At 61.1% G+C, this 57,671-nt stretch carries 45 protein-coding genes (2 of these 45 only partly in view); 25 read left to right on the plus strand and 20 right to left on the minus strand.

Features of this window, described 5'->3' with window-relative positions:
• The 3 genes from JG743_RS10105 to JG743_RS10115 all read left to right on the plus strand — a co-directional run.
• Positions 1-123, plus strand: the end of a protein-coding gene (locus JG743_RS10105; RefSeq protein WP_202300058.1) for an ABC transporter permease. It extends 735 nt beyond the left edge of the window; 123 of the gene's 858 nt are visible here — the last part of the coding sequence; its start codon lies beyond the left edge, outside the window; the stop codon is at positions 121-123.
• 20 nt (positions 124-143) lie between these two features.
• Positions 144-1,142 (plus strand): 4-hydroxyproline epimerase, encoded by a 999-nt coding sequence (locus JG743_RS10110; RefSeq protein WP_202300059.1) that lies wholly within the window; start codon positions 144-146, stop codon positions 1,140-1,142.
• 68 nt (positions 1,143-1,210) lie between these two features.
• Positions 1,211-2,200 carry a GlxA family transcriptional regulator gene (locus tag JG743_RS10115; protein WP_202300060.1) on the plus strand — a complete coding sequence of 330 codons (990 nt, stop codon included), beginning with the start codon at positions 1,211-1,213 and terminating at the stop codon, positions 2,198-2,200.
• 204 nt (positions 2,201-2,404) lie between these two features.
• Here the strand turns inward: JG743_RS10115 and JG743_RS10120 are convergent, their stop codons facing one another.
• The 6 genes from JG743_RS10120 to JG743_RS10145 all read right to left on the minus strand — a co-directional run bounded on the left by JG743_RS10120 (position 2,405) and on the right by JG743_RS10145 (position 7,846).
• Positions 2,405-3,445: an EscU/YscU/HrcU family type III secretion system export apparatus switch protein gene (locus JG743_RS10120; RefSeq protein ID WP_202300061.1), complete on the minus strand. Its 1,041-nt coding sequence runs from the start codon at positions 3,443-3,445 to the stop codon at positions 2,405-2,407.
• A gap of 167 nt (positions 3,446-3,612) precedes the next feature.
• On the minus strand, positions 3,613-5,781 hold the full coding sequence (gene sctV, locus JG743_RS10125; protein WP_202300062.1) for a type III secretion system export apparatus subunit SctV: 2,169 nt from the start codon (positions 5,779-5,781) through the stop codon (positions 3,613-3,615).
• On the minus strand, positions 5,778-5,969 hold the full coding sequence (locus JG743_RS34140; RefSeq protein ID WP_244673098.1) for a hypothetical protein: 192 nt from the start codon (positions 5,967-5,969) through the stop codon (positions 5,778-5,780). Before JG743_RS34140 ends, sctV begins: the two co-directional genes overlap by 4 nt.
• 137 nt (positions 5,970-6,106) lie before the next feature.
• A complete protein-coding gene (locus JG743_RS10135; RefSeq protein ID WP_244673099.1) occupies positions 6,107-6,547 on the minus strand; it encodes a hypothetical protein in 441 nt (146 codons plus the stop codon).
• Positions 6,544-7,542, minus strand: coding sequence for a SctD/MshK family protein (locus JG743_RS10140; protein WP_202300063.1), 999 nt, complete (start codon positions 7,540-7,542; stop codon positions 6,544-6,546). The genes JG743_RS10135 and JG743_RS10140 overlap by 4 nt, the downstream gene beginning before the upstream one ends.
• A gap of 121 nt (positions 7,543-7,663) precedes the next feature.
• Positions 7,664-7,846, minus strand: coding sequence for a hypothetical protein (locus tag JG743_RS10145; protein ID WP_202300064.1), 183 nt, complete (start codon positions 7,844-7,846; stop codon positions 7,664-7,666).
• Between the two features lie 213 nt (positions 7,847-8,059).
• On the opposite strand from JG743_RS10145, the gene JG743_RS10150 reads away from it, so the two are divergent.
• Positions 8,060-8,917: a MurR/RpiR family transcriptional regulator gene (locus JG743_RS10150; RefSeq protein ID WP_202300065.1), complete on the plus strand. Its 858-nt coding sequence runs from the start codon at positions 8,060-8,062 to the stop codon at positions 8,915-8,917.
• A 76-nt stretch (positions 8,918-8,993) separates the two neighbouring features.
• Positions 8,994-19,313: a LysM peptidoglycan-binding domain-containing protein gene (locus tag JG743_RS10155; protein ID WP_202300066.1), complete on the plus strand. Its 10,320-nt coding sequence runs from the start codon at positions 8,994-8,996 to the stop codon at positions 19,311-19,313.
• 12 nt (positions 19,314-19,325) lie between these two features.
• On the opposite strand, the gene JG743_RS10160 is transcribed toward JG743_RS10155, so the two are convergent.
• Positions 19,326-20,258 (minus strand): LysR family transcriptional regulator, encoded by a 933-nt coding sequence (locus JG743_RS10160; protein ID WP_202300067.1) that lies wholly within the window; start codon positions 20,256-20,258, stop codon positions 19,326-19,328.
• Positions 20,259-20,261: 3 nt separating this feature from the next.
• A complete protein-coding gene (locus JG743_RS10165) occupies positions 20,262-20,951 on the minus strand; it encodes a L,D-transpeptidase (RefSeq protein ID WP_342215710.1) in 690 nt (229 codons plus the stop codon).
• Positions 20,952-21,221: 270 nt separating this feature from the next.
• Here JG743_RS10165 and JG743_RS10170 point away from each other — a divergent pair, with 270 nt between their 5' ends.
• From JG743_RS10170 to JG743_RS10225, 12 genes are all read left to right on the plus strand, one after another.
• Positions 21,222-21,794: a type III secretion protein gene (locus JG743_RS10170; RefSeq protein ID WP_202300068.1), complete on the plus strand. Its 573-nt coding sequence runs from the start codon at positions 21,222-21,224 to the stop codon at positions 21,792-21,794.
• An 18-nt stretch (positions 21,795-21,812) separates the two neighbouring features.
• The gene (locus JG743_RS10175; protein ID WP_202300069.1) at positions 21,813-22,439 is read left to right on the plus strand and encodes a hypothetical protein; all 627 of its coding nucleotides are present in this window, start codon (positions 21,813-21,815) and stop codon (positions 22,437-22,439) included.
• Positions 22,440-22,455: 16 nt separating this feature from the next.
• Positions 22,456-23,289: a type III secretion system inner membrane ring lipoprotein SctJ gene (sctJ, locus tag JG743_RS10180; RefSeq protein ID WP_274608528.1), complete on the plus strand. Its 834-nt coding sequence runs from the start codon at positions 22,456-22,458 to the stop codon at positions 23,287-23,289.
• Positions 23,286-23,903, plus strand: a complete 618-nt coding sequence (locus JG743_RS10185; RefSeq protein WP_210388521.1) for a SctK family type III secretion system sorting platform protein — start codon at positions 23,286-23,288, stop codon at positions 23,901-23,903. The genes sctJ and JG743_RS10185 overlap by 4 nt, the downstream gene beginning before the upstream one ends.
• Positions 23,904-23,907: 4 nt before the next feature.
• On the plus strand, positions 23,908-24,525 hold the full coding sequence (sctL, locus tag JG743_RS10190; RefSeq protein ID WP_202300072.1) for a type III secretion system stator protein SctL: 618 nt from the start codon (positions 23,908-23,910) through the stop codon (positions 24,523-24,525).
• Complete coding sequence (locus JG743_RS10195) at positions 24,522-25,880, plus strand: FliI/YscN family ATPase (RefSeq protein ID WP_202300073.1); 1,359 nt, start codon at positions 24,522-24,524, stop codon at positions 25,878-25,880. The genes sctL and JG743_RS10195 overlap by 4 nt, the downstream gene beginning before the upstream one ends.
• Positions 25,867-26,355: a hypothetical protein gene (locus JG743_RS10200; protein WP_202300074.1), complete on the plus strand. Its 489-nt coding sequence runs from the start codon at positions 25,867-25,869 to the stop codon at positions 26,353-26,355. The genes JG743_RS10195 and JG743_RS10200 overlap by 14 nt, the downstream gene beginning before the upstream one ends.
• A 20-nt stretch (positions 26,356-26,375) precedes the next feature.
• Entirely contained in the window at positions 26,376-27,491 is a 1,116-nt protein-coding gene (sctQ, locus tag JG743_RS10205) for a type III secretion system cytoplasmic ring protein SctQ (RefSeq protein WP_202300075.1), read from the plus strand.
• Positions 27,484-28,137 carry a type III secretion system export apparatus subunit SctR gene (gene sctR, locus JG743_RS10210; protein WP_202300076.1) on the plus strand — a complete coding sequence of 218 codons (654 nt, stop codon included), beginning with the start codon at positions 27,484-27,486 and terminating at the stop codon, positions 28,135-28,137. Before sctQ ends, sctR begins: the two co-directional genes overlap by 8 nt.
• A 15-nt stretch (positions 28,138-28,152) precedes the next feature.
• Positions 28,153-28,422 (plus strand): EscS/YscS/HrcS family type III secretion system export apparatus protein, encoded by a 270-nt coding sequence (locus tag JG743_RS10215; RefSeq protein ID WP_202300077.1) that lies wholly within the window; start codon positions 28,153-28,155, stop codon positions 28,420-28,422.
• 9 nt (positions 28,423-28,431) lie between these two features.
• On the plus strand, positions 28,432-29,247 hold the full coding sequence (gene sctT / locus JG743_RS10220; RefSeq protein ID WP_202300078.1) for a type III secretion system export apparatus subunit SctT: 816 nt from the start codon (positions 28,432-28,434) through the stop codon (positions 29,245-29,247).
• A 167-nt stretch (positions 29,248-29,414) separates the two neighbouring features.
• On the plus strand, positions 29,415-30,242 hold the full coding sequence (locus tag JG743_RS10225) for a D-glutamate cyclase family protein (RefSeq protein ID WP_202300079.1): 828 nt from the start codon (positions 29,415-29,417) through the stop codon (positions 30,240-30,242).
• A 436-nt stretch (positions 30,243-30,678) separates the two neighbouring features.
• Here JG743_RS10225 and JG743_RS10230 read toward each other — a convergent pair whose 3' ends face one another.
• The 5 genes from JG743_RS10230 to JG743_RS10250 form a co-directional block, all read right to left on the minus strand.
• Positions 30,679-31,962, minus strand: a complete 1,284-nt coding sequence (locus tag JG743_RS10230) for an O-antigen ligase family protein (protein WP_202300080.1) — start codon at positions 31,960-31,962, stop codon at positions 30,679-30,681.
• A gap of 179 nt (positions 31,963-32,141) precedes the next feature.
• Positions 32,142-34,112 carry an asparagine synthase (glutamine-hydrolyzing) gene (gene asnB / locus JG743_RS10235; protein ID WP_202300081.1) on the minus strand — a complete coding sequence of 657 codons (1,971 nt, stop codon included), beginning with the start codon at positions 34,110-34,112 and terminating at the stop codon, positions 32,142-32,144.
• Between the two features lie 93 nt (positions 34,113-34,205).
• Entirely contained in the window at positions 34,206-34,997 is a 792-nt protein-coding gene (locus JG743_RS10240) for a class I SAM-dependent methyltransferase (protein ID WP_202300082.1), read from the minus strand.
• A gap of 45 nt (positions 34,998-35,042) precedes the next feature.
• Positions 35,043-36,062 carry an NAD-dependent epimerase gene (locus tag JG743_RS10245; protein ID WP_202300083.1) on the minus strand — a complete coding sequence of 340 codons (1,020 nt, stop codon included), beginning with the start codon at positions 36,060-36,062 and terminating at the stop codon, positions 35,043-35,045.
• Positions 36,063-36,093: 31 nt separating this feature from the next.
• Positions 36,094-37,374, minus strand: a complete 1,281-nt coding sequence (locus tag JG743_RS10250) for a nucleotide sugar dehydrogenase (protein WP_202300084.1) — start codon at positions 37,372-37,374, stop codon at positions 36,094-36,096.
• A gap of 245 nt (positions 37,375-37,619) precedes the next feature.
• On the opposite strand from JG743_RS10250, the gene JG743_RS10255 reads away from it, so the two are divergent.
• Positions 37,620-38,750: a glycosyltransferase family 4 protein gene (locus JG743_RS10255; RefSeq protein ID WP_202300085.1), complete on the plus strand. Its 1,131-nt coding sequence runs from the start codon at positions 37,620-37,622 to the stop codon at positions 38,748-38,750.
• Between the two features lie 113 nt (positions 38,751-38,863).
• Here JG743_RS10255 and JG743_RS10260 read toward each other — a convergent pair whose 3' ends face one another.
• The gene (locus JG743_RS10260; protein ID WP_244673101.1) at positions 38,864-40,645 is read right to left on the minus strand and encodes an ABC transporter ATP-binding protein; all 1,782 of its coding nucleotides are present in this window, start codon (positions 40,643-40,645) and stop codon (positions 38,864-38,866) included.
• Between the two features lie 177 nt (positions 40,646-40,822).
• Here JG743_RS10260 and JG743_RS10265 point away from each other — a divergent pair, with 177 nt between their 5' ends.
• From JG743_RS10265 to JG743_RS10275, 3 genes are all read left to right on the plus strand, one after another.
• Complete coding sequence (locus tag JG743_RS10265; protein ID WP_202300086.1) at positions 40,823-41,689, plus strand: hypothetical protein; 867 nt, start codon at positions 40,823-40,825, stop codon at positions 41,687-41,689.
• A gap of 78 nt (positions 41,690-41,767) precedes the next feature.
• Entirely contained in the window at positions 41,768-42,997 is a 1,230-nt protein-coding gene (locus JG743_RS10270; protein WP_202300087.1) for a glycosyltransferase, read from the plus strand.
• Positions 42,994-44,661 (plus strand): O-antigen ligase family protein, encoded by a 1,668-nt coding sequence (locus JG743_RS10275; RefSeq protein WP_202300088.1) that lies wholly within the window; start codon positions 42,994-42,996, stop codon positions 44,659-44,661. The genes JG743_RS10270 and JG743_RS10275 overlap by 4 nt, the downstream gene beginning before the upstream one ends.
• A 16-nt stretch (positions 44,662-44,677) precedes the next feature.
• On the opposite strand, the gene JG743_RS10280 is transcribed toward JG743_RS10275, so the two are convergent.
• A complete protein-coding gene (locus JG743_RS10280; protein ID WP_274608529.1) occupies positions 44,678-46,762 on the minus strand; it encodes an acyltransferase family protein in 2,085 nt (694 codons plus the stop codon).
• Positions 46,763-46,766: 4 nt separating this feature from the next.
• Positions 46,767-48,776 carry an acyltransferase family protein gene (locus JG743_RS10285; protein WP_202300090.1) on the minus strand — a complete coding sequence of 670 codons (2,010 nt, stop codon included), beginning with the start codon at positions 48,774-48,776 and terminating at the stop codon, positions 46,767-46,769.
• A 417-nt stretch (positions 48,777-49,193) separates the two neighbouring features.
• Here JG743_RS10285 and JG743_RS10290 point away from each other — a divergent pair, with 417 nt between their 5' ends.
• Together JG743_RS10290 and JG743_RS10295 are read left to right on the plus strand one after the other, a co-directional pair.
• Positions 49,194-50,207 (plus strand): NAD-dependent epimerase/dehydratase family protein, encoded by a 1,014-nt coding sequence (locus tag JG743_RS10290; protein ID WP_202300091.1) that lies wholly within the window; start codon positions 49,194-49,196, stop codon positions 50,205-50,207.
• Positions 50,208-50,365: 158 nt separating this feature from the next.
• Entirely contained in the window at positions 50,366-50,992 is a 627-nt protein-coding gene (locus tag JG743_RS10295; RefSeq protein ID WP_244673102.1) for an MraY family glycosyltransferase, read from the plus strand.
• 80 nt (positions 50,993-51,072) lie between these two features.
• Here the strand turns inward: JG743_RS10295 and JG743_RS10300 are convergent, their stop codons facing one another.
• From JG743_RS10300 to JG743_RS10315, 4 genes are all read right to left on the minus strand, one after another.
• Positions 51,073-52,182, minus strand: coding sequence for an alcohol dehydrogenase family protein (locus JG743_RS10300; protein WP_202300092.1), 1,110 nt, complete (start codon positions 52,180-52,182; stop codon positions 51,073-51,075).
• A gap of 8 nt (positions 52,183-52,190) precedes the next feature.
• Entirely contained in the window at positions 52,191-53,570 is a 1,380-nt protein-coding gene (locus tag JG743_RS10305) for an aspartate aminotransferase family protein (RefSeq protein ID WP_202300093.1), read from the minus strand.
• Positions 53,571-53,599: 29 nt separating this feature from the next.
• The gene (locus tag JG743_RS10310; protein WP_202300094.1) at positions 53,600-55,093 is read right to left on the minus strand and encodes an NAD-dependent succinate-semialdehyde dehydrogenase; all 1,494 of its coding nucleotides are present in this window, start codon (positions 55,091-55,093) and stop codon (positions 53,600-53,602) included.
• Positions 55,094-55,412: 319 nt separating this feature from the next.
• Positions 55,413-55,904, minus strand: coding sequence for an Lrp/AsnC family transcriptional regulator (locus JG743_RS10315; protein WP_202300095.1), 492 nt, complete (start codon positions 55,902-55,904; stop codon positions 55,413-55,415).
• Positions 55,905-55,987: 83 nt separating this feature from the next.
• Between JG743_RS10315 and ehuR the strand changes: the two genes are divergently transcribed.
• Positions 55,988-57,373, plus strand: coding sequence for a MocR-like ectoine utilization transcription factor EhuR (gene ehuR / locus JG743_RS10320; protein WP_202300096.1), 1,386 nt, complete (start codon positions 55,988-55,990; stop codon positions 57,371-57,373).
• A 155-nt stretch (positions 57,374-57,528) separates the two neighbouring features.
• On the plus strand, positions 57,529-57,671 hold the 5' portion of the coding sequence (ehuA, locus tag JG743_RS10325; protein ID WP_274608530.1) for an ectoine/hydroxyectoine ABC transporter ATP-binding protein EhuA. It continues 643 nt past the right edge of the window; only the first 143 of its 786 coding nucleotides appear in the window; its start codon is at positions 57,529-57,531; its stop codon lies off the right edge, out of view.

Consider the following 57,671-nt stretch of genomic DNA (forward strand, 5'->3'; position numbering starts at 1 on the left):
CGGATGGAAATGGGGCTCGGTCTGCGGGCAGGGCTGTCGATCGTCGCGGTCGCGATCTTCCTCGACAGGCTTATGAAAGGCCTGCTGCAGCGTCAGTCATCCGGTGCGGCAAAAGCCGCCTGATCCGTGGAAAGAAGTTAAAAATGCGCCGCAGCTTCTTTTGCATCGACGCCCACACGTGCGGGAATCCGGTCCGGCTGGTCGCCGGAGGTGGGCCCCTGCTGCCTCATCTGCCCATCTCCGAGCGTCGCGACCTGTTCATGCGGGACCATGATTGGATTCGGCAGGCGCTGATGTTCGAACCGCGCGGGCATGATATCATGTCGGGTGCGATCATCTACCCCGCCTACCGGGATGACTGCGATTTCGCTGTGATCTTCATCGAGGTGAGCGGGTGCCTGCCAATGTGTGGCGCCGGCTCGATCGGTCTGGTGACGGCAGCACTGGAAGAAGGACTGGTGACGCCTCGAATTCCGGGCAAGCTCTCGATCGAGACGCCGGCGGGACGAGTGGACATCCAATACGAGAAGCCGGGCAGGTTCGTGGACTCCGTGCGGATGTTCAACGTTGCCAGCTATCTGCATGCCGCCGACGTTGCCGTCGATGTTCCGGGTCTCGGCCAGCTCATCGTCGATATCGCCTATGGCGGCAACTACTATGCCGTCGTGGAGCCGCAGCGATCGTGGCCGGGCCTGGATGGCATGTCGTCGAGCGAGATCGTCGACCTCAGCCGTCGCGTGCGCGACGCGCTTGCGCCCACTTGCGATCCGGTGCATCCCGAAGACGAACGGATCCATGGCGTGCACCATGCCATCTGGTGCGACAAGCCAAGCCGTGGCGACGCCGATGGCCGCGGCGCCGTGTTCTATGGCGACAAGGCAATCGATCGCTCGCCCGGCGGCACCGGCACTTCAGCCCGCATGGCGCAACTGCATGGCAAAGGCCGACTGAAGGTCGGCGACACCTTCCGCCCGGAAAGCCTGATCGGTACGGTGTTCGAAGGGTGTATCGAGGGGGAGGCGGACGTCGGACCGTTCAGGGGTATCAGGCCAAGCGTCTGCGGATGGGCGCGCGTCATTGGCCACAACACGATCTTCGTCGACGAACGCGATCCGCTGGCTCACGGTTTCCAGATCAAATAGCCGCTGGCATGATAGCAATCGGCAGCGCGGGAATGCGTTTGTTGGACGGATAGGCTCACAGGGCAATCATGAAACCTGCGCACGAAGTTGCTGATACCGGCCGATTGAAGATCGGCTTCATCCTCGCGCGCTCCTTCACGCTCTCGGCATTCGCGCTGTTCGTGGACACGCTCAGGCTGGCGAGCGACGAGGCTGACCGGTCCGGCAGGGTTCTGGCCGACTGGCAGGTGCTGGGCAGCAGCAGGAACCTGATCACTTCGAGTTGCGGCGTCCAGGTCGCCCCGAATTCGGAATTCGTGGATCCCCACCAGTTCCACTACATCGTTGTGGTTGGCGGCCTGCTGAACAGCGACGCGCCGGTCGACACCGAAACGGTCAGCTATCTTAAGCGGGCCGCCGCCTGCAGGGTCACCCTGATCGGGGTCTGCACCGGGACGTTCATCCTGGCCGAGGCCGGCCTGATGAAATACCACCGCACATGCGTGAGCTGGCTCCATTATCAGGCGTTCCGTCAGCGCTTCCCCGATCTCGACGTCAGGTCAGACCGCCTGTTCAATCTTGATAACGCCCGGGGCTCGTGCGCCGGTGGCAGCAGCGCGGCCGACATGGCCGCGTCGATCGTCAGGCGCCATATCAGCAAGGAGGCCGAGCGAAACGCGCTCGAAGTGCTGCAGATCGAGAAGGCGCGCTCACCCTCGGACATCCAGCCGCGCAAGCCGGCCTTTATCGAATGCCAGGATCCCCGGCTCAAGGCCGCGCTGATCATCATGGAGAACCATGTCGACAACAAGCTCTCCATGCCCAAGCTCGCCGCTTCCGTCGGACTGTCGCGAAGGCAGCTCGAGCGTCTGTTCAGGGAGAAGACAAAGAATTCCCCGGCTCTCATCTACAAGAGGGTGCGCCTGGAGCGCGCCAAGCAACTGCTGACGCAGACGAGGGCTCCGATGATCGAGATCGCCATCGAAACCGGGTTTGAAAACGCCTCGCATTTCTCGCGGCTTTTTCACCAGACGTTTGGCCAGTCGCCGAGCAAGTTCAGGTCGGCGGTTTCGGAATGAGAATTTGAGGCGCGCCGGGTTTGAATGATTTGAGATGCGCCGGGTTTGAATGACAAGTCCAAGCGCGCGCATCGTCATCAAAGCGATCGATCTTGCGGCTGTAGGAAAGATAGGAGCGGGAGAGCGCCACCGCCTTTTCCCCCACATATTCAACTACAAGCTCCGGCTTCGATGCTACCGCTGAGCGAAGCGGAGGATCCTACCTCAAGTGAGCCCGTGCCGGACGAGATGGCGAACGACCGGCGAAAACATCTGCTGGCCGATATAGGATCCGGTGTTCGCATCCTCGAAGAGTGGTTCGGCGACGGCCGCATCCTCGACTATCGCGATACCTGCCTGGCGCGCTTGAGCCATTATCTCATCGGCTGCGCGGCCTTGGCCCTTGCCGACGACTGTCGGCACCGGCGTCTCACCCTTGATGTAGCGCAACGCCACGGCGCGGTCGGCGGACACGAACACGATGACCGCGTTTTTCACACCGAGCTTCGCAGGCTGCATCACCGCTTCGCGCCGCTGCCGCTGCTGTTCATGGCGGATCAAGGGATCGCCTTCGAGATCCTTGTGCTCGCGCTTGTATTCGGTTGTCGTCATGCGCATGTCGCGCAGGAACAGCCAGCGCTGAATGGGAACGTCGATCACGCCGATGACGACAAAGGCCAGTGCGGCGGCAACCCCAAGAGGTGTCAGCACCGCCTTGATAATCGGCTCCAGGCATGACGGACCGCAGCCCGGCGCATCGAAGAGCGGCTGCAGCCATGCGATCAAGATGAAGACGAAGAGGCTTGCCAGCAACACCACCTTGATCAGGCCCTTGGTGAACTCGATGACGTTGCGGAGCGACAGGATCTTCTGAAGACCCTTCGCCGGGTTTATGTGATCGAACTGCGGCTTCAGCGGCTCAAACGAGAAGACCGGCCCGAATGTCCCCAGCATGCCGAAGGCCACGGTGAGAACGACAACGATCCCGACTAGCGGCAATGTGGCGAGCATCAGCAAAGAGAAGAAATGGCGGATGGCCCGCAGGCTGACCTCCCTGAACGAGCCGTCGGGCATCGTCACGGTTTGCACGAGTTCCGAAAGGTGCTTGAACAGTATCGGCCAGGAAAAATAGAGATAGGCGAGCGCCGCGAAAAGCGTGAAGCCTGAGACCAGGTCGCGGCTCTGCGAAACCTGGCCTTTGCGGCGGGCGTCCCGAAGCTTCTTGTCGGACGCCGGTAGTTTCTTTTCCTCAGCTTCTTCGGCCATGTTGCAATCTTATCGCAATGTATGGTCCGACTAACCGTCGCGATAGCGAGCCGGCGCAAAGCCGTCCGCCTGTCGACAGCGGCTGGTCGAACGCCTGCTGCGGCATCGTGGATTGTCATGCCGTTCCTCTCCTGAATCCCCAAAAGTCTCCGTCCGTCCGGCTGGCGTCATGAGATTGCCTCTTGCCCGGCCTTCGGCTGAGCCGGTGGCAGCGACTGGGAGATATTGCGCGCGCCGGCTTTGCCCGAGCGGCCGGCGATCGTGGCCAGCGGCTGGACGTTGAATTCCTGCGCGAGTTCCTGGAAGGACAGAACCGGAAGCTCGATGGCATTGTGAGTGAGCAGGCTGCGCATATGACGGCGCACGTCCATCGCGGCGAGGACGACCGGCGAGACATCGGTGGCGCTTTGCCCCAGCGCTCGCTCGATTTCGGTGACCAGGGCCTGCGCATCATCGTCGGAAAGATTGAGGAATGTGCCGGTCGATGTGCTTTGCACCGCATTTCGCAGGATATCCTCCGCCGATCGCTGCAGCACATACGCTGCAATGATGTTGTTGCGGCCGGCTGAGCGGAAGCTGATCTGGCGTTTCAAGGATGTGCGAACATATTCCGTCAGCAGGACGACGTCCTGCTCGCGCTGGCCCCATTCGATCAACGCTTCGAGGATCAGGCGCAGATTGCGGATCGGCACGTTTTCGCCGACGAGGCGGCGAAGCACCTCCGCGATCTTCTGCAGCGGCACGATCTCCTGCGCCTGCCTGACCAGATCTGCATAATCTGGTTCCATGTCCGACAGGAGCCTGCGCGTCTCCTGGATCCCGACGAAATGGCCGGCATAGAGCCGAAGCGCATTTCCGGTCCATCTGGCCGCTGTTTCCGCCGGTGCGGAAAACACGAAGCCAGCCTCTTTCAGAGCCGATATCTGGCTGTCATCGACCCACGCGAATTTGCGCTGACCAGCAATCGAAGGCCCTTTTTCGTAAGTTACTTCGAGCAGTTCGAGATGCGTCGCGTCCGCTTCGACAAGAACGCGCTCGGCAGGAATCTCCGCATCCAGGATGGGCGCGCCCTCCAGGTCGACACGGATGCCTCGCGGCGAAAGCATTTCGTCGACCTGCATGCCGATGGCCGGAACGTCGACACCGAGATCGCCGAAGAGCTCGCGGCGCACGCCGTCGGCGAGCGCGGCAAATTCGGGCTCCGGGATCGCGTGTGCGAGCTCGGTTCCGAGGCGGACGATCACGCGGTAGGAAGGAGGCAGTGTTCCGGCGCGGATTGCTGAAAGCGACGCGGAATCCCCCGGTTGTTCGTGCACGGCGATCTGGCCGATGTCCTTCGGTTCGGATTCCTTTGCGGTGCGGCGATTGATTGCATAGGCGCCCGCTCCGAAGCAGGCGCCAAGGATCAGGAACACGATGGCAGGGAAGCCTGGCACCAGGGCGAGGCCGACCATGATCACCGCGGCGAGCCCGAGCGCCCGTGAATCCCGCAGGAGCTGGCTGGTTATCTGCCGGCCAAGGTCGCCTGTACCGTCCGCGCTGCCGACACGCGTTACCATCGTGCCGGCGGCGACGGCGACCAGCAGTGCCGGTATCTGCGCCACCAGCCCGTCGCCGACGGTGAGCAGCGAGTAGGTCGCGGCCGCATCCCCCAGGGACATATCATGCTGCAGCGTGCCAACCGCGAAACCGCCGATCAGGTTGACCAGAATGATCACGATGCCGGCGATGACGTCGCCCTTGACGAATTTCATGGCGCCGTCCATCGCGCCGAACAGCTGGCTCTCGCGCTCCAGCTGCTGGCGCAGACGGCGTGCCTCCGCCTGATCGATGTCGCCGTTGCGCAACTCGGCGTCGATGCTCATCTGCTTGCCCGGCAGCGCGTCGAGGGTGAAGCGCGCGGCGACCTCGGCGACGCGCTCCGCACCCCGCGCAACCACGATGAACTGTGCGACGGTGATGATCAGGAAGATGACGAGGCCGACCGCGATGCTGCCGCCGACGACGAAGGTGCCGAAGGCGGTGATGATCTCGCCGGCGTCGGCCTGGAGCAGGATCAGTCGCGTGGTGGTGATCGTTATCGCCAGCCGGAACAAGGTGGCGATGAGGATGACCGATGGCAGCGATGAGAACTGGAGCGGATGAGAAACGTAGAACGATGCCAGCAGGATAAGCACGCTGATGGCGATGTTCGCGGTGATGAGCATGTCGACGAGAAACGTCGGCAATGGAATGAGCATCATCACCACCGCGACGAGCATCAGCACGGCGATGACCAGGTCGCTGCGGCGTGACAGCCTGGCAAGGAATTGCAGAAGCCGCTCCGACATGGTCATCCGACACCTCGTTGCGACAGGAAGTTGAGCAAGGCACTGTGCGCCTCGGCCTTGCGCCCGGCCACGAGCAAAGCGCGGCTCTTCAGCAATGCAAGCGCCGGGTCGTCCATTCCTTCCAAGGTCTCCAGCCTTGCAATCGTGGCAAGCGCCTTTTCCGCCTCGCCATCAAGTATGAGCAGGTGCGCCAATGTCCTGAGGACGCCGGCATTTCCCGGCGAGAGCTGTGCGGCGATAAGCAGGTACGCCGCGCCCCGCTTTGCCTGCCCATGACAGCCATAGAGATAGCCCAGGACATGCAGCAGATGGACCGTGTCATGCGGGTCGGTCAGATTCCGATTCCTTCCTGCATGCGACCAAGCAGCTCGCGATGACGCTCGATTTCATCCTCCATCAGCGTTCTTGCCAACGTCTTGAGTTGCTCGCCGCCCTCGAGGCCGGGGACCAGATGCGTTACAAAATGCTGGAGAATAGGGACGGAGCGACGCAGGATGGCCGGCTCGGGAACAACGGGCATGACGAAGTTGGCGAGTACCTCGTCAAGCGATTCGCCGGCCGCACCTTGGGACGACTGGAATTCCGCGGTTTCCGGCTTTTCAGCAGCAGCGGCCGATTTTGTCCCTTGAGCACGGTTTGCTGCTTTGTCGACGCCATTCATCCGTCGCCGGTTGATTGCCTGACCGCGCGCGCCTTCCGCCTGCCGCACCTCGCGGCCGGCTGCATCCATCCTTGCCGAATCGAACCGCGGTCCTTCAAGCCGGCGGTTCAAGGATATTTCAGCGCGACCGTGGCGCCACCCTTGGTCAGCAGAAGTTCCGTCTCGCCAATGTGCTTGATGGTCCAGCCGTCATTCGTGAAGGCGCCTTCGTGATAACGTGCGCCGTCGGCTGCGATGACGTAGGGCCGCTCGCCATACCAGATCGCCTGCAGCGTCAGGCGCGGAGCCTGCTCCGCGTTGCCGACCATGACGTTGGAGGCGAGGGGAATGTGCGCGCCGAACGCCTGGTCGAACCAGGATTGCGTTTCCGTCCAGGCACCACTCTTGTCATTCGGGATCATGCCCGAGACAACGAGGCGTCCAGGCGAACGCTCAACGGTCAATGTGCTCATGCCGGATTGTTCGAGGCGCTGCCTGAGTTGGCTTTCCGCTTCGGCGGCGCTCTGGATTTGCGCCGGCGACGAATCGTCGAGGACTTCCTGGCCCGGCTCGCCGGCGAAGGCCATTCTGACCGGCTCGCCGTCGTGAGAGGACGCCTTCGCGCCGATGTCGGGCTTGGCGAAAGAGAACCCGTTCGCGGCAATGGAAACAGCGAATACGGCGAAGAGAACGCTGACCGCAATCAGCACGGAGCGGTTGGAAAAGGACCACCGGCCCGTGGGGCGTTTCGGGCTGACCAGCCGGATACGGGCGCCGCCGACACTTAAGATGAGCGGCAGCCTGCAGCTTCTGCCATGTCCCTCATGGATGGTCTCGCCCGTGGCGAGCGTGACGTCACCGCCGACGGCCTCGATTTCAAACTGGCTGCCCTTGCGCCGCAGCCTTGCGTGGATCGGCGCGATGCCGGCATCCCTGAGGACAACGTCCGACTCCGTGCTGGAGCCGATCGTATACTGTGGCTCGACCAGGCTGAGTTCGGCGCCGGCGTGATATCCATGGATTACGCTGAGCGCAACGGAGCCGGACGCCGGGGAGGGGGCGACAATCGTTCGGAGCAGGCGCGCCGGCGCCGCATCCAGATATCTGCCGATAGGACTAGCGGCCATGCCACTTCATCTCCGCCGATGACGAATTCAAATGCAGCCTGACGACGGCGCCGAAAGATTTCTGCCGTGCACGTACGCCGCCGGTTGCTAGCGGCGGCGTATGGAATCGAGAATTCCTGCCTTAGGCCTTTTCAGCCGACTGGCCGAGCGTCCTGGCGGTGCTCATCAACATGTCATGCTGGGATTTCGCGATCTCTTTTGTGATCTCGAGGCCAAACATGCGCTCCTGGTGCTTGATCATCTTGTCCAGGTTCTGTTCCGGCGACCCTGCAGAGCCGGACGTAATGGGAGGGGTAAAAGCCATCATTGTCTCCTTGAGGACTATTCAAGTTACAAACTCCGGACTCACACCGCTGCGATCCGGCAGGTTACGAAACCAACTTAAGGCAGCATGACCGAAATTGAAAGTCCAGTTGGAATATTTGAACCAATTCAGTTCCAACTGTTGCGTAACCGGCGTTCCAGGAGTAACCTGCGAAACGGGTGAATGGGGTATTTCAGGATGGAAAAAGGTCCTTTGGCGGAGCTGTTGGTCGAACGGTTCGAGAATATGCCGCCGCAATTACGTGTCGCCGCTCGTTTCGTGCTGGATCATCCCAAGGATGTCGCACTGATGTCGATGCGCGAGCAGGCGCACCAGGCCGGCGTTTCGCACAGCACGATGATGCGGCTGGCGCGATGGCTCGGCCTTGATGGCTACGAGGACATGCGCAGCCTTTATGCGCGCGCGCTGCGCGAGACGACCGCCGGTGAGCCGGCGCGGCAGGGTAAGCAGCATGGCGACTCGGGATATTCGACTGTCGGGGTCGTTGCCGATACGCTCGCGGCCCAGATCGCGAGTCTCGGCGAATATGGCAGTGCCATGCAACTCATCGCCGCCGCCGGCCTCCTTGCGCGATCTGCCAATCTGTTCGTCCTCGCGTCGCGCTCCGCCTATCCGATCGCGAACCACTTTGCTCACATCATGTCGTTTCTGGCCGGCGACGATCGCAAGGTGATGCTCGTCGGCGAGATAGGCGGAGCCGGCCTGGATATCCTTCAGCACGCGGGACGTGGCGATGTGCTTCTGGCTATGGGCATGTCGCCGTATGAACGCACGACGATCGACGTGGCGCGCCAGTCGGTTCGGCAAGGTGTCGACGTGGTGGCAATCACCGACAGCAGCGTGTCTCCGCTGGCCCGGATCGCGCGGGAAACAATTATCGTCACGTCGAATTCTCAGTCGTTCTTCCGCAGCATGGCGCCGGCGTTCGCCGCCGTCGAGATTCTGGCGGCACTGACGGCAGTGCAGTCTGAAACGAATGCCGCAGAACGGGTAAAACAGTCGGAAGAGCAGCTTGCCGCTTTCGGCATCTATTGGAAGCCCCCTCGATAAGACCTGGAAGGTTGCGATCGGGCGGGCGTGACGGCAGCCAGGCTGCCGGCAACGGTGATTTCCGGAGGTCGTCCAGATGGTTCGCCCGATAACGCTGAACAAGCCGCCCGTCCAGCCGCAAAAGGTCAACGCCTCGGCAAACGCCGCGCAGATAGCGCGGCTGGAGGCGCAGGCCGCGCAGCTTAGGGAACAGATCAGGCTCGCCAACAGAATGGGCGAGCGCGATTGGGCGGCACAGGCTCGCCAGGAACTGGCGCAGCTCAACACGCAACTGAGTTCGCTTCAGCCGCCGCCGGCAGCAGCTCAGGCGGCGCCGGGTGTCAACGTCGTGAACGCCAGCAATGGCACATCCGGCAACGGCACGACGGTGACGCCGGCTCTCTACATGCGGCCCGATCTCGGGGCACCCACGCTGACGCAGGTGAAACTTGACGGAAGCAAGCCCGAAGACAACTCCGCGGAAGCGACGACCGCCCGCAACATTGTCAACGATGTCACCGGCGGCAAGAGCATCGACCAGATTGCCTCTGCCCGGGGCATGACGCGCGAACAGGTTGTCGCCGCGCTCAGGTCCGGCGGGATGACTGTGTCGACCACCGATCCGACAAGCGGCAATGGCGACGTTCAGACGACGAAGATCACCGATGCCGGCGGCCGCACCGTCACGCAATATTACGACTACCAGCACGACAGCTACTATACGAGCATCCAGCAACAACCCAACGGCGCAGCAACCACCACGCCGGTCCGCGACGGGCTCGGACGCAAGGAAACCAGCAGCTACAATTCCGACACCGGCGCCATCACGACGCGCTATGAAGACGATCTCGGAACGGGCACCGTCACCGAGCGGACGTCGCTGCCCAACGGGGCTTCGGTGGAAACGGTGACACCGGGCGCCGGCCCGTCGCTTCCCGTCACCACCGTCACCGGTCCGGACGGCCGCAAGACTATACTGGCGGCCTCCCAGGATCCGGGCGGGGCAAGCACCGGGAAGATCAAGCAGGACCTTGCCGACGGAAAAAGCATCGAGCAGATCGCGCAGGAAAACGGCCTCACCAACGAACAGGTGATCGCCGAATTGCAGGCCGCCGGCTATCAGGTCAAAACGCAGCAGCCGACGAGCGACAATGGCGACGTGCAGTCGGTCGAAATCGTCGACCCGCACAGCGGCGACAAGACCGTCTACTCTCACGACTATCAGCACGACGCGCGCACCGTCACGACCACGGTCGACGGCAAGGAGACGTCGCACTCCGTCGATGGCAACGGCAAGACCCGCAGCAGTGTGCGCGACACCAAGACGGGCGAAACCACGACCACGATCGTCGATCCGAAGGCCGGAACCGAAACCAAGATCGTCACCGACAAGGACGGCCGAGTGACGACGACCACCACCGAGAAGATCAATGGCGGCAAACCTGTCGAGTACGAGGTCAAGCCGGGCGACAACCTGACCCTGATCGCGCGGAAATATGGCGTATCGCTGGATGATCTCAGACGGACGAATCCGGAGCTTTTCAGCTCGTCTCGCGACCCGGACGTCATCCACGCGGGCGAAAAGATCACCATCGAAAACGGTACGCGCACGACCGTAGAAATCACCTTCAACGGTTATACGCTGACCACCAAGCCCGATGGCAGCATGACGCTGCACAACGACACGACCGGCAGCGACCTGAAGATCGAGGTTGGCACGGCGCAGCAGGCGTTGGCCGAACTGCTGCTAGCGATCAACCCGCAGAGCAAAGATCCCGGACAGGCCAAGACCGACACGGTCCTGAAGACCATTCTGGAAGGTGTGCTCGGTGGGGCAAGTCCCGAGCTTGCCCAGGAAGTCGCAGACAAGCAGCAAGCCGTAAAGGACGCGATCAAGCAATATGGTGGCGGCAAGCCTGCGACGCCGAATCTCGACGGCAGCGCCACATCGGTTGGCGCGTTCGGCGAGCCGCCGTCGGCTACGGCTCCGTCAGGCGGCAAATGGGTGCCGCTGATGGTCGACGGGAGCTGGCAATGGTTCGACCCGAAAGTTGCGCAGGCGATCGCCGCCGAAAACGCTGTGATAGCGCGTCTCGGCGAAGCACAGGCAAAGCCTGAACAGAGCGGAGCCCAACTCGACGTCTATGCGCTGGATCCGGAATATAAGGGAGCCATGACGGGTGCCGAGACGACACTCGACAAGGTCTTGGCGCCTTATGGGCTGCAATGGCAGGCTCCCGAGCCGAAAGGCACGCTTGCAGACGCACAACAGCGGCTGACCACCGCCAACAACATGCTTCAAAGTGCCAGCACTGCCAGGGCTGAGTACGAGGAGGGCAAGAGGAGCCTCCTTGATGCAATAGGCAAGCAGGCAACGCTGCCGGTGCTCAGCGATCCAAGCAAGCCGTCCGTAGGGAAGCCCGGCGGGCCCACCAGCGAGGAAGTCAACCTGCAGGGCAAGGCTAAGCACGCCGAAGTCACGCAGCTCTTTATCAACGCGGCGCTGCACACTGCGCGAGGCAACAAGGCCACGATCGACCAGATGGTCGGTGTGACAGAGCTGGAGCTTGCCGAGGCCAAGCCAGGCAGCCCCGAGCATACCGAAATCAATGGTCGGCTCGAGGGCCTGAAAGGGCTGCAGGAGGCGGCAGCCAGCCAGGTGACCCTGGCTGAGGCGTATCAGGAATTTGGAGTTGCGCAAAAAAATGCGGCCGACCTTGCCGTGAAGGTCGAGCCGATCAAGCAAGCCTTGATCGCGCGAGCGATGCAGAGAAATCCGCACCATTTTGATTGGGACGGCTACACGAACGGTGCTGGCGAGAACACGGGCAAACTGAAATCGCAGGAAGTGATCGAGGAAAATGGACAGCTCTATCTCGTAAACACCTATGAGAATGATGTTTTCACCGATGAACACGGCAATGACACGCCAGTCCTGAAATATGCTCTGACGTACGATCTCGGCGACAAGAAAATCAGGGATGATTTTCGCAACGATCCGCTCAACAAGCAGTGGCAGGCGTTGTTGGCGTCGACGAAAACCTCGACGTCGGCGTCGGCTTCGGTCTGCACGCCCTATGGGACAGGTTCGCAATCGGCGCTGGCGGCGGCCAAATCCAAGATCATCGGCGTGCAGGTCGAGCGGCTCGACGCACAGCTGAAAGATGCGAAAACCAAGCTCGTCGACGCGACGACGGCGCGCGACAACGCGATAACCAAACATGGCGGGGGAACCGCCGAAGCCCCCACAGGCACGCTTCAACCAGGCGAGGCGCCGGTCAAGATCACCGTAAACGGCCGCGATCTTTGGGTCGCACCGGAGGTTGCCGCTGCCTACGAGAAGGAAGGAGCGGGCGCAATCGGTGCCAGTGGCAAGTCGGTCCGGATCGAGATGGATGGCCAGTGGCTTTGGGTACACCCCGAAGTGGCGGCCGCTGAAATCGACAGGGGTTTGGCAGAAACCGAGAAGTCTCAATTGGAGACCTGGGAAAAGGATGTCCGCCCTGCGATGGTGGCGGCGCGCGATTGGTACGGCTTCTATGCAAGCAACCCCAAGCTTCTGACATATGGCAATGAGGAGCATGAGGCGCGGCTCAAAGACACCTACTTCAAGGAGCATAAGGACCAGGCGCTGGCCAGCTACCAGGTTCAGTTCAAGCAGTTGTACGACAACGGGTTCACTGGCGAATACAAGCAATACAGGCCTGGCGAACTCAGCGGCGCGGTTGCCCGCGCGCTCGGTCTCGACGCATCGAGCGAGGGGGTCACGAAGGTTACCGAGGAGATCACCGATCGTGCCGGCGAAAACGCAGAGGTCAAGGTCGTGCCGATCTTCTCGCTCGATGGCGGGATGGAATCGTCGACGGCATTGTTCGCGATCAAGAACGACGGAAAGGAAATCGGCTATGTCGACAGCTCCGGCAAATACTACGGCAGCTTCGACGAATTCCAGCATGAGAACCGCATCTTCAGCCAGAGCGGCAAGCTGATCCTGGCCAAGGGCGGCGACATGAAACTTGGCGCCGACGGCTTCTCACTCGACGAAGTGGAGATCGCCGACGCACGCAAGGTGGATTTCTGGGACAAGGCCACCGACATCGGGCTTGGCATCGTGGCCGGCACCGCCACCATCGTCTCGTTCATTCCAGGCGGTCAATGGGCCATTCCTATCGCGATCACCTCCGGTGCGGCTCTTGGCGGCAAGACTCTCTACAAGGAAGGTGAGCACCTGCTTCAGGGCGGCGACTTCGATGGTCAATCGGCCTGGAATATCGCGACCGGAGTGACCGCGTTCCTGCCCGTAGGAGCCGGTGCCCTGCGCACGTTCGGCCTGGCAAGGGCCGGCTTGTCCACGTCCGAGGCGTTTGCAGGCGGGTTCGGGATGGCGCGCATGAGCGACGCCAGCTGGGGCATTGGCAAACTGCGCGTAAACGTAACGCAATCCTCTTATGCCGAACAGGCAGCGAGCTATCTGCAAAGCGGCAGCAAGCTGACTACCGCAGCCTGGGGCCTTGATGCCGGGGGCGTGGTCACCGGTATCCCGGTGCTTGCCAGATCGGCGGAGGATCTGGCAAGGCACGGCGGTGAAATGTCATTCGCCGAACTTGCGAACGCCATCATGGGCATCGGCACCGGCGCGGTCGGCACGGGCCTGGGCGGCCGCTCGCTGCTGTACAACATGCCGGGGGCGGCTGGTCCTCGGAGCGGCGACGCGACTCCCGCATCGGGCTTTCCACCGCCGGGCGGACCGGATTCGGGGCCGCGACCGCGGGCCGTCTACGAGATGGGCCAGGACGGTGTCTACAGGCCCACCGGCGAACAGGTCATGCCGGATCCGAATGAGATCGTTATCGACGGCGAGGTGATCAGCGAAGCCAGCGGCCAGCAGGAGCCCGGTTTCAGCGCTCGGGAGGGAGCCGGAAATCCAGTTGGTCAGCGCGCGCTGCCGGCCGGCGAGTCAGAGGGTCAGAACCAGCCGCCACCGACAGGCGACAAGAACGATCCATCAGGCAACAGTCAGCCGTCGCGGCCGATCGTTTTGCATGGGCCATTCGACGGCGCTGGAGGCGGTGATCCGACGATGCTGCCGGGCCGCGATCCAGATGGCTTGGCCGTGCGAAGCCCATCCAACCACACTGACGGCGATCCCATCATCGTGTCGAGCAAGCCGAGCGTGACAGACGCCCCCGTGCATCTCGTGTGGGATTCGAACACGCGCAGCTTCACCGGCACGCCTGAACGCGACACAAGCGGGTATGTCTACACCAGCGGCAAGGATCCAAAAGCACCCTCGGCCTATCTCGACGGCTTGACTGCCGAACAGCTCGTGACCCGATACGAGCAGGAGAAAAGCTACTATTCCAGCCGTGAGCTGGCCGAGCGCTATGGTCCGGCTGGCATTCCAGAAACGCCGCGGAGGACAGTGGACGAAAGCGCAGCTCCTGGCGCCAACCCACCGGCAGGCGTTATGCCGGCCAAACAGAAGAACTGGGGAGATTTCAGGATATCCGCGCTCGGACGAGTCCGGTTCAACTCCGATCCGTTAAACCTGGCTGTCCATTCGATCCCGGGTGTGCCTGAGGCATTCCAACTGGGATCGCCGACCTGGCGGTCCTACATGGTGGGCTTCGGGACACGCACCGATTATCGTGCCCTTTGGCAGTCATTTGCCGACAGCGTCAAATACCGGTCGCTCGAACCCGCACGCTATACTCTCGGCAAAGAACTGGGAATCTCCATTCGCCCAAACGAGCATCGCAATATCACGCTCGCCCAACTTGGCCTTAAGGTTCAGCGCCAGACTGCCTTTCAATTCAAAGGGCAGGATCTTCTCGACGCGGCCCGTCAAGGGCTGTTCGGCGACGCCTCAGACTCTGTCTTTACGGTGATGCCGCGTTCTGCCCGTGTTGAGGGTCCGACGGGGAATAAGGGTTGGGCCGTTGAGCTCACATTCGCCCTCGCCCTCCGCTCAAAGCGGGCGATTTTGAAGGACGGTGAAAGCGACTTTCTGCGTCAACCAGCTGACGGCAAAACAGAATTCTCAGAGTTCGACGGCGACGTTCCGTATCGAAAAGTTTATCTGGAGGACAAGTATTACCTGACGAGTTTGCTGAGTATCGAGAAGCGCTACGAAGTGGCGATGAACGCAACATTGCCCAAGGGAACGATCGTCAATTCAGAATTCGTCGACGCAAACAGGGGAGTGCTTGATCGCCTCCGATTGAGGGCCCAGTTCGTCGTGAAAGACAAGCACACGGCGGAGGCTCTTGCCGACAATCCTGACATGAGCACCATCCGAGAACTGGTGGCGTCGGGCGAAATCGATGCTCAGAAATCGATATTGTTCATTCCTGGCTCAGGAAGTGGAATGCGGCAATCTGCTGTTCCCGGATTGGCACTGGGAGAGACGATTGTCGATCTCACGGGAAAAAGTCGACGCGTGTGGGATGCCGGCGCAAGCCGGCTCGAGGTCATCGTCAACGAGGCATTCCACAAATTCCTGCCGAGTCCCGATCGCATTCTACTGCGCAAACTGCCTGCGCCCTACAATCATTATGTTCGCTCGGGCGGCCCGATCTATGTCAACCTTTTCGGCAAGCGTGAGGCTGTCGCGGCGACACTTGACGTCACGCTTGCGGTGCGGAGCCCGGCCCTCAAGTTGCACGTGCCCTCCGTCCCGTTCCTCCAATTGCCATTGGCCTTCACGGGCGAAATCAGGTTCTTTTACCGAACGAATTTGCCTGAGGTCGCCCCGATCGTCGCGAAAGCCGATTTCGTTAGACGTGGATTTACCTTCGACGACAAACTGCCTGTGGAAATAGCGGTTCCGCGCTGGCTGCATGAACTCGACCAGCGTGCCGACAGGGGAGGAGGTTTCGCATTTCCGAGAGGCGGCCGGGCGTCTTTCGCAAAATGGCTGGATGAACTCGAAACGACCGCGACACCCAGCCAGAAGGCCGACATTGAGGCGTTCCGCCAATCCACTTTGCTGTCACTCGAGGATGAGGCTTTCATTCCACCCGGCGCGATGAGCGCCGTCCGTGACTTCCTCGAGACACAGGCAAAACCAATAGAGATGCCTCCGCCGGAATTTACCTATCTGGCGCCATCCGACCAGCAGCAGCCGCTTGCGCGCTGGTATCAAGTGCATGGAGTTGCTCCTTCGCCTTCAACAAGGCCTCTTTGGTTTCGACGGCCAACGCCCCCGCCTGGGCAAGACGCGGCCGCCGGCGTCGCCAACGCGGCGTCGGCCGGGAAACCAGCTTCCGCCGAGACCGGCGCGGCGACCGAAGCCGGCGCGCGGAGAACCCTGCAGCTTCAGGACGAGAGCGGCAATGTGATCGTCGCCGAGATACTGGGCACCGGGCCGAGCAGCCCGGAACAGGTTTATGTGCCGCCGGCCGATGGACCAAAAGCGCGCGGCGACGAGCCGGAACTGATGCACAAGTCTCATATCCTGTTCCGGGACCCGGAAACGGGAGAAGCATACGTCCTGCCATGGGTGCGCGGTGCCTCCGAGGATCATGTGCCGGGCAGCCAGGGGCGGCCGGAGGGAGAAGCCGAGCCGTCGCAGGCAACTCCGGCCAGGAAGGCAATCGAGGCTGCGCCGCCGACGACCTATTCGCTGCAACAGGTCCGCAACATGCGGCAGCCTGAAAAATGGAAAGCCGGCGAGACTTACACACGCGAACTCAATGGGTCGCTTGGAGAGGCGCATTTCCCGGTCGCGGCCAATCCGACCGGCCCGCATCCCGTCTTCGGCGAGGGCGGGCGCTACGTGGATTCGCCTGTCTTCAAGAGCCAGGACGTGATCGAGGCCATCGAGGTCAAGACCTACCATCGCTGGACGACCATCAACGGTGTCGCCCAGATGCGCGAAGTGCCGCTGACGCCAAAACTGCAGGAGCAGATCAACAAGGATGTAGCGCTGCGCGACGAGAACCCGGCCTATCAGCCGCGCTGGGTTTTCCTCGATGCGCCGCCTTCCGCGGAATTGCAGCGGGCGCTCGATGACGCGGGGATTGTCGGCAACATCTTCGGACACAGCAAGCCCGCCACGGCAACACCGCAATCTCAACCGGCGTCGAACCAGGTCGCTGCGGGCCGAACCATCCGTCTCCAGGACAGGAATGGCGAGGTGATCGTCGCGGCAATGCTGGGCACGGAGCCGAGGAGCCCCGAACAGGTTTACGTGCCGCCTTCCGATGGACCGCGCGCCCCGGCCGATGCTCCGGAGGTGCAGGACAAGACGCATATACTGGTCTACGACCCCAACACGGGTGAAGCCGTCGTGCTGCCGTGGATACGTGGCGCTTCCGGTGGCCACGCGCTCACCAGAGATGGCGTCAGAGCGACTCCGCTTGACCAGGTGCCGGATCTCGCCATGGGCGATTTCCAGCCGAACCAGATTCCGTGGCTCAAGCGCGAGCAGGTGGCCGAGCTGACGAAACAGCAGTTCCGCGACATGGATCGGGCCGGCTTGCTGCCTTATCTGACCAAGGGCCAGCTGCGCGGTATTCCGAAGGCCAAGATAGGCTATGTCAACATCGCGGGCCTCGAGGCGAAACAGATTGCCTGGCTGACCGAGGGCCACGTCCGGAATATGACCGACCAGCAGTTCCGGGATCTCGGCAAGGCCGGTTTGACACCCCACCTGACGAAACCACAGGTGCGGGCGACCAAAGGAGAGATGGTCGAGTTCGTTGACATGTCGACATTGGAAGCGCGCCAGGTTCCGTGGTTCAAGCCCGGCCAGGTCGCGAAGTTCACGTCACAGCAATTCAAGGATCTGGGCGAGGCCGGATTGCTGAAGAACCTCACCGAGGCCCAGATTCGGGCGATCCCCGAAAGCATGATCGATTCCGTTGACGTGGCGAAGCTCGATCCCGGGCAACTGCCGTGGTTGACCGAGAAGCAGATCCCGGTGCTGACGCGCGATCAATGGGGTGCTTTCACGATCCACCACATCGAAGCCCTGACCAAGCCGCAGATCGAAGCGGCGACATCAAAACAGTTCGAGGAAATGAGCCCCGGCCAGTTCCGCAAGTTCACGCCTGAGCAGTTCGGGTGGATGAGCGGGGATCAGACGAACGCCCTCTCGGTGCTGCAACTGACGACCTATCGTGCCACCCACAAGAAGGCGATGTCGCCGGATCAGGCCACCAGTGTCGATCTGGCCCTCAGCCATGCCAGGATGCGCGAAAACGCCCAGGCACTTGCGACCTTTGGCGGCATGTCGACCACTTCCTACGTGTTGTGGAGTTCGTTGCCGCCAACCTGGAGCGCGACTGCCGGAGCGGTGGCATTTGGCGTGCGAGGCTTCGTTTTCGGCACGCAGGCGATCTTCCCCAACGCAACCGCTAATAACAAGCCGTTCGGGCGATTCCTCAACGCGCTCGGCGGGGCCACATTCATTGCCGCGGCGCCAGGTGCCGCGACCGGGCTGATCCAGGGCAAGGATCTTGTCGTCAACAGCACCTTCACGCTCGGCAACGTCGTCTATGGCACGAAGTCGATGCTGCAGTCGTTCACCGGCAGACCGGTGATCCGAAATGTGGCCGAACATCTGGCTGGACCCGGTTATGTGCTTGGCTGCGCCGTCTATACATTGCACTCCTGGCCGGCGCCGATCGCCACGGTCGCGGGCAGCTTGTTCACGTTCGGCTGCGCGGAATTCTGGGCATCGGCGATAAGGACGGACCGGATGAATCGCCGGTCAGTGCCGCGAACCGATGCCGATATCGCAGCGGCGGAAAAGTCCGACAAAAGATGGGGTGCGTGGGATCGGTGGACTCTGGGCATCACCTTCGGCGTTGGAATGCTTCTCTTCTCGCTGGACTCCCTGCTGGCGAAGCCTTGGGAGGGCGCGCCGACATCTCCACCCGATCCGAAAAAGCCGGGTGGGGATGCGTCGTCCCAGCAGCCCGATGATCCATCGGATGTTCCAGGCGGAACGCAAACCCGGCCCGAAGACTTCCCGCAGCTCGTGGTGTCGGCGGATGACGGGCTGAATCTGCGGACGGAGCCTGACGGCAATTCGAACGTGGTCACGGTCCTGCAGCCCGGCACGTTCGTCGAACAGACCGCGAAGCCTTCGATCGATCCGTCGGGAGAAGCCTGGATACCTGTCGAAGGTTTCGGACCGGACGGAAAAATGCATAGCGGCTGGGTTTCCGGCGACTATGTAGAGGTTCATCCCAACGGCAGCAGCAATGCCGAGGGCCGCACGAATCCGACGCTGGAGAAGGACGGCTATCAGTGGGTCGAGGTCAAGAGCGGCGACAGCATTCGCCTGATCGCCAGGACCCACTCAGCGGATGTAGCGGAGACGGTGGTGCTCAACATGGATCATATCCTGAGCCCGGATATGATCTTCTCGGGCGACCGCATCTATCTGCCGGTCACATCGGTCGGTTGAGAAACGGCCGGCCTAGCCTCCGGCGGCGTCCTCGGCCTTGCCGGTCCTCGCGGCATAGGCGTGTGCCACGCAGGCGGCCAGCTTTGCCGCCCGCTCGGCTATCGGATTGGAGGGTTCGGAAGAGTAGGAGGCGGTAAACTGCAAGTCGGACGGATGCCATTCGCAGTCGACGATGCGCAACTTGCCGCTAGCGGTGTAATCCTGGACGACTTCCTCGGGGAGGGAGGCTATGCCGATACCGTTGAGTGTCATCTTGATGGAAGCGGCCAGCGAATTGGCCGGAAAGATACGCGGCGTCTCTTCCAGTTCGCCGGTCAGCTTGCGGTAGAGTTCGCTGTACGGTCTGGTGGTGCGCGCATAGCTGATGATCGGAAATTGCATCAGATCAGCCAGGGTCAGCTTGCGTCGGTTCGGCAGTTTCAATTGCGGCGAGCAGACCCAGACGAGCGGAAAGGATGGCAGTTCCATATTCTCGATGCTGTATTCCAGAATAGGCCCCATCAGCACCGCAAGATCGAGCCGGTGGGACATGAGTTCGTTGCGCAGGGTGGTCGTCGCATCAACGACGATATCCGCATCGACAAGCGGGTAGTTTGCCTGCAATTCCTTCAGGAAATCCGGAAGCCATGTGTGCACGATGGTTTCGGCAACCCCGAGCCTCAGCACCCCTGCCGTCTCTGAAAGAGAGCTGGCCGCCAGTTGCAGCCGTTCTGCAACGCGCAGGACCCGCTGCGCGGGTGGCAGCAGCCGCTGTCCCTCGGCGGTCAGCCTGACGGTGCTGCTTTGCCGCTCGAACAGCTTGGCGCCCAGCGCTTCCTCCAGCCCGGCGATTCGGGTGGATACCGCCGGCTGCGTTGTGTTGAGGCGCTCCGCCGCCTTTCGAAAGCTTCCGAAAGTCGCCACTAGGAGAAAGGTTTCGAGCTGCTTGATGTTGAAAGGGATCACGAGTCAGTGCCGGACAATAATCTGGGCGCCGATCTTTACCCGGTCATATAGGTCGATAACGTCTTCATTGGTCATGCGGATGCATCCGGAGGAGTTGGCGTGTCCGACGGTCCATGGCTGGTTGGTGCCGTGGACGCGATAAAGCGTGTTGCCGATATGAGTGCGCGCGCGCCCAAGGGGTTGTTCGGCCCTCCCTCGACCCGCGAAGGCAGGAAGCGGCCTTTCGATGCTTCCCTGGATCGCATTTCTGCCGGCGGCCGCCAATCCGGCCAGTCCTTCTTGCTCGAAATGGAATCGCGACCGGACCACTCCAGCCCCTCCTTGCCAACGCCCACCGCGTATCGCAGTGCCTTGCCGTCCCCCAAGCATGTAGTAAAGGCGCCGCTCCGTGGTGTTGATCACGATCGAACCCTTTGGCTGAGCCTCGCTGAAATTCACGACCTGCCTGGGGATCACGGACCAAGCCGGCAGGGTTCCTTCGTCCGACGTCTGGTCGGGAGCCGAAGGGGAGACCAGCACATTTCTCGCCTGATCGTAAGTCCAACTTCTAGGGTCATAGCCGTCGTTCGATTGGGCCTGTGCCGACACTATGGCCGCAACCAATGCCGCAGCGGTCAAGCCCGCAGGCAGGATCTTGTTTGCCGCCACCGAGACCGATCCCTTTCTGCATCCTGGCGTTGAACCGGTGATCATGGACCAGTCTCAGCTGATTCCAGCGCGCACAATATCGCTTTGCTCACTGTTCGCAACATTTGGCACCGAATACACAGATACAATCCAATTGGACTTCCAATTTCACGGTGCGCACGATAGAGTGAATTGGCGGGTAAACCATGGGACAAGCGATGCGTGCCGTCGCTCGTGCGTCCCTTTGCGATAGGACTGACGTTGACGGGACGCGGTATCTGCCACGCGGATCGGTTGTCGGGAGCAAGGGCTGCCTTTGCCGCCTGCAGCCTTGCGATGGTCCTGGCGTTCGGCCTTGCCGTGCGGCCGGCCTGCGCTTCCGAACCACGCTGGCCTCCCGGCCCCTACAAATACATCACCGTCGACCAGTCGGTGACAGACGCGCTGGTCGAGCTTGGCCGCAACATGCGGGTGCCCATGCGTGTCAGCAAGCTTGTAAAGGGGCGCCTCAGCGCCGGCATGCCGGTGGGAACGGCCCGCGAGTTTCTGGAAGAGATTTGCAATCGATATGGGTTGGTTTGGTATTTCGACGGCATTGTCATGAACGTGGCAACCGAAGCCGAAATCCAGACGGAAATGATCCCGCTTGATGCAAACACGGCTGCCGGCGCCGAAGATCGGCTTTCGCGGCTGGGCGTCATCGATCCGAGGTTTCCGATCAAGGTTTCCAAGCAAGACGATGTCGTCTCGGTATCGGGGCCGCCCTCCTACATCGAACTGGTCAGGAAAACGCTCGGGGTTCCCGCGGCAACGGGCACGAAGCCGGAGCCGGGCAAGGTTGTTTCGGTCCGCGTTTTCCGCGGAAGGCAGGTGGAGGCGTATGACGTCCCCTCCACCAAGAAGAACTAGGGAACGGGAGGCAGGTTCATGCAGATCGCACCGATTGGAGCCCTGGAGGCTACGCTTGCAAACTTGACCACCAGCATAAGCTCGCAACAGCAGATGACCGCCGGTGCCGCAGCGCAGCCTGGCAACCGAATGCTCGGCGCCAAGCAGGAAAAGCACGACGCCGCGAAGGTCAACACGCCTGAGCGCAGCGATGGCGCCACACGCGCAGGCCAGCAAGTGGCGCAGGCATCATCCAACGCCAATCCAGCAATGGCCGGACAATTCTCCAATTCGGAAAGGACCGAGCCGATCGTCGAACACAAGCTCTTCGACTATCTGGCCGAGGTCGAGAAGGCTGGGGGCGGGGTGTTCACGGATCCGTCGGCTCTTTTCGGTTCTGCCGTTCATTCGCTCGAAGGAACCATGCAGCAGGTCCAGAAAGCCCTCGGCCAGGCGAACGCCCCCGTGAATGCTGAAACGGCCGCCACGCAGAATGCCGCCGACAAGACGTCAGGCAAAGATGGCGAAGACGCCCCGGCAAAGAACGCCGAGCAACTTCTCGAACGGTCGATTTCGGTGATGTGGGCGGCAGCCAATCTCGAAGTTGTGACGAGCAGCGTGACGGCCGTCACGTCGTCCACCAGCACGCTGATCAAGCAACAGTAGGCGCCGCGGAGTGTTCGTGCCCAGATTAGCCTCGCCGCGGCGGTCAACGCGATTGAGCCGATGCGGCGCCCGGTGCCGCGTCGCGCTCGTTGTCATGGGTATGCTTGTGCTCCAGGCCTGCTCGGTGGAGCTATATTCCAACCTCAACCAGCAGCAGGCCAACGAGATCGTGGCCACGCTGATGCGTCGCGGGATTCCGGCCCAGCGCGAAGCTGGAAAGGACGGCAAGATGACGGTTTCCGTGCAGAAGGGCCGTTTTGCCGAAGCCATGGCGATCCTCGACGAAAGCGGCTTGCCCAAGCAGGAATTCCAGACGCTCGGCGAGGTGTTCAAGAGAGATGGGCTTGTGTCCTCGCCAGTGGAGGAGCGGGCGACGATGATCTATGGGTTGAGCCAGGAGCTTTCGCAGACGATCTCGGACATCGACGGCGTGCTTTCCGCGCGCGTTCATCTCGTCCTGCCCGAAAACGATCCGCTGAGACAGCAACTGGTGCCGTCGTCCGCCTCCGTCTTCATCCGGCATCGCGCATCCGTTCCGATGAATGAGCTGATCCCGCAGGTGAAGATGCTGGTGTCCAAGGGTATCGCCGGACTGACCTACGATAACGTTTCAGTGACCCTCATTCCGGTCGCCGCGACGGCCCCCGAGCAGGAAACCGGCGAGGCAGGTTTCACGACCTTCCTCGGCCTCTGGCTGCATCCGGATAGCGTCGCCGCCGCGATGTGGCTGTTCTACGGCATGGCGGCGGCCATCCTCGCGCTGGCTGCCCGGCTGGCCTATGTCCAGTGGTATCGACGGCCCGATGTCTATGCGCTCGACGCTTCGGCAATGCCGGTGAAGAAGACATGACCCAGACCGGCTCGGAGCAGGCTGTCAGCCCGGAATGGCAGGCGTTCATCTCCAACCCCGCATCCTATGCGGATGCGGCCCGGTTGGCGGAATGCTTTGACGGCACGATCAGCGAGGCCGCCTGCGAGCGCATGCTGCACTCGGCGCGCCTGCATCAGCGATTGTCAAAGGTTCTGCTGGAGCGTTACCGGCTCTCTTGCGCGGTCGATGAGCCGGCCGACGAGGTGGATCGAGCGATCGCCTTGGCGTCGAGCGAGGCGTTGGAGGAACTCGCGCTTCGTTCGGGCGCGATCTACTGGGCCGGAAACCTGGCCGCTGTCATTGACGGACGCGAGGCCGATGCGTTGCAGGCAGCACTTGGCGCCGATCTCTGCACGTTCGCGGTCGCCAACCGCGATCTGGCCGGTCCAATGCAACCATTGGAGCCCATGGATGACATGCGTTCGCGTGTCTATGCCGACGGCCTGGCTTGTCTTGGCGCGTGGTGCAAGGCGATGCCTGGCGAGATGAGCATACGGGTTCGCCTCAAGCTGATGCCGCACGAGCTTGTCGACCAGACGGCTGAGCCGTTTGCCGAAGCCGGTCCGGCGATTGTCCGGCGAGCGATGGGCTAGCGCGATGGTCGAACCGGGCACTGCGACCACTGACACGCCAAGGCGCCCTTATGCCCGCATCCTGCGCGCCGCAGAGGCACGCGCCTGGCAAGATGGACACGCCTTTCTCGACGAGGCGAGGCGTGATGCCCAGCAGCTGCGCGACGCCGCCCGGCGAGCCTACGCGGCCGAATATGCGCAGGGTTATGAAGACGGCAAGGCGCAAGGCGATGCGGATGCCACGCGGCTGGTAAGCGAAACAACAGTCAAGGTGGATCGCTATCTTGGTGGGCTGGAAGCCGAAGTCATCAGCCTTGCCCTCGACGTCGTCAGGCGAATGCTGGGAGAATTCGACGTCAGCATGCTTGTTGCCAAGGCGGCGAGGCAGGCCGTAGCAGAAATTCGCCGGGCCAAATATCTGAAGGTCCGGGTGCATCCAGCTTCCGTCGACAGGGTTCGCGATCAACTGGACGCGGTCTTGCGCGAGAGCGATCTGGGCATGACTGTCGAGATCGACGCGGACGATGCGCTGGCGGCGGGAGCCTGCATCGTTTCGACGGACTTTGCGGTGGTCGATGCAAGCGTCGACGCGCAGCTGAATGCCATAGCGGCCGCGATTTCGGCGAAGGCCAAGGTTCCATGACGGCGCCCGTTGCTGACATCGAAAGCCGTCTGGCATCCATCATTCCGAACCTGCGTTCCGGTCTCCGCGACGATGCCAGCCGGCCGAGGAAGGGGCGAGTGCGGCGGGTTACCGGCACGGTCATACACGCGACCGTGGAGGAGGCCCGGATCGGCGAGATATGCGAACTGGTCGACCCCAGGACCGGCAAGACGACCAAGGCGGAGGTCGTCGGTCTCATGGACGAGATGGCGATCCTTGTCCCACTTGGCGATCTGACCGGTCTATCGAGCCTGACCGAGGTCGTTGCGACCGGAAAGGAGCAGTTGGTGCCCGTCGGTCCTGGCCTTCTGGGTCGGGTGATCAGCGCGCTCGGCGAGCCATTGGACGGCAAGCCGCTCTCGCCGGATGGCATTGTCGGCAGCTATCCGGTCAATGCCTATCCGCCGTCTCCGCTCGAGCGCAGTTTGATTTCCGAGCCGATCCAGCTCGGAATCCGCGCCCTCGATGGGTTGCTCACTTGCGCGCGCGGACAGCGCGTCGGCATTTTCGGCGAACCCGGCGTCGGCAAGTCGATCCTGCTTTCCGACATCGTCAGCGGCACCGATGCCGATGTTGCCGTGGTCGCCCTTGTCGGCGAGCGCGGGCGCGAGGTGCGGGAATTCCTCGAGCATCAGCTCGGACCGGAAGGGCGGCAGCGGGCAATCGTCGTCGTCGCGACCTCCGACCGGCCTGCCATCGAGCGCGTCAAGGCCGCCTATGTGGCGACCAGCATTGCCGAATATTTTCGCGACCAGGGCAAGCACGTGCTGCTTGCGATGGACAACATAACCAGGTTTGCCCGAGCGCAGCGCGAGATCGGCCTGGCCTCGGGCGAGCCACCGACGCGTCGCGGTTTTCCGTCTTCGCTGTTCGCGGTCTTGCCGCGTCTGCTCGAGCGCTCCGGCCCCGGCCGCGTCGGTTCCATCACCAGCCTCTACAGCGTTCTTCTGGAAGGCGACGGCACGCTGGATCCGGTCGCCGAGGAAATTCAGGCGCTTCTCGATGGCCACGTTTTCCTGTCGAACGAACTTGCGCAGCGCAACCATTTCCCCGCCATCGACATCCTGCGCAGCCGAAGCCGCCTGATGGATGCGGTTGTGCCGTCCGCACATCGGGCTGACGCCAGCCGCCTGCGCGAGCTGCTTGCCCGCTACGCCGACATCGAACTCCTCCTGCGCGTCGGTGAGTATGAAAAGGGCAGCGATGCTGTGGCCGATGAGGCGGTGATGAAGATCGACGCCATCAACGCCTTCCTGCGCCAGGCATCAGCTACGCACGAGAGCATCGAGAAAACACGTCAACGCATGCGGGAGATCGTCCATGAAGGAGCGTGACACGATCGCTCTATTGCGCGACCTCAGGCACCGCCGTGAAGAGCGCGCAAAGGAAGAGGTGATCCGAAGACACGCTGCCGCGCACCGGGCCTCACGTGAGGGTCAGGATGCGGCCGCCGCGGTCACGGAGCACCTCCAGCGCATGCTCGACGCCGAAGATGCAGCCTTCGGTGCGCTGGTCGGACAGCCTGTAAAAGCGGCCAGCCTCTACCGGCTTCAGGGGCGGTTCGAAATCGCCGCCAGAAGAACCGAGCAGTTGCGGGAAAACGAGAAGATGGCCGGTGTCGCCAAGCAGCGACGGAAGGTGGAGTTGTCGGCGGCCCGCAAGGATCATCGCGCGAGCATGAAGGCCGTGACGAAGCTGGACGGGCTGCTCGAGCATCTGACCAAACGCACGGCGCGGCGTCGCCTGGCGCTTGCCGAGCTTTCCGAGGAAGAGGAGCGCGGCCCACCGCGCTCGCCCCCGGAACGATAACCCAATCCGTGACCGTGACTATGGATGCGATGCCTCAAGCCTCCGCCTCGGCAAAAACGAAAGCGCGGGTAAAACCAGCGAAACGCGCGGCCACACGGTCAAGCGCTGGCGAGCGGTTGAAATTGGAATCCGTATCGTCCGCGGACGTTGGGGCATTGAACGCCTTCTACCGCCGCCGTGCTCCCGCCGAGATCACGATTGCCGGGAAGGCGATGGCGATCGCGGCCGTCTGGCCGGAGCCGAACCCTGAGGGCCGGCGGCTGTGGACCATTGCGTTCACGGTCGGAGACAGTGCGGGCAAATTGCGCCTGCCGCTTTCCGTTGTCGAACGGGGTCTCGCCAAGGTGGATGAACTGGCTGACATGAAACGGCTGGCGCCCGCTCACGCCGCACTGCTGTTGGAGGCAGCGTTCGAAGACGTTCTCGAATGGACCGAGGGTAAGCTGGATGAGAGGATCGCGATCACCTCGGTCGAACCGGCAGATACCATTTCGGGCGAACCCCCATTCGCCTTTGTCCTGACCGGCGAGGACGAAACGATAGACTGCGTCTTGAACACGAACGACGCCGGCCTTGCGGTGCGGATCGGCCGCCTGCTCGACGAGATCGGCAAAGCAAGGCCGCCGATCCCGGCGGAATTTCCGCTGCCGGTCTGCCTCCGGCGTGGCGCGCTTACGATCACCCTCGGCGAGCTTCGAAGCCTGCAGGCTGACGATGTGGTGCTTTTCCAGGATGCGGAAGAAGAACGCATGGCGGCACTTATCATTGCCGAGCACCTCTATGCGCCGGTGGCCCTGACTGAAGGCGGGCCGCAATTGCTTGCCGCGCCGACTGCAATCGCTGGATCGAATTGGGAGTGGAGCATGAACCAGAACACGCCGCCGCCGGCCGGCCAGACTTTGGAAGAATCGACCCTGGACGAGCTGCCGGTCGCTCTCGCCTTCGAGATCGGCCGCACGGCAATGCCTCTGGGCGAAGTGAGGCAGCTCGCGCCCGGCGCTGTCGTTGCGCTCGCCGAGGTAACGGAGGCGACTGTCGACATCATCGCCAACGGCAGGCGTGTCGGCCGCGGCGAGATCGTGCGGATCGCGGAAAGCCTGGGCGTGCGGATCGTCCGTATGTTCGACAATGCTTGACAATTCGGCGAACCTGCTCGGTATTCTCATCGCCGTCGGCGTCGTCGGGTTGCTGCCGCTGGCGGTCGTCACGATGACCGGCTTCCTGAAGATTTCGGTCGTGCTGTTTCTCATCCGCAACGCGCTCGGCGTCCAGCAGATGCCGCCCAATCTGGTGCTCTACGGCATAGCGCTCGTGCTTACGGTCTATGTCACCACGCCGTTGCTGAGCGAGATGTCGGGCCGGCTTCAGGAAGGGCAGGTTCAGTTCCAGACCACGGACGACCTCGCCAGGGCGGCGCAACTGGTCAGGGAACCATTGCAGCGACACCTCATGAAATTCACGCAGCCGCAAGAGCGGCAGTTCTTTCTCGATGGAACGACCCGCCTGTGGCCGGAACAGGCGCGGCAGAACCTCAAGGACGACGATCTGTCGATCCTCGTTCCCGCCTTTGTCGCCTCCGAGCTTACCCGAGCCTTCGAGATCGGCTTCCTGCTTTATCTCCCTTTCCTCATCATCGACATTGTTGTCGCCAACGTCCTGATGACGCTCGGCATGATCATGGTCTCGCCGGTCCTCATTTCGATCCCGCTGAAACTGTTCCTTTTCGTAGCCATCGACGGCTGGTCGCGGCTGATGCATGGCCTCATCCTTAGTTACGGTTGATGCTGGGGGTTTTGCATGAGCAATGACTTCATCCTGGCCAAGGTCCAAAGCGCGCTTCTGACGGTGCTGTTCGCGTCCAGTCCGGCGATCATTGCGGCGCTGGCCGTCGGCATCCTTGTCGGCCTTGCCCAGGCGCTGACGCAGATCCAGGATCAGTCGCTGCCGCAGACGATCAAGCTGGTCGTGATCCTGCTGGTCATCATGGTCTTCGGCCCGCTGCTTGGCCAGCAGATCGCGCAGCAGGCCTCGACGGCGCTGGACGAGTTCCCCATCGTCACGCGTTGAGGCACGCGGATGCCGGTCGAACCACTCTTCACATCGGTCAAAGAGCTTCAGTTCTATCTTCTGGCGGGCGCTTTCGCGCTCGCACGCATGACCGGTTTCATGCTGCTGATGCCACTCTTTTCGCGCGTGCCGCTGTCCGGGCTTCTGCGCAACGGCGTGGCACTAGCGTTGGCGGTTCCGGTCTTTCCGATGATCGTGAGCAAGCTGACGAGCACCGACATCACGACGACGATGATCGTGCTGTACATGCTTAAGGAGGTCGTGGTCGGGGTAACGCTCGGGCTGGCAATGGGCATACCGTTCTGGGCGGCGGAGGCCGCGGGCGACATATTGGACCTGCAGCGCGGTTCCACGATGGGGACGTTGATCGATCCGATGATGACGCATGAGACGAGCGCCACCGGCACCTTGCTCGCCGTCATCATGGTTACGCTCTATTTGGCGGCCGGTGGCCTGCAACTTTCCCTGACCAGCCTCTACGACAGCTACGGCCTTTGGCCGATCGACCAACTTCTGCCCGTGTTCAGCAAGGATGCAGCCGAAATCTTCCTCGGTCTGCTGAACCGCATCCTGATGATGGCGCTGACCCTTGTCTTCCCGCTCGTCATCAGCATGCTCTTGTCGGACATCGTGCTGGCTTTCCTGGCGCGCGCCTCGCCTCACCTGAATGTCTTTGCGCTTTCGCTGGTCGCAAAGACTCTGGTCTTCAGCCTCGTCTTCGTCCTCTACGCGGCTTTCCTGCTCTTCTACATGAACCGCGACCTCGGCTTTCTGCACGAGGCAGGTCGCCAGATAGAAGCGATAGGTTGCCGCTCATGCCAATGACCAAAAGCTTTATTCGCAAACGCTAATGATAACGGCAGTCTCTATTGGCCGACCAATAAATACAATTTATCGTTGATGAAAGATTCTGACAATTTGACAAGCGGGCGACCCGCCGATGATCTTACGCCCTCCCGACATGCCTGTAAAAATGCATACTCTCGAAGGCCATGGCTCGCCAGACCACCGCATTGATCTATGACAATTTACGACTGGTCGATGCGGATAAGCTGCGCAGGCTGGTTAGAACGGGCGCCTATGAAGGGTACACAGGAGGGCTTGCGGGCGGCAAGCTGCAGGCCAATGTGGTGATTGTGCCCCGCAGGTTTGCCGGCGATTTCCATCAGTTTTGCGTCCGCAATCCTAAACCCTGTCCTTTGGTGGGCGTGAGCCGTGCCGGCAGCCCATTGCTTCCAGCCCTGGGTGACATCGATATCCGAACCGATGCGCCGCAATATAACATCTACTGCTTCGGGGAAGTGATCCGCCGGAAAACGGACATCATCGACCTGTGGCGGGATGATTTTGCCGCTTTCGCGCTCGGCAGTTCGCTTACCGTCGAAGCCGCCCTTGCCGGGAAGGGCATCAAACTCCGCAGCATCGGTAGTGGCAAAGCCTTGCCCAAATTCCGGACCAGGATCGAGACGCACGGCGTCGGACCCTTTGGTGGTGAAATGGTCGTCTCCATGCGCCCAATAAGGCGTTGCGACGTCGACAAGGTTCGCGTCCTCACCGCACGCTTCCCGCATGCCCACGGCTCTCCTATCCATGTCGGGGATCCATCGATCATTGGAATAAGAGATTTGATGGCTCCCGACTGGGGAGATGCGGTCGAAATCATGGAGGGGGAGGTCCCGGTCTTTTGGGCCAGCAGCCTGACCGCCCAAGACGCGCTTGCTCGTGCCGAACTAGCGATCTCGATTACGGTGTCGCCGGGACACATGCTGATCACCGACCTGGATGCACGAGCGGATGCGGGTGCTTTCAAGGTCTACTAAGTCGAGCAGTTGCCGTTTAACGCGCGCAAGCCGTATTGCTTCCGAGAGGAGGGTTCATTCCTCCACTTGGTTTATGGGTTCGCCAGACCATACGAGAACATACGACGGATATGGGTTGGCGAACCGGCCGCTAATCCTTGAGTTTCTATTGAAAGTGCTGTCCCTCCGCGACTAACACAATCGCTATTCGCCAACGGGTTACGAGGCGGTTCGCCAAAGTTGATTCAAGAAGCTGGTCCAGCCGCTCGCCGACCGCATTTATCTTCTACGGAATGGCAGCTTTGCGCCTGATGTCGGCCGTACAGTCTGGAGTTGGCGTTTCCTGAAAGTGAACATTGCTTACGCTGACGGCTGAGGGTGCCGGAGCACTAGAAGCGGAGGTTCTTTGGAAAATGTCCGGAGTCTGGGGAACACGCAGCTGCACACCAGGACTTGGTCACTCGAAGAATCCAACCTGTGAGGAGCTTTTCACGATCGGTGACACCGTTCGCCCGCACGCCAGATATGTTCCGCAAACCAGGAATACCATCAGCGTCGAATCGAGAATGTCATGGCCGACAAGGATGCCGGTCAGGCCGCCTATGACATAGATGATGACGGTGACGACGATCATGGTCGCACCGAACCGCTCTACTGGATCGGCGCTGCGGCGCAGGACCCTTGCTGCGTTCCAGACCGCCACGCCGAAGATTGCCGCGAGAGCCAGAACCCCAAGCAACCCGGCCTCGACAAGAGCGGTCAAAAAGCCGTTGTGAAAGTGATTGAAACCTTGGTTCGTCCCAAATCGCTCCTTAAACCCCTGCTGTGCAAGCGCCCGGCCGGCGGCAATGCCGTGGCCGAAAAATGGGGCTTCGCGAAATGCATCGAGACCTATGTCCCAGAGTCCAACCCGCAATCCGAGTGGAGTGGAATGATCGCCTATGGTGCTGAGGGCCTCCCAGTCATCGAAAAGAAAATGAGTACGATCCACGATGATCGGAGACGTAATTGCAGCTGTTAACAAGCCGGAAGCGCCCGCTACTACCAGCAGCCGCCTCATATTCGCTCGAGTGAACCTCTGGCGATTGACCACGAGGATGGCGACAACGGCAATCAACAAGGCCACCCAAACCATACGCGAGCCCGAGTAAACGGTCGCTACGACGCCGGCGAGTGCGGCGACAGTCAGTGGCCTCCAAGCCTTCTCTGTTCCAGACAGAGCGCCCGAAAGGCACATCATCACGGCGAGACATGTGACCGTCGCGAACACGATCGGATTTCCAGCCCCCCCTTCGGCCCTGAGCATCCCGAACCAGTAATATTGGACAATGGCCAGGACCAGCGCACCGCAGCAGGCCGCGGCGCTCGCAAGCACGGCAATGCGCGCAAGGGTAGCCTTATCGATGATGCTCCAGGTCGAATAGGAGATCGGGAAGAACAGCAAGGTGATCAGCGGCAGGAAATGCGCGACGTCAGCCCGCAGCGTACCGTTGACGATCGAGGCCAGAACCGTAGCCGCACAGTAGGCATAGATCGCAATGGTCATGGCAAGCATCGGACGGTCGATGTTGAGGCACCGCCGCCTGGTGGCCAGCAGCAGAACCGACCAGACTGCGCCGCCATGAAACACGAAGCTCACCACCGATCCCAGCACAGGCGGCGAAAAGAAACAGAGGATAGAGAAGTAGATGATGACCTGCGCGGGTGTGAGATGCCGCCGGAGCGAAATAAACGCGTTCAATGCCTTGCTTCGCAATCTTGCGGATTGTGCGCGTATCGTTCGATCGGCGCCACCCTGCTTGCCCCTTTTCCCAAGCCGGTATAGCCGCTGGCTCGGCTATCCGATAGTGCGATACTGCCGCGCCCCCAACAGCTGCAACGGCGGAAGGTCCTGACTGAAATCGTCGGCCACGCGCCGGTTTAAGCCGCAACAGCCGTTGAGGCTCCCTGGTGTGCTTCTCGCCATGACTGGAACATGAGGACGTCCCAAAGCAGATACTGGTTGTTGCGCTGTCCAGAGAGGTGCTCGGACCAGGCGCGTCGGATCGCCTCCGGTCGGAAGAAGCCATCTTCCCGCAGCCGGCGCTCATCGAGTAGTGCCTCGGCCCAATCGCGAAGCGCACCGCGCAACCAGGCATCTATCGGTACGCCAAAGCCCATCTTGGGGCGTTCGACGAGCTCGCGCGGGATATGTTTGTAGAGCAGTTGCCTGAGTGGCCACTTCGTCTTGTTCTCCGCCCGCAGGATGGAAAGCGGCAATGAGAGCGCTAGGCTTACAAGGCGATGGTCGAGCATCGGTACCCGGGTCTCAAGGCTGACGGCCATCGCCGCGCGGTCGACTTTCACCAGAATGTCGTCCGGCATGTAACTCATCAAGTCGAGATACATCATCCGCTCGACGTTGCCCGGTAATGCCGGAAGCGCTTCCAATCCCGTCAGCATCGTGGGTGGCTCGACCGCATCCGGAATGATCTCAGTCGGCTCCCAGTGCGAGCAGAGGCGACGATAGACTTCGTCCATGGTTCGAAGCGAAAGGACCGATGCCGCCTTGTGGATCTTGTCGCCAACCCGTTTGCGCCGAAGGCGTTGCGGCAGGAGCGGCATAATCCCGTCTGCGACATTGTCATACAGATCGGGCGACGGCAGTGTTGCCAGGCTTGCCGACGCGCGACGCAGCCCGATCGGGATGCGGGAAAGCTTGTTCCAGAGGGCATCGGCGAGTGCGTAGCGCGTGTAACCGGAAAACAACTCATCTCCACCGTCCCCAGACAGTGCAACGGTGACACTGCCACGCGCTAGCTTGGAGACGAGGAAAGTCGGGATTTGCGATGAGTCCGAGAACGGCTCGCAATAGATGCCTGGCAGTTGCGGCACGACGTCGAGGGCGTCCCGGTCGCTCAGATGAAGTTCCGTGTGGTCTGTGCCGAGATGGCGCGCGACCTGTTCGGCATGATCGGCTTCGTTGTAGCCGGCCTCGGTGAAGCCGATCGTGAACGTTCGCACAGGTCGCGAACTTATCGACTGCATGACCGCCACGATTGCGGAAGAATCTATGCCGCCCGAGAGGAAGGCGCCGAGCGGCACGTCGGCGATCATCTGCCCTTCGAGCGCGCGGCGAAGATGGCGCTCAACCTCGTCAACGGCTTCCTGGGGGCTTCCTTCAAAAGGTTCACGGCGGCCCTGTTCCGCGACTTCCCTCGCGCTCCAATAGCTCTCTATGCGTGGCTCGCGCATCGGGTCGGAGAGAACGAGAAAGTGGCCGGGTCTTAATTTCCGGATGCCCTGATAGATGCTGTAGGGCGCGGGAATGTAGTTGTGGCGCATCAACAACGTGAGCGCATTCCGGTCGATCTCGGGGCGCCAGTCGGGAAGCGGATGAAACGCCTTGGGCTCGGAGGCGAAGGCAAACGCCTTGCCGACACGGCCGTAATACAGGGGCTTCTCCCCCAGGCGATCGCGCCCAAGCAGAAGGGTCCTCTCTTTTCGGTCCCACAGGCCGAATGCGAACATGCCTGTGGCCAATTCAAGAGCCTGTTTTAGCCCCAGCTCTTCGATCGCGGCCAGAAAGACCTCGGTGTCGGAATGTCCGCGCCAGGCATGATCGCCATAGTCCCGATCGAGAACCGTGCGCATTTCACCGTGATTGTAGATTTCGCCGTTGAAGACGATGACGTAGCGACCGCTGTGCGATGTCATGGGCTGCGCGCCAGCCGATGACAGATCTATAATTGCAAGCCGTCGTTGACTGAGCGCGACACCTGCCTCCGCATCAGTCCAGACACCGTCACCGTCAGGCCCGCGGTGCCGGATCATGTCGGCCATGCGACGCACGGTGGGGGCGCCGGCGCTCGTCACGGCCACTCCACCCACAATGCCGACAATACCACACATCCGGCGTCACTGCTCCCATGATGGCCTTGGCCGCGTCTTGTTCTCTATGCGAATTTTCTATGCGAAATCAGATAGAGGAAAACCGGGCGGCTATTAATTCGTTCGCTCGAAACACCATTGACCGCAGCCGGTGCCGAAAAGGCCGATTCCTGGAGTGACATTCAGGCGCTGCTTCGTGCGAAACCCAAGCTTTTCGACGGCCGTCTCCAGCTCTGCAGCCGAGGTGGATTGATAGGGATACCCGCCAAGCCAGTCGTCGACATCCGCCAAGAACTCCATGCCCCGGCGTTTGCGATAGTTCTTTATGAAAGAGGTCGCGTCCCGGTGCCGCAGCGTTCTTGCCAGCATGTAGGCGCAGACAAAAAGCGCCCTCACTGGAGGTCGCAACCACTTATGCGAGGAGTAGAGCCTCTTTTCGACCGTCCACAGTCCGCAAAGCGGCGTCTTCAGGTAGATCGCAATGCCGAATCGCCCGCCGCGGCCGACGAAACCCGCCGCATTGCGTATCGCTGCCCACATATCGCCCGTGTGGTGCAGGACACCCCACGAATAGACGATGTCGAACGTCTCCAATGGAAGCGACGGCTTGTCGAGGATATCGGCGCGCTCCACGCTCCATTCCGCTCCCGGCGCAAACCGAGAAAGAACGGCTTTTGTTGTTTCGACGCAACGGACGTCATAGTCGATCGCGCGGACCTTCGTCGCTCCTAACCGGAGGGCGGCCGCTGAATGCAGGCCCGATCCGCAGCCTATGTCCAGAAATGTCTTCCCGTCCAGATCTCCCACCAGGCGGCGAAGATCCTCGCAAGCCCGGTCCAGGTGTTCGTCCTCGAAGCGCGCGGCGAGCTCGGACCAGTTGCGGCCGAAATCATAGCGCGCGTTCATTGGCTTCCCATCCGTCGTCCTTTTCTCAAAGACCAAGGAATCGGATCATACTCGATAGAATTCCCGATACCATTCCACGAAACGCGGAACCCCGATTTCGACCGGAATCTTCGGCTTGAAGCCGGTCGCCTCTTCAAGTGAGCTGACATCGGCGAAAGTTGCCGGAACGTCACCCGGCTGGAGCGGCATGAGGTTGCGGTTTGCCTTCCGCCCGAGTGCGTCTTCCAACACCTCGATCAACCGGTTCAGCTGAACGGGCGAATTCCCGCCGATATTGTGGATTCTGAAAGGTGCGCTGCTTGTGGCTGGATCAGGGGCCGCACTTCTCCACTGCGGATTGGCTGTTGCGGGCTGCTGCATCACGCGGTCAATGCCCTCAACAATGTCGTCGATATAGGTGAAATCTCGCTGCATATTGCCATAGTTGAAGACGTCGATCGGCTCGCCAGCGAGGATGGCCTTGGTGAAGATGAACAGGGCCATGTCGGGCCGTCCCCACGGACCATAGACGGTGAAGAAGCGCAATCCTGTCGTCGGCAGGCCGAAAAGATGGCTGTAGGTATGCGCCATCAACTCGTTGGCCTTCTTGCTTGCGGCATAAAGGCTGAGCGGATGGTCCGCTGGATCGTGAACGGAGAACGGCATCCGTGTGCTGCCGCCATAGATCGAGCTGGAGGAGGCATAGACCAGATGGCCGACCGAGGCGTGCCGGCATCCCTCCAGGATATTGAGGAAGCCGGTGAGATTGCTTTCCGCATAGGCATGCGGATTGGTCAGCGAATAGCGAACGCCCGCCTGGGCTGCGAGATTGACCACGATCTCCGGGGTGACCGAGCGAAGAAGCGTAGAAATGCGGTCTCGATCGGTGAGGTCAACTTGATCGAAACGAAAATTCGGGAATTCTTTCAAGCGAGCGAGCCGGGCTCGCTTCAGATTGATGTCGTAGTATTCATTCATGGAATCAAGGCCGACAACTCGCCGGCCATCAGCGAGAAGCCTCTGGCAGAGGTGAAACCCTATGAAGCCAGCCGCGCCGGTGATCAGAATCGGCCTAGTCGATGTCAAAGTGTACTCCTAGGTTATGCTCAGACCGAGCTCACAAGCTCCAATATTTTATCACTGCAGGAACTTCATTCGGCTTGATGGCCGACTTGACGTCGAACAGCGTTCCGCCTGGCCTGATCATCTGAAAAATACGGGATTTCTCCGTGGATAGATAATGCTTGTGAGGAACCGCCAGAACAAGCGCCTGCAAATCGTTTATCTCGTCGAGTGGCAGGATTATTTCACCATATTCGCGTCGAGCGGTTTCGGCATCGGCAAGAGGATCGTGGACCTTGGGGGCAATTCCGAACTGCCTCAACTCCCTGACCATGTCGAAAACGCGGCTGTTGCGCAAATCCGGAACGTCCTCCTTGAAGGTCAGTCCGAGAATGCCGACGGATGCTCCTTTCACCGGCATATCCGAACGGATCAGCCGTTTGACGACTTGTTGAGCAACGAAGGCTCCCATGCCGTCATTGATGCGGCGGCCGGCGAGGATGATCTGCGGATGGTAGCCCTCAGCCTCCGCCTTGGCGGTCAGATAGTACGGATCGACACTTATGCAGTGGCCACCCACGAAGCCCGGCTTGAACGGAAGAAAGTTCCATTTCGTCGACGCGGCATCAAGGACATCCTGCGTTCGAATATCAAGCCGCTCGAAGATCATTGCGAGTTCGTTCATCAGCGCGATGTTGAGATCGCGCTGCGTATTTTCGATTACTTTCGCGGCCTCGGCCACCTTGATCGACGGGGCGCTGTAGACACCGGCATCGATGATCCGGCTGTAGACGCCCGCCACCCGCTCCAGCGCTTCGGCATTCTCGCCAGAGACGACTTTGACGATTCGTCGCAGCGAGTGTTCGCGATCGCCGGGGTTGGCTCGTTCGGGTGAATAGCCAAGCGCGAAGTCGTGAGGATGCCGCAGACCGGAAATCTGCTCGATGATCGGTCCACAAAAATCTTCAGTCACGCCCGGATAGACCGTCGATTCGAAGACGACAACCGCGCCCTTGCTTACCACTTCCCCGACGAGTTCGGATGCCAGCTTCAGAGGAGCAAGATCGGGGGCACGGTTGACGTCGATAGGGGTGGGCACTGCAACCACGAAGAAAGTGGCGCCTTTCAACATCTCCCGGTCGGTCGTCAGTACGATCGACGATTCCTTGAGCTCCGTGGCATCAACCTCTCCCGTGCGATCGACACCGTCGCGCAGCTCGTTGATCCGGCGCTCGCTGATATCGAAGGCGATCGTTCCTGGGAAAATCTTTCCAAACGCGACGGCTACTGGAAGGCCGACATAGCCGAGGCCGATTACAGCAATGCGTTCGGACATCCGTGGATTTCCTCAGGTCGCTTATGACTCGAGGCGCTTGTATGGCAGGCGGTGGGTTAATTCAACGATGCGTCGTTGCGAAGGCGGAAGTCTCCACTCAAAAGAAGTTCGCCGCCAATGCCCGTACCGCGCAACAACTCGCACCGGTCGATACTGTGGATAACATGCGGCAGGGTTGGGTTTCGGGACCCGAGACCTTACAAGAGGCGGGGGGCCTGCTGCAGTCAGCCTAAGATGTTGAACGCATGAACCGTATCGTCGTCATCGTGAGCGAGCCAAAGTCGCTTGCAACCACTCGAGGACATTTTCTCCTTGCGCTGCGCGTTGCCGGATACGACGTTCATGCCGCAGCGCCGTTCGATGAGATGACCGTTCGTTGGCTGACCGAAAACGGCATCCGCTTTCATCATCTGCCGATGGCGCGCGCGGCAGTCGGTCCCATCGGCGATGCGATTTTGGCGCTCCGTCTCTACAGAAAATTACGGGAACTCAGACCTCAGGTCGTGCTGACCTGCGCAATAAAGCCAATTGTCTATGGCATACCCGTAGCATTGATTGCACGCGTCCCGCGTCGGCACGCGCTTATCACTGGCCTCGGCTATGCGTTCACGGACCACCACAAATCGCTGCGCTGGAGGATTATCAACGCTGTGGCTCGACTTCTTTATGCCGCCAGCCTGCGCGGCGCCACCACGGTGACATTCCAGAACGAGGACGATCGAGATGATTTCCGTCGCCTGGGCCTCCTCGGGCGCACACCAGCCAGTGTCGTCAACGGCTCAGGGGTCGACCTGGACCGTTTCAAGGTGGCGCCGCTACCGGAGGAGCCGCGATTTCTTATGATCGCCCGCCTGCTGCGCGACAAAGGCCTTGCCGAATACCTGGGCGCCGCGAGACTGGTGAAGGCGGTCCGGCCGGAGGCTCGCTTCGACCTGGTCGGTGATACCGATCCAAATCCCGCAGGATTTCCGGTCTCGGAGGTTGAGGCAGCCGTCGCGGACGGAACGGTCCGCTATCACAGGGCCGTCGAAGATGTCCGTCGGGTGATCGCCGATTCGCGTATTTACGTGCTTCCCTCCTATCGCGAGGGCACCTCGCGCTCGGTTCTGGAAGCAATGGCAATGGGTCGCCCGGTGATTACGACAGATGCGCCCGGCTGCCGCGCACCGATCATCGCTGGAGTGAACGGCCTGTTGGTGCCGGTGGGTGCCACAACCCCCCTGGCGGAGGCGATGATCCACCTGATCGACAATCCAGATGAAGCCAATTGCATGGCCAGGAACAGTCGGTCGATCGCCGAACAGCGCTATGATATTCGGAAAGTTACTGCTCATATGATGGAAATCATCGAAACCGGGCAACAGGCCGCGGAATGACATCTGCAGAAAAGTCAGCGTCGAACCGATATGAATTCGGAGCCAATTGGGCTTCATTCATCGACAAGTCGTACTCCGCTGAACGCCGCCAGGTGGCGGCCGACGAACGGGGACTAAGCGATATGCGGCCGGCCGTTTTCAATTGTTACGATCTCGTCGCAATTTTCGACCGTCGTGAGGCGATGCGCAATGATCAGCACCGTCAGTTCAGAGGGTAGCCCTCGGATCGCCTCCATCACCGCTGCCTCAGTCTCCATGTCGAGCGCGCTCGTAGCTTCGTCGAAGACGAGTACAGTCGCCTGCTTGTACAGTGCCCGCGCGATGCCTATCCGCTGGCGCTGGCCGCCCGAGAGACGGACGCCGCGCTCGCCGACCCGGGTCTCATAGCCTTGCGGCAGGCTTTCGATGAAGTCCCCCAAGGCGGCCTGCTGCGCCGCATTGCGGACGCGGTCGCGGTCGATCGTGGCGGGGTCGATGCCAAAGGCTATGTTCTCGGCGATTGAAGCATCAGAAAGGAAGATACTCTGAGGCACATGGGCGATCTGCCTCTGCCAGGCACGTCTCGTGTTTCGATCAAGGGGCAGCCCATCGATCTCGATGACTCCGCTTGTCGGCTCGAGCAGGCCCATCACTAAATCAACTGTCGTGCTCTTCCCGCTACCTGTCTTGCCTACAAAACCGACCTTTGCGCCCTTCACGATCGTGAGACTGAACCGTTCGATCACCGGTGCCTGATCTGGCGCGTAGTGGAACGACAGATCTCTCAGCACGATTGCCCGATCGAATGGCAACCGCTTTGACGGGGGTTCGTGCGAGTCAGCGGGGAGTGGTGCCTCGATGGCCTTTAGAACCGCTTCGACCCCAGCGATATTGCCGAGTACGAGCGCCCAATTGGCATAGATCAGTTGCATCAGGGGTACCAGACGCTGCGCGCCAAGAGCAAATGTTCCAAGCATTGGCAGTACCTGCCCTGCATTGTTTGTCTGAGTGATCAACAAGTAGGCAAGCGCGGCGATGATCACCATTCCAGTGGCTTCGATCGCGAAGCGAGGAGTAGCGGCCGCTAGAGCGTTCGCCGAGTACGCACGCTGCAACTGCCTGTCGAGCTCTTCGAAACGGGAGAGAAAGTAAGGCTGAGTGTCATTGATGATGACATCGCGAATGCCGCCCAAGCCCTCTTGCACCGAACGAATATCTTCCGCCTGCATTCGCTCGATAGTCCGGGCATTCGTCTTGAGATGTTTGCGAATGAGGAGCGACATGCCGAGGTACGCCGAACCCAATCCAGCGAAGATCACGAACGTGATAAATGAGCTCAACGCGAACATCGCCGCAACGACGAACACGCTGATGATCGCTCCCCCGACCGCTTGGAGGATCGGCAGGAGCACGTTCATGTTGATGATGTGGACTTGGCGAAGTGTCGCCAGCACCGAACTGGAGCTATTCGATAAGTGATAGCTGTAGGGTTGGTAAAGTGTGCGCTTGTAAACTCTCACGGCGAGCTCGTGCCCAAGCGAAAAGACAAAAGCATGAGTCGCTCGCGAGAGCAGGATCCGCACCACCCCAGCGATCACTACCACTACCGAAAATAGCGACAGCAAGGGCAGAAGGCTGTCGCTCGAACTGGCCGAACCGAAGCCCTGCAATTGGCGTCCGATCCATGACCGACCTATTGAATTGGGATCGGTGATCCTGGCCAGAAAGGGCAAAAGGGCACCGAGCGTCGCGGCCTCAGCGATAGCGCCGAAGAACATTAGGACCAGAAGACCGAAAAACTGGCGGCGCCGGCGCCTCGATAGCTGCGCCCACAAGCGCCGAAGCGCGTCGGTCGTGCTGTCTAGGGTCTGGGTTCCGCTCAATGCCAAGGTATCGCCCGCATTCTCGACGTTCATTGCGCATGCGCGCCACCAGGAAACAAGTCGCAAGTGGCGCCAATTGACAATTCCTGATCTCAGGTCGTCAAAAGCCATCCACAAGCTGGACCATTCGGGGCAGCTTCGAACGTGCAATTGTGATATCTCTGTACTACTAGCAGCGAGGAAAAGGCGATTCTAAGTAGGAGCCGTCATTTGGGCGCCGATCGGTTCTGGCAGTCCTTGGGTCTCTGCCTGACTGGGCTAGGGACGGCGTTTCTGCTCTTTGTCGCTGCTTATCCCCTCGGCCTCGTCCAAGCCTATCCGACACCCCCCGCTGAAGCTATTGAGGGACCGCTTGGGTTTGAGAAGAAGATAGATGATTTGAACGGCCTTTATCGCGGACCGAATGAGCCCAAGCAGGTCTATCTTGAGCGCCTAACGAAGGCTGTCGCGGGTGGTGTAGTGCATTACTGGACGGAAGGGGACCGCTGGGCGGCCACTGACGCGCGCTATACGAAGATCAGCGTTTTCGACAACTACGTCATCTGGTTGCTCGGTTGGCTTCCTGTATACCGTGACAGCTTTCAAAATTACGAGTTTTTGACACCCCGAAAAGCCTTAGATCGCGGTTACGGCTTTTGCTCCCAGGTCTCAAAAATTGTCTATTCAATCCTTACGGAACAGGGAATTCCAGCGACGATATATAGCGCTGAGCAGCACACGATCGTCGAGGTCGATGGCAATGTTCTCGATTCCGATTATGGTGTCCTGGTACCCTATCCTCTGGCTCTTGTAGAAAAGGATCCGTCGATAGTCGATTCCTACTATTCTGACTATGAAGATATGCTGCCTCTTTTGCACGGAGCCTACGGTCAACCTTGGCATCAGCTTGGAACGCCGCAAGGCTTTCAGAATGCCCGTTCTTACGAGACAATTTTCGAACGGCTGAAGTGGCTTCCGCCGCTCATGTTGCTGCTCATCGGCGTGTTATTGACAACTGGCGGGCTGCTTGGGCGCCGACCGTTCGTTTCTGCTCCGAAAATATTTGCCTTCAGTCGTTCGTCCGATCGTGGAGCTTAGGAGTGCTTTGCGCTTGCTTGAGGCCTATGCCTATGGCATGCGACGGCTAAATCGGAAGTCGGCGGCGATAGAGTCTCGATGAGTTATGCTCCAGCAAAGACATCCGCTATCGTTCCTTCGACGGCCCTCGCCAGGAGACGCCGCAAGGGCGTACTTTTTGTTATCGGATCGCTAAACCTTGGCGGCACAGAGAGCCAACTTGTACTGCTCGCCAAAGAACTGGCGTGCCGAGGATGGAGGGTCGAGGTTTTTGCGCTTACGCCGGTAGGCGACGTACTGGCCGAACCTCTGACCCGAGTCGGTATACCAATTTACTACGGCCACCACCGACCGAATTCCCCCGTCGCCGGTTCAAAGACGTCGCCGGGCTTGAAGGAGTTGATGGTCCTCCTGGCTGCGGCCACTTGGGTTTTTAGGCGGGTGGCCTGGACACGACCGAGCGTGGTCCATGCTTTTCTGCCGTTGACAAATTTCCTCGGCGCCGTGGCCGGACGGTTAGCGTTAGCACCGCTTATCGTCACATCTCGACGCGGCCTCGGCAGCCATCAGGAACGCTGGCCTTGGCTAAAATGGATGGATCGGTTCGCTAACCGTTTTTCCGATGTCGTGGTCGCGAACTCACTTGCTGTCGCGTCAGACACGGCGGCGCGGGACAACTACAGCATCAACCGCATCAAAATTGTTGCAAACGCCCTCGATTTTAGCCGGTTCGACAATATCGGCGAACGTCGCAATGGGACCCGGGCTCGACTTGGTCTCGACCCAGGTGACGTGGGCATCATCATTGTCGCAAATTTGATACCGTACAAAGGTCATGACGATCTGATCGAGGCGATTGCCCTCGCGAGCAAAGTGCGCCCAAACATCAAACTCTTTATGGCCGGGCAGGACCGGGGAATCGGATCGGCTCTGGCGCGGAAGGCTGAACGCCTCGGCATCGGGCGCAAAGTGCAGGCTCTCGGAGTTCAGAGCGATATCCCTGGCTTACTCGCAGGTATGGATGTTGGCGTGATCGCGTCCCATGAGGAGGGCTTTTGCAATGCCTTGATGGAGAAACTGGCGGCCGGCCTCCCGGTAGTCGTCACAACCGTAGGCGGAAATCCGGAGGCAGTCTCAGGCCTGCCAGGATGTGTTTTGGTACAACCTCGTGCTCCCACTGATCTCGCTCGAGGTTTGCTGGAGATAGTAGACCGTCTGCCAGAGCGCAAAACGGAACAGGAGTTTCGGCAACGGACAATGCGCCAGCGCTATTCGATTGAGGCTATGGCCGACGCCTATGAAACCCTCTACCTCACGGGGAATGGATGAGCGGGGTTGCCGACGTGGATCGCTCACTAGGCCCAGCATCGTCGCTGCAAACGAACTTAGTGAATCTTTCGGCCGGCTTCTGCGCTTTCACAGTCGTTATATATCAGGCCTGGTTCATGCCATTCTCCCTGCCTTTGTTCGCTGGGCGAGATGGCTATCTCAGGTTGGCCTTGTACGCCCTCTATGGCGTTGTACTCATCGTCTCTTTCGCAGTAGTCGTGACGCGACGTGACGTGCGCAAAGCTATTTCTCCGCTGGCAATCGGCGCCGCGATGTTGGTCGCACCAATCGCTCTGCATCCTTTAGGGATCGTCAACAGGAGCTATTTGACAACTCTTGCTCTTGGTGGCTCTGCAATCACTCTGATGCTTACGTTTGCCCCACCGATTGTGCTGCGGCTGTCAGCTTCGGTTACGGTCCTCAATGCTATCGTTTGCTTTTTGGATGTTCTCTTCACCCATGGCCTTACCAATACAGTTGGCCGGGCGGCGGGGTTAGCAGTTAACCCGAATGTGGCGGCTGCGGGCCTCTTGCTCGGCGGCGCGGCGAGCTATCGCGCCGTACCTAAGGAATGGCGCCCAGGTTTTCTCGTCCTGGTTGGTGGGGCGCTTGCAATCACCTTGTCCCGCTCCACGATTCTTGCAGCCGTCGCCACCGTGTTCCTTCCAAGTGCTGCTGGCATCTGGCAATACTATAGAACTGCACGAAAATTCCAGATCGACACCGCTGCTTGGACGCGGGCTCTCGCTGTGGCCCTTGTGCTACTATCGATAACTATCGTCGCACTGACCACTAACCGCTACTTTCGAGCTGCCATTAGCCAGTCTTTCGCAGGAGTGTTGTCCGTAAACACGGACCTTAGTGAGGCAGGCGAAGCTGTCGACACGTCGCTCGCCCGGCCAGCGGTTCCGATAGAACATCCTCCCCAAGCAGATGACGCGAGTCCGCTTTCGATCGAGCCGCCCCGATTGGCGCCATCTGGAGACGTTTCAGCTCTACCCGGGGAAAGCCCGCCAGGAGACGTCGCCTCTCCCCCCAAAGCGGGTAGGTCTGCAGCAGGCGCGGCCAGGATCCAGGCCCTCAGCGAACGACTGACAGGTGAAGGTAAGAGAAATTCTATCTCCGCCCGAGCTCTATTTTTGGAACGCGGCCTACTTGCATACCGGACAGGCGGTTTCTTTGGTCGTGGGCTGGAGGAGGCTCATGTTTTTGTTCCTCACAACACTTTTGTCCTTTTTGCTATTGCTTTCGGCCATATCGGCTGGCTGGTCCCACTCGGCTTCCTCGTCTTCGCCTTCTGGTTCGTTCGCGACGCTGAAGATCTGCCACTCGGGGTCGCTCTCTTAGGCGTTATGCTGACTTCGCATGATGTCTTGCTGACGCCGAGTTTGTTCATACCCGTGGCTATCGGCATAGGCAGCATGCTCGCCGCAAAGACCAACCCCAGCCGAAGCAGTGAAGCATATTCGGGCTTTGCCTTTGGAATAGGCGGAGGCGCCGGGTTATTCGCTGCCGCTTCGGTTGTCCTGTTGATTTCGCCGCCGATCGGTGTCGATCTCTCGGCTAATCCGCTCTACTTCATGCTTTTGGGGACCGTCGTCGCCTGGGCTGTTGCGACGCTTTATTTGTTTTGTCGCTCTCGTCGAAGCGGTCCCGGCGTGTAGGCGAGTCGCTTGGCGTTTATTCGGCCCGCCGAAGGTCGATCGACCGGACGGTCAGATCACCTCCGAGCGTCTCGATGATTTTCGGAACCACAAGTCTCGCGCCGAAGATGGAGAGGTGGTTCTCGTCGACGTAGAGGCTGTGCCCTGCGCTGTTTGTCATTAGGCATTCCGCGGCGGGGCAGATCGCGTCCAGCGGATCAACGAATTGAAACTGGGAATGGTGGCCTGCGAAAGCCGTGAAGGCCGCTTTGAATGCGACATGCTCTACCCTCGAGGACGCTGGGCATGGAAGGGAGAAATAGTTCGGCCTGAGAGCACAGATCAGGTTTGTGTTTGGAGCGTGTCCGATCAAGATGACCGGTCCGCGAAACCCGGCGTACAGCTTGGAGATGTCTTCAAGCATTGTCGGAAACAGCTTCGCCAGATCAGGGATATCGACAGGCGCTCCATTAGCCTTCCTTTCGAGAATGTTGCGATATCCTGGCCAGCGCTGAGCGTGCACGATGGCAGCGATCCCCCCGGCGTTCAACCAGCGGGCTGCTTGACCTGTTGCGGCTCGACAATGTTGCGTGACCGCGCCTCTGGACCGGCTCTGAAGATCCGCTCCGAAATAGCAACTGCCGGCTTGCGCTAGCAGGAAGTGAAATTCCTTTCCGCCAAGCTCTTCAAGGGCGCGGGTGTAGTGGTCAACGTGCGAGTCCCCGACAATAAGGATCTTCGTTGGGCTTTGAAGATTTCCGAATTCGCAGAAATCCTCACAGCCACGAGAGCCCGTGATCGATTCTAGGGTCGCTCGATCGGCCAGTTCACCTCCCGCGATAGCCGATGGCGACCGCCAAGGCATACCGTCCCACATGGAGTAGCTGACCAGTGAGAACGTAAGCAGGCCTGCCAACGCAAGCCCTGTGGGTCCGACGAAGCCGCGGCCAGCACGATACGGCTGTTCAACGAAGTGAAACATCATGACTGCCAAGGCGAGAGATAGGAACCCGACGAGAACAGCCTCCCTCGGCAGCAACGGCCGCAGAAGGCCATATTCACAGAATACGATCAGGGGCCAGTGCACTAGGTAAAGTGAATAGCTGATGCGCCCGATATAGGCTGCGGGGCCATTGCGTAGGACAAGCCCCACAAGTCGTGAGCGATCCGCGTACAGCACCATCGCAGCTCCGACCGTCGGCACAAGTACGTTGAGGGCGGGTGCGTGCGCCGTGCTGTCCAGAACGAAGACGGCACTGCCTATGAGCACCAATCCAAGCAAGGCGAGGAGTTCGTGGATAGCCAGGGCCCGCGGCTGTGGAAGCCAGACCAATGCCGCGCCACAAGCAAATTCGAAGACACGGAAAGGCGTATTGTAAAAGACGGTCGCCCTGCCGTCCGAAAGCCATTCGGCACTCCGCGTTCCAGCAAGCAGCCAAAAAGATCCGTTTTGGAATGCGAAAATAAGCCAGAAGCCCAAAACTGCGATCGCCAGGATTGGCCAAACCATCCGACGTCGGAATAGGGCGAGCAAACCCGAAAGCAGGAGCGGCCACACGCAATAGAACTGCCACTCAACACTCAGGGACCAAGTGTGCAGCAGTGGCTTCATACGCGCGGCCAGGTCGAAGTAGCCGGATTCTCGCCAGAAGAGGACGTTCGAAACCCCGAGAGTGGCGGCCGAAAGCGACTCTGCGAAGTTCTCCAAGTGCTGTGGAGCGAACAGAAGAACCGCAGCAATGCACGACAGGGCCAGTGTCGCAAAGAGAGCCGGCAGCAGCCGGCGGGCGCGGCGCCGATAGAACTGCGCAAGGCTGAAACGCCCTGCGTCGATATCGGCCGCAGCAATGTGCGTGATCAGAAAGCCGCTGATCACGAAAAAAACGTCGACACCGACAAAGCCACCGGAAAACCCGAAAACCCTTAAATGAAAGCAGAGCACTGCCAAAACAGCGAGCGCTCGAAGGCCATCTATCTCTGTCCGATGATGGCTCAGCCTGTCCCGTGTTGCGAGTGACGCAGCGGAGGTGGAACCGGCTTGCTCCTCAACGGGCAGGGCAACGCTGCTTTCCCGCCAAGCTGCGCTAGCCGTAGTTGAAGACAGGGCTTGGCGGCCTCCCATGCACTTAGTTGCTCTTGCGGGTTGTCGGAGGCCGTGGAACGTTCATGACCGATACCCGCTGCCTGTCATCAACTGCGAGAGCCTGGTAGAGGCCCATCATCCGCGCGAGTACGTCGTCGGTCTCCGGCTTCAAGTTTCTGCGCATATGCGATGCGTCGCGGTAGATGAACTCACCATTGATGTAGGTGGCGCACTGCCCGTTCGGGCACATCCCTTTGAGCGGATCGACAAAGAACACCCCATCATGCTCAGTGAGCGACGCCAGCGCGGCGACCGTCGGTGACCACACCCGCAGGATCCGCTCGCTGTCCATATCGGTCGAGCAACGCCTCAATATCCTTTCGCGCATCGCCGCGCACGAGGTCAGATCCACGCCTGGCCCCGGCACCTGACCAATGATTCCAATGCGCCGTTCGGGAGCGGTGATTTCTTCAACGAGGCTTCGCAGACCGTCGCGCATCAGCAGGGCTTTGTCCGCTTGCCGCCCATCGTCAGCAACGACATTGGTGTAGGCAAGGCTTGTCCAAGCTGAGGACAGCACCACGAGGTCGACGTCCGTGCGCTGTCTCAGCATGCTGACCACGGCCTTTCGGGACGATGCGCAGCTTTCCCGGTAGTTAGGCTGCTCCGGAAAGTCGCGATGGACACCTTCTCCGAATGCGGCCGGGCAGGCATGATAAAGAAAGAAGGCCGTATTCTCCCTTTGGCCAACCGCATCCAATAGTGGGGCGAGATGCTCCGCATGGCTGTCGCCCCACAACATGGCATGGCGAGTCGCCTTGTCCCAAGGTGCTCCGAATGCGCAAAACGTGCCGTCCAGTTCTGCTATCTCGACCATCTGCGGACATGGCCAGTCCCACATCACCTCGAGGCTGCGCATCGCCTCAACCTCCCTCGGGATCCTGCTGGTGATACCCCCGGCTTGGAAGATTGAATTGCCGCCTAGACCGACCATCAACGCGGCGGTCACGCCGGCGATGACGGTTCTCAACGGAGGCGGCCGCAGTCGGCGAACGGGTTCTTCGACGAATCGCCAGGACAAATAGGCCGCTACCCAGGCTGCCGCGATGAGGATCGGCGCTTCGACCGCTGTCGGCATCGCACCGCCGGCATAGTGACGGAAAAAGACCAGAATCGGCCAGTGCCAGAGGTACAGGCTGTATGAAATTTTCCCTGTGAAGCGGAGAGGCGCGCTTGAAAGAACCGCCGCAGCGATAGATGGAGAACAAGGCCAGACGAGCAAGACAGCACCAGCCACCGGGGCGAGTGCACTCAGTCCCGGAAATGGCTGGCTCGAGGATAGCCAGATAGTGCTAGCGGCTATCAGGCAAAGGCCAAGCAGTCCGAATGCCTCGGAAATGGCTCGGCGGCCGATCGGCGGAACAAAAACCAGCAAACCGCCTAGCGCCAGTTCCCAACCTCGGCTGAAGGGAGCATAGAACGCTTGCTTGGGATCGACTGCCACCAGGTACAGGGCAGTCGAAAAGCTGATCAGTGCGACAAGGCAGATCGCCGCGACGGTCGGTGACTGATGGCCCCGCCACAAGCGGCCGGCCATGAACAGGAGGGCTGGCCACACGAGATAGAATTGCTCTTCGACGCCGAGCGACCAAAGATGCAGGAGCGGCAGAAGCGTCGCCTCGCGGTCGAAATAGCCGGTATTCCAGAGGAAGTAATAGTTTCCCAAACCCGCAGCAGAATAGGCGGCGCTCCGCCCCAGGCCGGCATAGTCACCCGGCAGCAGGAGAAACCAGCCGGCGGCGAGCGACAGGGCCATCATCACCAGCATGGCCGGCAGGATACGACGCATGCGCCGGCTGTAGAATTGGACAAGCGACAGTTCGCTGCCCTCGGCGACCAAGAGACGCGTGATCAAGTAACCCGAGATGACGAAGAAAATATCGACGCCGACGAAACCTCCGGGGAATCCGGGCACGCCGAAATGGAAGAGAATGACGGCGATCACCGCGATCGCGCGCAAGCCGTCGACGTCAGGCCGATAGTCTAACTTCAAAGCTCCCCCCTGAGCCATCTCCCGAGCGTCATCCCCTGATTGCATCTTATGAGTCGATGGCGGGACCAGACGCGGCGGGCGACGCCGCAGTTCCAGCAAACTCACGGATACATGAGTATCTTACCGTTCCTTATGATTCTAGACTGCGAGAAACATGGGGATACGCTCACAATTTATTTCACGCCGGAGCGATGAAAACCTACACCAAGTCAGCGGTGTGCCAGAATCGCTTCTGCCATCATGGGCAAGAGGTGTCTGGCTTCTGTAAGTGTCAGGTGGCGTGTTTATTCGTGTCAAAGGACCATCGAAAAACTCGGTCGACTGACAGAAAAACGAGTTGTTCAACGGGTCCTTGACTGTATAGAAAGGCTATCCCGTGCTTAGCGAGGGCCACGGGTCGTACTGGAGGCGGCAACTTTGGACAACCATAGCGCGAACGTGGTTGAATTCGGCCCGCGGACACATGTCCTAGTTACCGGTGGCGCTGGCTTTCTTGGATCGGCACTGGTCGATCTGTTACTTGATCGCAATTGCAGTGTGACCGTCATCGATGATCTCTCGAACGGATCGCTTAGCAACCTTCCGGTCGGCAATCCCCGGCTAACGATCCGTACCTTCAAGGTCGGCGGCCCGGCCTTCAATGCGGCGGTCCATGACGAGGTTGGGCTGGCCGACGCCGTATTCCATCTGGCGAGCCCGATCGGGGTTCAGCTTGCCCACACGGAACGCTTTGCTGTCACCAGCGGCATTCTCGAATCAGGTTGCGCAATCGTCGAGGCGTGCCGGCTGCACCGGCGTCCGCTTCTTTATACGTCGAGCTCGGAAGTTTACGGCTCCGGTCGCGACCGTCCGATTACCGAGTCCGATCCTGTCATGACGGATCTCCGACCGCGATGGGGCTATGCTGCCGCCAAGGCAGCGGTTGAGCATCTGATCGCCGGACTGTTTTTCGATTTTGGCATTCCTGCCTGGATTGTCCGGCCGTTCAACATGGCTGGGCCGCGGCAGCGCTCGGCGACCGGCCTCGTGCTGCCGGTGTTTGTGAACTCGGCCTTACGGGGTGAGCCGCTTGTTGTTCACGACGACGGCGAGCAGAGGCGGGCATTCCTTCATGTCGCCGACGCCGCCGAAGGGTTGCTCCTGGTCATGCAGTGTCGATCCTTGCGGGGACGGCCGGTCAATCTTGGCGGCAGCGAGTCGGTGCAGATCGGAAGTCTGGCAAAGATGGTGGTTGAAGCCACCAGGACGAACGCGCCGATCGTCATGAAGTCTTCTAGCGCGGTCTATGGCGAGAAATTCGCCGTCACCTATGATCGCGTCCCGGACACGAGTCTTTTGACGACCATGACGGGCTGGCGTCCGCTGCGCAGCACAAGGCAGACAATTGCCGACTGCATCGAGCACATGCGCACCGAACGGGTAATGGCTTGACGCTTGCCTCATTGGCCCCGCTCATCGGGGCCCTGCTTATAGCGGTCCCTTGCGTTTGGCTGTTTGCGCGTCTTGCGGTTCGTCTCGGCGCGGTGTCGAAGGTTAAGAGCGATCGATGGCACACATCGGGCGAGGTTCCTCGGCTGGCGGGACCCGCCATGCTGATAGCGATGTCCCCCTGGCTACCCGTCGAGCATATTCTTCTGCTGGCTGCATTCTGCCTGATCGGCGCGCTCGATGACGTCCGATCGCTTTCTGCCGGTGCCAAGGCAGCGGCACTGGCCGCAGCGGCAATCCTTGCCGGGACTGTCACGGGCTTGTGGTGGGTTCCGATCGTCACCTGGGTGGCCTGCAACGCGGTCAATATGCTTGACCATGCAGATGGTCTCGCCGCGAGCGCAGTTGCAGCGGCGTTTCTGGGTCTGGGCGGCGATGTGGGAATGGCCGGCGCCGGCGCCTGCGTCGGCTTCCTTTGCTTCAACTATCCGCCCGCGCGCGTTTTCATGGGCGACAGCGGCAGCCTTCTGCTCGGGGCGGCAATCGTGCTTTACGCCTCTGAGAGAGGGTTCGGCTTGTCATTGGCCTGGATCGCGATTCCGCTGATAGATGCCGTGTTCGTCATAATTCGCCGCCTGCGGCAAGGGCGCCGGCCATGGATTGGCGGCACGGATCATCTTGGCCACACTTTGCTGCGCATGGGCGTGAGCAACAAGGCTTTGCCGGCCCTATACGCAGCGGCGACGCTGGCCACGGGACTGGCGTTCTCTGCCTGGTACAACGCATAAACCCTATGAATTGGCGTTGCTCACGCTCAGCAGACAGCGATCGAATTGCTCACAATTGGAAGTGACGGACCTTCTATGGATCAATGATTCTGGCCGCCGCGCCACATCGCATCCGGCACCACCACCAGCTTGCCGACAAACGCCTTGGCCACGAAGTCGCTCTGCGCACGATGGAAGTCCGACAGTCTGTAGACGCCGCCGACTAAGGGCCGGATCTTCTTTTCTTCGATGTAACGCACTATGCGGCGGAAATCCGCCCGCGTGCCCTGGCTCGAACCGTGCAGTTGCAGCTGCTTCAGATACATGGTGCGCAGGTCGAGCTGTACCACCGGCCCGGCGATTGCTCCGGCAGTTGTGTAGCGGCCTTCTGGCCGCAGGATACGAAGCAGATCGTTGAAGATGGCGCCGCCGACGAGGTCGGCGACCACATCGATGGCTTGGCCGCCAGTCGCCTCTGCGACTGCCGCCGGCAGGTCGGCAACACCGCGCGTGATGACCTTCTCGGCGCCGATGGCAAGCACTGCCTGTTCCTTGCCCTCGCCGACGACGGCATAGGGAATGGCGCCGCGAGCGCGCGCCAGCTGCACGATGCCAGACCCGACACCACCTGACGCGCCGGTGACCAGGATGCGCTCGCCTGCCTTCAGTGCGGCGCGCTCCAGCATCTGCTCGCCGGTTAGATAGGCGCAGCAGAAGGTAGCGAGCTCGACATCGCTGAGCTCGGTATCAACGACATGCGCGTTCTCGGCCGGCAGGGCCTGGTATTCGGCGTAGCCGCCGTCCCGGCCATGGCCCATATAGTCGATGTCAGCCAGCGAATCGTCGTCGCGATTGTAGATGGAGAAATCGACCATTACCCGCTCGCCGATACGATCGGGCGACACGCCGTCGCCAACGGCGACGATCGTTCCAATCGTGTCGGCGCCCTGGATGCGCGGAAAAGTCAGCGTGTTGCCCTGGCGGCGCCAGGTTGACATAGCGGCCGCGTCCTCTTCCGTGCCATAGGCGCCCTGACGCACCCACACATCGGTGTTGTTCATGCCGCAGGCGCTGACCTTGACCAGCACTTCGCCGGCAGCCGGCGCGGGCACCTTGACGTCGGTGCGGTAGACGAGCTTTTCCGGACCGCCATGGTCGGTGAGCTGCACCGCGGCCATGGTGGCTGGAATGGTTCTGGTCATGGCATTCATCCCGAGTCTCAGAGGCTCGCGAACACGCTCTTCACCGCGTCCGCCGTCTTCGTCACCACCGTGTCGGCTTCCTCGCGCGTCAGGCAGAGCGGCGGCGCGAAGCCGAGGATGTCGCCCTGCGGCATGGCGCGGCCGAGGACGCCGCCGACGGCGAGTGCCACAGCGATCTGCGGCCCCACTTTGAGCGCCGGATCGAAGAAGACGCGGTCGTCGCGGTCCTTGACGAATTCGATCGCCGCCAGCATGCCGTCACCACGCACCTCGCCGACATTTCTGTGGCCGCCGACGGCTTTGGCGAGCTCGGCGCGGAAATAGGCGCCGGTCTCGCCGGCATTCCTGACCAGGTCCATCTCGTCGATCAGTTCGAGATTGGCGACACCGGCGGCAACGCAGATCGGATGCGCCGAATAGGTCCAGCCATGGCCAAGCGAGCCCAGCTTGTCGGAACCCTGGACCAGCACCTGCCAGACCTTGTCGGAGACGATGACGCCGGAAAGCGGCGCATAGGCCGAGGTGAGGCCCTTGGCGATGGTGATCAGGTCTGGCCTGATGCCGTAATGGTCGGAGCCGAACATCGTGCCCAGCCGGCCGAAGCCTGTCACCACTTCGTCGGCGATGAGCAGCACGTCGTACTTCTTCAGCACGGCCTGGATCTTTTCCCAGTAGCCGGCCGGCGGCGGCACGATGCCGCCGGTGCCGAGGATCGGCTCGCCGATGAAGGCGGCGACCGTGTCCGACCCTTCGGCGAGGATCATTTCCTCCAGCTTATCGGCGCAATATTGCGAGAACTGCTCCTCGCTCTGCGAGCGGTCGGCGCGGCGGAAATAGTACGGCGCCTCGGTGTGCAGGATCGGCGCGCGCGGCAGGTCGAAGGCGTTGTGGAACAGGTCCAGCCCGGTCAGCGATCCGGTCATCACGCCGGAGCCGTGATAGCCGCGCCAGCGCGAGATGATCTTCTTCTTCTCCGGCCGTCCAAGAACGTTGTTGTAATACCAGATCAGCTTGATGTTGGTCTCGTTGGCGTCGGAGCCGGAGAGGCCGAAATAGACCCTCGACATGCCCTCAGGCGCACGGTCGACGATCATCTTGGCCAAGGTGATCGACGCCTCGGTGCCGTGGCCGACATAGGCGTGATAGTAGGCGAGGTTCTTGGCCTGTTCAGCGATGGCGTCGGCGATCTTCTGGCGTCCATAGCCGACATTGACGCAATAGAGCCCGGCAAAGGCGTCGATGCTCTTCTTGCCGGTGTTGTCCCAGACGGTGACGCCTTCGCCGCCGGCCATGACGCGCGCCGGCGATTCGCCCCGCGCATGGGTGCCCATATGGGTCGAGGGATGGAAGAAATGGTCGCGGTCCCAGGCGGCGAGTTCGTTGGACTGTTCGAGCATTTTTTGACTCCTTGAAGTTCCGGGATAGCCTACGCCACGTCCAGGCAAAGGTACTTGAGGTCGGTGAAAGCTTCGAGCCCGTGGCGCGAGCCTTCGCGGCCGATGCCGGACTGCTTGACGCCGCCGAACGGGATCGGCGCGCCGGTGATCTTCACCCGGTTGATGGCGATCATGCCGTAGTCGAGGGCGCGGCCCATGCGCGCCTGCCGGGCGCCGTTCGCGGTCACGACATAGGCGACGAGGCCGTATTCAGTGGCGTTGGCGCGGACGACGACCTCGGCCTCGTCGTCGAAGGGCGTCACGGCGGCGACCGGGCCAAAAGTTTCCTCGCGCATGATCAGCGCTTCGTCCGGCACGTCGACGAGCAACGTCGGCTGGTAGAACAGCGGCCCGGCTACATGGCGCTTGCCACCAGTCAGGCAACGCGCGCCGTGGGCGAGGGCATCGGTCACCTGCTCCTCCACCTTCTTGACGGCGCGTTCGTGCATCAGCGGCCCGATATCTGCGTCGCCCGAAAGCCCGTTGCCGGTGCGAAGCTGCTCGATGCGGTGGGCGAAGACAGCGCAGAACCGGTCATAGATCGGTCGCTGCACATAGATGCGGTTGGCGGCCAGGCAATCCTGGCCGGAGGTGGCGAATTTGGCGTCGAGCGCGATCGCAACCGCTTTGTCGATATCGGCGTCGTCGAACACGATCAGCGGTGCATGGCCGCCGAGCTCCATCACCAGCCGCTTCATCGTCAGCGCACTTTGCGCGGCGATCAGCCGGCCGATTTCGGTCGAGCCGGTGAAGCTCATGGCGCGCACGCGGACATCCTCGCACATCCGCCCGACGATAGCGCGGGCATTGCCGGTGACGACATTGAAGACGCCGGCAGGCAGCCCGGCGCGCTCGCCGAGTTCGGCCAGCGCCAGCGCCGACAGCGGCGTTTCCGACGAAGGATGCGCGACGATGGTGCAGCCGGCGGCAAGGGCGGCGGCCGCCTTGCGGGTGAGCATCGCCGACGGGAAATTCCACGGCGTGACGACGCCTACGACGCCAAGCGGCTCGCGCCGCACCGTCATCTCGGCGCCCGGCAGGTGGCTGGTGACGCTTTCGGCGTTGAGGCGTTTGGCTTCCTCGGCATACCACTCGACGAAGGAGGCGGCGTAGTCGATCTCGCCAAGCGACTCCTTCAGCGCCTTGCCCTGTTCCAGCGTCATCAGCAGCGACAGATCCTCTTTGGCGGCAATAATCAGCTCGAACCATTTTCTAAGGATTCTGGCGCGCTCCTGCGGCAGCAGCGCCCGCCAGGCCGGAAAGGCGCGCGAAGCGGCATCGATCGCCTTTGTCGTCTGCCCGGCATCGAGTGCGGCGACGAAGGCGACGGTGGCACCAGTCGCCGGATCGGTGACCTCAAAACTTTCCGCCGCCTCGCTCGCCGTCCAATGGCCGTCGACATAGGCGAGCGCGCGCAGCAGCCGGCGGTCGGAAAGGCCGTCTAGGGCTTCATGGCGGTTCGTGCGGGCAAGATGCGCGGACATCGATCAGGTCTCCCGGTGCCGAGGCAATGCGGAGAGACTAGCCGCGCCGTTGAGACAGAGAGGCTGTTTCGGCAGCCGCACGTAGAGAGATTGTCTCTATTTGTCCGGAGGCGCGGATGATCTCTCTAGCTTGCCGGCTGGTGGGTGCCACCAAGCGGTGAAAATTGCCCGAGCCTCCTCAACTTCGTCGTCCTTGGGCGAAGCAGGAGCGCAACTGGGGTCTGCGCTGCGTCGCTTCGCTCCTTGCTCCGCCCGTGGATGACGAAGCGACGGACGTTTCGACCAATCTCGCGGGTGTGCGATCCGGGAGATGTAGCCCTCACGCTTGCCCCGGCAGCAGATCCGCCACCGGCAGCACGGTCTCCTCCTTCACCGTCTTGGTGACGATGTAGGTGAAGTAGCGGTCGATGCCGATCTCGCGCTCGAGCAAGGCGTCGACCAGCCGCTGATAGGCATCGATGTCGCGCGCCATCACCTTCAACACATAGTCGACGCCGCCGCCCACCGACCAGCAGGCGACGATCTCGGGGATGTCGCGGATAGCGCGTTCGAAGCGGTCGAAATCGGCCTGGCGGTGGCTGGCCAGCGTTACCTCCATCAGCACGGTGGCGACGGGGGCGACGGCGCGCATGGCGACCCTGGCATGGTAGCCGGAGACGATGCCAACCTTCTCCAGCTTGCGCAGCCGCATCCAGCACGGCGTCGGCGACAGGCCGACCTTGTCGGCCAGGGCCAGCTTGGTGATGCGCCCGTCGCGCTGGATGGCGTCGAGGATTTTGAGGTCGATCGGATCGAGTTTCGCTGCGGCCATGGGCGTCCACTTTTTGCTGCCCAACACCATGGGGGCGCATGATTTCGATTGTCAATTGCACTGATTTCGATCTCTAATAAGTCATGACATTGTGGCAGCCCGATCCCGCCCTCATCCGCCGGCCGGCCTATCAGTCGCTCGCCGACCAGTTCGCCCGCGCCATCCATGATGGGCGCCTCGCCAACGGCGTCCGGCTGCCGACGCATCGCCGGCTAGCTGAAGACCTGAATTTGTCGGTGCAGACGGTGAGCCGCGCCTATGAAGAGCTGATCCGGCGCGGCCTGATTTCAGGTGAGATCGGCCGCGGCAGCTTCGTCCAGACGCAGCGCCGCGAGGAGGAGCCGCCCTACATTCCCGAGCGGCTGGGCGAGGTCATCGACCTCTCGATCCTCAAGCCGGTCTGCGAGCCGATGCACCTGGAGCGGCTGAAGCAGGCGCTGGGCTGGCTCGCCGAAAACCTGCCGGCGAGCTCGGCGCTCTCCTTTCGCCCGAACATGGTCTTTCCGCGCCACCGCGCCGTTGCGATCGAGTGGCTGCGCCTTTGCGGCCTCGACGCCTCGCCGCAGAACGTCAGCCTGACCAACGGCGCCACCGCCGGCATGACGGTGGCGCTGATGAGCGTGGCGCCGCCCGGCTCGACGGTCGCCACCGAGGCCATCGGCCACCATACGCTGGTGCCGCTCGCCCGCTATCTCGGCTTCAACCTCGAAGGCCTGCCGATCGACGGCAACGGCCTGATCCCGGAAGCGCTCGACGAGGCCTGCCGTCTCTCCGACATCCGCGCCGTCTTCGTGCAGCCTTCGGTGATCAACCCGACGGCGACGCTTATGGACGCCAGGCGGCGCGAGGAGATCGCGGCGGTCGCGCGCAAGCATGACATCGCCATCATCGAGAACGACGTGCTGGGGCCGCTGGTCGAGGACCGGCCGCAGCCAGTCGCCGCCTTCGCGCCCGAGCGCACGCTCTACGTCACCTCCTTCACCAAGATCACCGTGCCTGGCCTGCGCATCGGCTACCTCGCGGCGCCCGACCGCTATGTCGCGGCGGTGGCCAACCGCCATCTCGTCTCGAACTGGATGGCGACACCGATGGTTGCCGAGATCGCCACACGCTGGGTGACCGATGGCACGGCGATGGAGCTGGTCCACTGGCAGCGCGCCGCGCTCAGGCGGCGCCAGGACATCGCCGCGGAAGTGCTCACCGGCCTCGACTACCGCGCCCATCGCGACGGGCTGCATTTGTGGCTGGAGCTGCCCGGCGACCGCGCCGAGGAGAGTTTTGTCTCGCAGGCGCGCCTGCGCGGCGTGGCGATCGCGCCCGGCACCTCGTTCCGCATCGCCGAAGCACCCTGGCATCCGGCCGTGCGCATCTCGCTGGGTTCGACCACCGAGGGGGAACTGCGCGCTGGCCTGAGCGTTGTCGCGAAGCTTCTGCTTGGCGATCCGGAACATCTCCTGCTCGCCATCTGATCATGTCGCCCGAAAGCGCAGCGATTTTTGGGCGCAAATTGCCCTGGGATTGGGCCGCGCCGGAAATATTGTCATGATATTATTTTCCTAATTGACATGATTTAGCGCGTTCCCCATCGTTAAGGGCATAGGCTTCTCCAGAACGGGGAAATTGATTGTCCGCGCCCATCATCAAGGTCGATGCCATTTCGAAAAGCTTCGGTGCCTTCAAGGTGCTGGACGGCCTGTCGATGCAGGTCATGCCGGGCGAGAAGCTGGCGCTGATCGGTCCGTCCGGCTCCGGCAAAACGACGATCCT

Origin of the sequence: Mesorhizobium sp. 131-2-1, from assembly GCF_016756535.1 — a bacterium.
Taxonomy (GTDB): Bacteria; Pseudomonadota; Alphaproteobacteria; order Rhizobiales; family Rhizobiaceae; genus Mesorhizobium.

Coding starts and splice junctions, on each gene's coding strand:
- JG743_RS10110 (WP_202300059.1), top strand. CDS start 144: ATGCGCCGCAGCTTCTTTTGCATCGACGCCCACACGTGCGGGAATCCG.
- JG743_RS10115 (WP_202300060.1), top strand. CDS start 1,211: ATGAAACCTGCGCACGAAGTTGCTGATACCGGCCGATTGAAGATCGGC.
- JG743_RS10120 (WP_202300061.1), bottom strand. CDS start 3,445: ATGGCCGAAGAAGCTGAGGAAAAGAAACTACCGGCGTCCGACAAGAAG.
- sctV (WP_202300062.1), bottom strand. CDS start 5,781: ATGACCATGTCGGAGCGGCTTCTGCAATTCCTTGCCAGGCTGTCACGC.
- JG743_RS10140 (WP_202300063.1), bottom strand. CDS start 7,542: ATGGCCGCTAGTCCTATCGGCAGATATCTGGATGCGGCGCCGGCGCGC.
- JG743_RS10145 (WP_202300064.1), bottom strand. CDS start 7,846: ATGGCTTTTACCCCTCCCATTACGTCCGGCTCTGCAGGGTCGCCGGAA.
- JG743_RS10155 (WP_202300066.1), top strand. CDS start 8,994: ATGGTTCGCCCGATAACGCTGAACAAGCCGCCCGTCCAGCCGCAAAAG.
- JG743_RS10165 (WP_342215710.1), bottom strand. CDS start 20,951: ATGATCACCGGTTCAACGCCAGGATGCAGAAAGGGATCGGTCTCGGTG.
- JG743_RS10170 (WP_202300068.1), top strand. CDS start 21,222: ATGGTCCTGGCGTTCGGCCTTGCCGTGCGGCCGGCCTGCGCTTCCGAA.
- JG743_RS10175 (WP_202300069.1), top strand. CDS start 21,813: ATGCAGATCGCACCGATTGGAGCCCTGGAGGCTACGCTTGCAAACTTG.
- JG743_RS10185 (WP_210388521.1), top strand. CDS start 23,286: ATGACCCAGACCGGCTCGGAGCAGGCTGTCAGCCCGGAATGGCAGGCG.
- sctL (WP_202300072.1), top strand. CDS start 23,908: ATGGTCGAACCGGGCACTGCGACCACTGACACGCCAAGGCGCCCTTAT.
- JG743_RS10195 (WP_202300073.1), top strand. CDS start 24,522: ATGACGGCGCCCGTTGCTGACATCGAAAGCCGTCTGGCATCCATCATT.
- JG743_RS10200 (WP_202300074.1), top strand. CDS start 25,867: ATGAAGGAGCGTGACACGATCGCTCTATTGCGCGACCTCAGGCACCGC.
- sctQ (WP_202300075.1), top strand. CDS start 26,376: ATGGATGCGATGCCTCAAGCCTCCGCCTCGGCAAAAACGAAAGCGCGG.
- sctR (WP_202300076.1), top strand. CDS start 27,484: ATGCTTGACAATTCGGCGAACCTGCTCGGTATTCTCATCGCCGTCGGC.
- JG743_RS10215 (WP_202300077.1), top strand. CDS start 28,153: ATGAGCAATGACTTCATCCTGGCCAAGGTCCAAAGCGCGCTTCTGACG.
- sctT (WP_202300078.1), top strand. CDS start 28,432: ATGCCGGTCGAACCACTCTTCACATCGGTCAAAGAGCTTCAGTTCTAT.
- JG743_RS10225 (WP_202300079.1), top strand. CDS start 29,415: ATGGCTCGCCAGACCACCGCATTGATCTATGACAATTTACGACTGGTC.
- asnB (WP_202300081.1), bottom strand. CDS start 34,112: ATGTGTGGTATTGTCGGCATTGTGGGTGGAGTGGCCGTGACGAGCGCC.
- JG743_RS10240 (WP_202300082.1), bottom strand. CDS start 34,997: ATGAACGCGCGCTATGATTTCGGCCGCAACTGGTCCGAGCTCGCCGCG.
- JG743_RS10250 (WP_202300084.1), bottom strand. CDS start 37,374: ATGTCCGAACGCATTGCTGTAATCGGCCTCGGCTATGTCGGCCTTCCA.
- JG743_RS10255 (WP_202300085.1), top strand. CDS start 37,620: ATGAACCGTATCGTCGTCATCGTGAGCGAGCCAAAGTCGCTTGCAACC.
- JG743_RS10260 (WP_244673101.1), bottom strand. CDS start 40,645: ATGAACGTCGAGAATGCGGGCGATACCTTGGCATTGAGCGGAACCCAG.
- JG743_RS10270 (WP_202300087.1), top strand. CDS start 41,768: ATGAGTTATGCTCCAGCAAAGACATCCGCTATCGTTCCTTCGACGGCC.
- JG743_RS10275 (WP_202300088.1), top strand. CDS start 42,994: ATGAGCGGGGTTGCCGACGTGGATCGCTCACTAGGCCCAGCATCGTCG.
- JG743_RS10280 (WP_274608529.1), bottom strand. CDS start 46,762: ATGGGAGGCCGCCAAGCCCTGTCTTCAACTACGGCTAGCGCAGCTTGG.
- JG743_RS10295 (WP_244673102.1), top strand. CDS start 50,366: ATGCTGATAGCGATGTCCCCCTGGCTACCCGTCGAGCATATTCTTCTG.
- JG743_RS10300 (WP_202300092.1), bottom strand. CDS start 52,182: ATGAATGCCATGACCAGAACCATTCCAGCCACCATGGCCGCGGTGCAG.
- JG743_RS10305 (WP_202300093.1), bottom strand. CDS start 53,570: ATGCTCGAACAGTCCAACGAACTCGCCGCCTGGGACCGCGACCATTTC.
- JG743_RS10310 (WP_202300094.1), bottom strand. CDS start 55,093: ATGTCCGCGCATCTTGCCCGCACGAACCGCCATGAAGCCCTAGACGGC.
- JG743_RS10315 (WP_202300095.1), bottom strand. CDS start 55,904: ATGGCCGCAGCGAAACTCGATCCGATCGACCTCAAAATCCTCGACGCC.
- ehuR (WP_202300096.1), top strand. CDS start 55,988: ATGACATTGTGGCAGCCCGATCCCGCCCTCATCCGCCGGCCGGCCTAT.